The 53,182-nt window shown below is 63.8% G+C and carries 68 protein-coding genes, 1 tRNA gene and 2 pseudogenes (2 of these 71 only partly in view); 46 read left to right on the forward strand and 25 right to left on the reverse strand.

Features of this window, described 5'->3' with window-relative positions:
• A protein-coding gene (locus QZM72_RS21825; RefSeq protein ID WP_301739170.1) for a glycosyltransferase family 4 protein crosses the window boundary here: on the forward strand, positions 1 to 428 show its final stretch. The gene continues 2,032 nt to the left of window position 1, outside the view; 428 of the gene's 2,460 nt are visible here — the last part of the coding sequence; its start codon lies beyond the left edge, outside the window; the stop codon is at positions 426 to 428.
• 378 nt (positions 429 to 806) lie between these two features.
• On the opposite strand, the gene QZM72_RS21830 is transcribed toward QZM72_RS21825, so the two are convergent.
• Positions 807 to 1,982, reverse strand: a complete 1,176-nt coding sequence (locus QZM72_RS21830; RefSeq protein ID WP_089469393.1) for an acyltransferase — start codon at positions 1,980 to 1,982, stop codon at positions 807 to 809.
• A gap of 218 nt (positions 1,983 to 2,200) precedes the next feature.
• Between QZM72_RS21830 and QZM72_RS21835 the strand changes: the two genes are divergently transcribed.
• Positions 2,201 to 2,344: a hypothetical protein gene (locus QZM72_RS21835; protein WP_006479318.1), complete on the forward strand. Its 144-nt coding sequence runs from the start codon at positions 2,201 to 2,203 to the stop codon at positions 2,342 to 2,344.
• 231 nt (positions 2,345 to 2,575) lie between these two features.
• Entirely contained in the window at positions 2,576 to 3,463 is an 888-nt protein-coding gene (gene galU, locus QZM72_RS21840; protein ID WP_011548079.1) for a UTP--glucose-1-phosphate uridylyltransferase GalU, read from the forward strand.
• A gap of 369 nt (positions 3,464 to 3,832) precedes the next feature.
• Here galU and QZM72_RS21845 read toward each other — a convergent pair whose 3' ends face one another.
• Both QZM72_RS21845 and QZM72_RS35690 read right to left on the reverse strand, forming a co-directional pair.
• Positions 3,833 to 4,951, reverse strand: a complete 1,119-nt coding sequence (locus QZM72_RS21845; RefSeq protein ID WP_089469394.1) for an acyltransferase — start codon at positions 4,949 to 4,951, stop codon at positions 3,833 to 3,835.
• 116 nt (positions 4,952 to 5,067) lie between these two features.
• Positions 5,068 to 5,247 (reverse strand): annotated as a pseudogene (locus QZM72_RS35690) (acyltransferase); the annotation flags it as partial.
• Between QZM72_RS35690 and QZM72_RS21850 the strand changes: the two are divergent.
• A complete protein-coding gene (locus tag QZM72_RS21850) occupies positions 5,219 to 5,668 on the forward strand; it encodes an HU family DNA-binding protein (RefSeq protein ID WP_011548077.1) in 450 nt (149 codons plus the stop codon). The pseudogene QZM72_RS35690 and the gene QZM72_RS21850 overlap by 29 nt on opposite strands.
• Positions 5,669 to 5,750: 82 nt before the next feature.
• Here the strand turns inward: QZM72_RS21850 and QZM72_RS21855 are convergent, their stop codons facing one another.
• A complete protein-coding gene (locus QZM72_RS21855; protein ID WP_144030136.1) occupies positions 5,751 to 6,044 on the reverse strand; it encodes a hypothetical protein in 294 nt (97 codons plus the stop codon).
• 13 nt (positions 6,045 to 6,057) lie between these two features.
• Here QZM72_RS21855 and QZM72_RS21860 point away from each other — a divergent pair.
• Positions 6,058 to 6,291 (forward strand): annotated as a pseudogene (locus QZM72_RS21860) (aminoglycoside adenylyltransferase domain-containing protein); the annotation flags it as partial.
• Positions 6,292 to 6,442: 151 nt separating this feature from the next.
• Here QZM72_RS21860 and QZM72_RS21865 read toward each other — a convergent pair.
• The 3 genes from QZM72_RS21865 to QZM72_RS21875 form a co-directional block, all read right to left on the reverse strand.
• Complete coding sequence (locus QZM72_RS21865) at positions 6,443 to 6,916, reverse strand: VOC family protein (protein WP_027782646.1); 474 nt, start codon at positions 6,914 to 6,916, stop codon at positions 6,443 to 6,445.
• Between the two features lie 392 nt (positions 6,917 to 7,308).
• Positions 7,309 to 8,469 carry a porin gene (locus QZM72_RS21870; RefSeq protein ID WP_089469397.1) on the reverse strand — a complete coding sequence of 387 codons (1,161 nt, stop codon included), beginning with the start codon at positions 8,467 to 8,469 and terminating at the stop codon, positions 7,309 to 7,311.
• Between the two features lie 417 nt (positions 8,470 to 8,886).
• Positions 8,887 to 9,831 (reverse strand): YihY/virulence factor BrkB family protein, encoded by a 945-nt coding sequence (locus QZM72_RS21875; RefSeq protein WP_089469398.1) that lies wholly within the window; start codon positions 9,829 to 9,831, stop codon positions 8,887 to 8,889.
• Between the two features lie 154 nt (positions 9,832 to 9,985).
• Here QZM72_RS21875 and fdnG point away from each other — a divergent pair, with 154 nt between their 5' ends.
• The 7 genes from fdnG (at position 9,986) to QZM72_RS21910 (ending at position 19,208) form a co-directional block, all read left to right on the forward strand.
• A complete protein-coding gene (gene fdnG / locus QZM72_RS21880; protein WP_301739171.1) occupies positions 9,986 to 13,057 on the forward strand; it encodes a formate dehydrogenase-N subunit alpha in 3,072 nt (1,023 codons plus the stop codon).
• Between the two features lie 10 nt (positions 13,058 to 13,067).
• A complete protein-coding gene (gene fdxH / locus QZM72_RS21885) occupies positions 13,068 to 13,982 on the forward strand; it encodes a formate dehydrogenase subunit beta (protein WP_089469400.1) in 915 nt (304 codons plus the stop codon).
• Entirely contained in the window at positions 13,979 to 14,605 is a 627-nt protein-coding gene (locus QZM72_RS21890; RefSeq protein WP_027805740.1) for a formate dehydrogenase subunit gamma, read from the forward strand. The genes fdxH and QZM72_RS21890 overlap by 4 nt, the downstream gene beginning before the upstream one ends.
• A gap of 108 nt (positions 14,606 to 14,713) precedes the next feature.
• A complete protein-coding gene (gene fdhE, locus QZM72_RS21895) occupies positions 14,714 to 15,649 on the forward strand; it encodes a formate dehydrogenase accessory protein FdhE (RefSeq protein WP_179233486.1) in 936 nt (311 codons plus the stop codon).
• A 72-nt stretch (positions 15,650 to 15,721) separates the two neighbouring features.
• Entirely contained in the window at positions 15,722 to 17,161 is a 1,440-nt protein-coding gene (gene selA, locus QZM72_RS21900) for an L-seryl-tRNA(Sec) selenium transferase (RefSeq protein WP_089469402.1), read from the forward strand.
• Entirely contained in the window at positions 17,158 to 19,080 is a 1,923-nt protein-coding gene (gene selB, locus QZM72_RS21905) for a selenocysteine-specific translation elongation factor (RefSeq protein ID WP_089469403.1), read from the forward strand. Before selA ends, selB begins: the two co-directional genes overlap by 4 nt.
• Positions 19,081 to 19,112: 32 nt before the next feature.
• Positions 19,113 to 19,208, forward strand: a tRNA-Sec gene (locus tag QZM72_RS21910).
• Between the two features lie 88 nt (positions 19,209 to 19,296).
• Here the strand turns inward: QZM72_RS21910 and QZM72_RS21915 are convergent.
• The 18 genes from QZM72_RS21915 to QZM72_RS22000 form a co-directional block, all read right to left on the reverse strand.
• A complete protein-coding gene (locus QZM72_RS21915; RefSeq protein ID WP_301739172.1) occupies positions 19,297 to 20,286 on the reverse strand; it encodes a site-specific integrase in 990 nt (329 codons plus the stop codon).
• Between the two features lie 153 nt (positions 20,287 to 20,439).
• Positions 20,440 to 21,156 (reverse strand): hypothetical protein, encoded by a 717-nt coding sequence (locus QZM72_RS21920; RefSeq protein WP_301739173.1) that lies wholly within the window; start codon positions 21,154 to 21,156, stop codon positions 20,440 to 20,442.
• Positions 21,153 to 21,524 carry a hypothetical protein gene (locus QZM72_RS21925; protein WP_059496016.1) on the reverse strand — a complete coding sequence of 124 codons (372 nt, stop codon included), beginning with the start codon at positions 21,522 to 21,524 and terminating at the stop codon, positions 21,153 to 21,155. Before QZM72_RS21925 ends, QZM72_RS21920 begins: the two co-directional genes overlap by 4 nt.
• On the reverse strand, positions 21,521 to 21,871 hold the full coding sequence (locus tag QZM72_RS21930) for a hypothetical protein (protein ID WP_226211416.1): 351 nt from the start codon (positions 21,869 to 21,871) through the stop codon (positions 21,521 to 21,523). Before QZM72_RS21930 ends, QZM72_RS21925 begins: the two co-directional genes overlap by 4 nt.
• Positions 21,868 to 23,052: a hypothetical protein gene (locus tag QZM72_RS21935; protein ID WP_301739174.1), complete on the reverse strand. Its 1,185-nt coding sequence runs from the start codon at positions 23,050 to 23,052 to the stop codon at positions 21,868 to 21,870. Before QZM72_RS21935 ends, QZM72_RS21930 begins: the two co-directional genes overlap by 4 nt.
• 10 nt (positions 23,053 to 23,062) lie before the next feature.
• A complete protein-coding gene (locus tag QZM72_RS21940) occupies positions 23,063 to 24,391 on the reverse strand; it encodes an RNA-directed DNA polymerase (protein WP_366918787.1) in 1,329 nt (442 codons plus the stop codon).
• Entirely contained in the window at positions 24,384 to 24,761 is a 378-nt protein-coding gene (locus tag QZM72_RS21945) for a four helix bundle protein (protein WP_059704639.1), read from the reverse strand. Before QZM72_RS21945 ends, QZM72_RS21940 begins: the two co-directional genes overlap by 8 nt.
• A 14-nt stretch (positions 24,762 to 24,775) precedes the next feature.
• The gene (locus QZM72_RS21950) at positions 24,776 to 25,240 is read right to left on the reverse strand and encodes a DUF1566 domain-containing protein (RefSeq protein WP_301739175.1); all 465 of its coding nucleotides are present in this window, start codon (positions 25,238 to 25,240) and stop codon (positions 24,776 to 24,778) included.
• 30 nt (positions 25,241 to 25,270) lie between these two features.
• Complete coding sequence (locus tag QZM72_RS21955) at positions 25,271 to 25,621, reverse strand: DUF1566 domain-containing protein (protein WP_301739176.1); 351 nt, start codon at positions 25,619 to 25,621, stop codon at positions 25,271 to 25,273.
• A gap of 188 nt (positions 25,622 to 25,809) precedes the next feature.
• The gene (locus tag QZM72_RS21960) at positions 25,810 to 26,667 is read right to left on the reverse strand and encodes a DUF2303 family protein (RefSeq protein ID WP_176322496.1); all 858 of its coding nucleotides are present in this window, start codon (positions 26,665 to 26,667) and stop codon (positions 25,810 to 25,812) included.
• A gap of 33 nt (positions 26,668 to 26,700) precedes the next feature.
• Positions 26,701 to 27,045, reverse strand: coding sequence for a hypothetical protein (locus tag QZM72_RS21965; protein WP_060163214.1), 345 nt, complete (start codon positions 27,043 to 27,045; stop codon positions 26,701 to 26,703).
• 28 nt (positions 27,046 to 27,073) lie between these two features.
• Positions 27,074 to 27,283 (reverse strand): hypothetical protein, encoded by a 210-nt coding sequence (locus tag QZM72_RS21970; protein WP_301739177.1) that lies wholly within the window; start codon positions 27,281 to 27,283, stop codon positions 27,074 to 27,076.
• A gap of 1 nt (position 27,284) precedes the next feature.
• The gene (locus tag QZM72_RS21975) at positions 27,285 to 27,458 is read right to left on the reverse strand and encodes a hypothetical protein (RefSeq protein ID WP_301739178.1); all 174 of its coding nucleotides are present in this window, start codon (positions 27,456 to 27,458) and stop codon (positions 27,285 to 27,287) included.
• A gap of 1 nt (position 27,459) precedes the next feature.
• Complete coding sequence (locus tag QZM72_RS21980) at positions 27,460 to 27,594, reverse strand: hypothetical protein (RefSeq protein ID WP_257737048.1); 135 nt, start codon at positions 27,592 to 27,594, stop codon at positions 27,460 to 27,462.
• A complete protein-coding gene (locus QZM72_RS21985) occupies positions 27,591 to 27,746 on the reverse strand; it encodes a hypothetical protein (RefSeq protein WP_175681177.1) in 156 nt (51 codons plus the stop codon). Before QZM72_RS21985 ends, QZM72_RS21980 begins: the two co-directional genes overlap by 4 nt.
• A 524-nt stretch (positions 27,747 to 28,270) precedes the next feature.
• Positions 28,271 to 28,447 (reverse strand): hypothetical protein, encoded by a 177-nt coding sequence (locus tag QZM72_RS21990; protein WP_301739179.1) that lies wholly within the window; start codon positions 28,445 to 28,447, stop codon positions 28,271 to 28,273.
• A gap of 224 nt (positions 28,448 to 28,671) precedes the next feature.
• Complete coding sequence (locus QZM72_RS21995) at positions 28,672 to 29,334, reverse strand: hypothetical protein (protein WP_301739180.1); 663 nt, start codon at positions 29,332 to 29,334, stop codon at positions 28,672 to 28,674.
• 34 nt (positions 29,335 to 29,368) lie between these two features.
• Positions 29,369 to 30,136, reverse strand: coding sequence for a S24 family peptidase (locus QZM72_RS22000; protein ID WP_301739181.1), 768 nt, complete (start codon positions 30,134 to 30,136; stop codon positions 29,369 to 29,371).
• Between the two features lie 14 nt (positions 30,137 to 30,150).
• Here QZM72_RS22000 and QZM72_RS22005 point away from each other — a divergent pair, with 14 nt between their 5' ends.
• The 34 genes from QZM72_RS22005 to QZM72_RS22170 all read left to right on the forward strand — a co-directional run.
• The gene (locus QZM72_RS22005; RefSeq protein WP_301739182.1) at positions 30,151 to 30,429 is read left to right on the forward strand and encodes a hypothetical protein; all 279 of its coding nucleotides are present in this window, start codon (positions 30,151 to 30,153) and stop codon (positions 30,427 to 30,429) included.
• 86 nt (positions 30,430 to 30,515) lie between these two features.
• Positions 30,516 to 30,824, forward strand: a complete 309-nt coding sequence (locus QZM72_RS22010; protein WP_301739183.1) for a DNA-binding protein — start codon at positions 30,516 to 30,518, stop codon at positions 30,822 to 30,824.
• Positions 30,825 to 30,919: 95 nt separating this feature from the next.
• Entirely contained in the window at positions 30,920 to 31,219 is a 300-nt protein-coding gene (locus QZM72_RS22015; protein WP_301739184.1) for a hypothetical protein, read from the forward strand.
• A 1-nt stretch (position 31,220) separates the two neighbouring features.
• Positions 31,221 to 32,486, forward strand: a complete 1,266-nt coding sequence (locus QZM72_RS22020) for a replication protein (RefSeq protein WP_301739185.1) — start codon at positions 31,221 to 31,223, stop codon at positions 32,484 to 32,486.
• Positions 32,483 to 32,659 (forward strand): hypothetical protein, encoded by a 177-nt coding sequence (locus QZM72_RS22025; protein WP_301739186.1) that lies wholly within the window; start codon positions 32,483 to 32,485, stop codon positions 32,657 to 32,659. Before QZM72_RS22020 ends, QZM72_RS22025 begins: the two co-directional genes overlap by 4 nt.
• Complete coding sequence (locus QZM72_RS22030) at positions 32,656 to 33,279, forward strand: DUF1064 domain-containing protein (protein WP_301739187.1); 624 nt, start codon at positions 32,656 to 32,658, stop codon at positions 33,277 to 33,279. The genes QZM72_RS22025 and QZM72_RS22030 overlap by 4 nt, the downstream gene beginning before the upstream one ends.
• Entirely contained in the window at positions 33,279 to 33,863 is a 585-nt protein-coding gene (locus tag QZM72_RS22035; protein WP_301739188.1) for an ArsR family transcriptional regulator, read from the forward strand. The genes QZM72_RS22030 and QZM72_RS22035 overlap by 1 nt, the downstream gene beginning before the upstream one ends.
• Positions 33,860 to 34,303 (forward strand): nuclease domain-containing protein, encoded by a 444-nt coding sequence (locus tag QZM72_RS22040; protein ID WP_301739189.1) that lies wholly within the window; start codon positions 33,860 to 33,862, stop codon positions 34,301 to 34,303. The genes QZM72_RS22035 and QZM72_RS22040 overlap by 4 nt, the downstream gene beginning before the upstream one ends.
• A gap of 2 nt (positions 34,304 to 34,305) precedes the next feature.
• Complete coding sequence (locus QZM72_RS22045) at positions 34,306 to 34,638, forward strand: hypothetical protein (RefSeq protein WP_301739225.1); 333 nt, start codon at positions 34,306 to 34,308, stop codon at positions 34,636 to 34,638.
• Positions 34,635 to 35,123, forward strand: a complete 489-nt coding sequence (locus QZM72_RS22050) for a hypothetical protein (RefSeq protein WP_301739190.1) — start codon at positions 34,635 to 34,637, stop codon at positions 35,121 to 35,123. Before QZM72_RS22045 ends, QZM72_RS22050 begins: the two co-directional genes overlap by 4 nt.
• Entirely contained in the window at positions 35,120 to 35,359 is a 240-nt protein-coding gene (locus tag QZM72_RS22055; protein ID WP_301739191.1) for a hypothetical protein, read from the forward strand. Before QZM72_RS22050 ends, QZM72_RS22055 begins: the two co-directional genes overlap by 4 nt.
• On the forward strand, positions 35,359 to 35,619 hold the full coding sequence (locus QZM72_RS22060) for a hypothetical protein (RefSeq protein ID WP_060163188.1): 261 nt from the start codon (positions 35,359 to 35,361) through the stop codon (positions 35,617 to 35,619). The genes QZM72_RS22055 and QZM72_RS22060 overlap by 1 nt, the downstream gene beginning before the upstream one ends.
• Positions 35,616 to 36,044 (forward strand): hypothetical protein, encoded by a 429-nt coding sequence (locus QZM72_RS22065; RefSeq protein ID WP_301739192.1) that lies wholly within the window; start codon positions 35,616 to 35,618, stop codon positions 36,042 to 36,044. The genes QZM72_RS22060 and QZM72_RS22065 overlap by 4 nt, the downstream gene beginning before the upstream one ends.
• Positions 36,041 to 36,424 (forward strand): phage protein NinX family protein, encoded by a 384-nt coding sequence (locus QZM72_RS22070; RefSeq protein WP_301739193.1) that lies wholly within the window; start codon positions 36,041 to 36,043, stop codon positions 36,422 to 36,424. The genes QZM72_RS22065 and QZM72_RS22070 overlap by 4 nt, the downstream gene beginning before the upstream one ends.
• A gap of 137 nt (positions 36,425 to 36,561) precedes the next feature.
• A complete protein-coding gene (locus tag QZM72_RS22075) occupies positions 36,562 to 37,182 on the forward strand; it encodes a hypothetical protein (RefSeq protein WP_301739194.1) in 621 nt (206 codons plus the stop codon).
• A gap of 81 nt (positions 37,183 to 37,263) precedes the next feature.
• Positions 37,264 to 37,869: a hypothetical protein gene (locus QZM72_RS22080; protein ID WP_301739195.1), complete on the forward strand. Its 606-nt coding sequence runs from the start codon at positions 37,264 to 37,266 to the stop codon at positions 37,867 to 37,869.
• Entirely contained in the window at positions 37,805 to 39,988 is a 2,184-nt protein-coding gene (locus tag QZM72_RS22085; RefSeq protein WP_301739196.1) for a phage terminase large subunit family protein, read from the forward strand. Before QZM72_RS22080 ends, QZM72_RS22085 begins: the two co-directional genes overlap by 65 nt.
• A 10-nt stretch (positions 39,989 to 39,998) precedes the next feature.
• Positions 39,999 to 40,247, forward strand: a complete 249-nt coding sequence (gpW, locus tag QZM72_RS22090; protein WP_027813335.1) for a gpW family head-tail joining protein — start codon at positions 39,999 to 40,001, stop codon at positions 40,245 to 40,247.
• A gap of 11 nt (positions 40,248 to 40,258) precedes the next feature.
• Positions 40,259 to 41,881: a phage portal protein gene (locus tag QZM72_RS22095; protein WP_301739197.1), complete on the forward strand. Its 1,623-nt coding sequence runs from the start codon at positions 40,259 to 40,261 to the stop codon at positions 41,879 to 41,881.
• A complete protein-coding gene (locus QZM72_RS22100) occupies positions 41,881 to 42,771 on the forward strand; it encodes a S49 family peptidase (protein WP_301739198.1) in 891 nt (296 codons plus the stop codon). Before QZM72_RS22095 ends, QZM72_RS22100 begins: the two co-directional genes overlap by 1 nt.
• A gap of 20 nt (positions 42,772 to 42,791) precedes the next feature.
• Positions 42,792 to 43,412 carry a hypothetical protein gene (locus QZM72_RS22105; protein ID WP_059486286.1) on the forward strand — a complete coding sequence of 207 codons (621 nt, stop codon included), beginning with the start codon at positions 42,792 to 42,794 and terminating at the stop codon, positions 43,410 to 43,412.
• A gap of 35 nt (positions 43,413 to 43,447) precedes the next feature.
• A complete protein-coding gene (locus QZM72_RS22110) occupies positions 43,448 to 44,125 on the forward strand; it encodes a head decoration protein (RefSeq protein WP_301739199.1) in 678 nt (225 codons plus the stop codon).
• A gap of 81 nt (positions 44,126 to 44,206) precedes the next feature.
• Positions 44,207 to 45,277, forward strand: coding sequence for a major capsid protein (locus tag QZM72_RS22115; protein WP_060163168.1), 1,071 nt, complete (start codon positions 44,207 to 44,209; stop codon positions 45,275 to 45,277).
• Positions 45,277 to 45,543 carry a hypothetical protein gene (locus QZM72_RS22120; protein WP_146125451.1) on the forward strand — a complete coding sequence of 89 codons (267 nt, stop codon included), beginning with the start codon at positions 45,277 to 45,279 and terminating at the stop codon, positions 45,541 to 45,543. Before QZM72_RS22115 ends, QZM72_RS22120 begins: the two co-directional genes overlap by 1 nt.
• A gap of 1 nt (position 45,544) precedes the next feature.
• Positions 45,545 to 45,868: a hypothetical protein gene (locus QZM72_RS22125; RefSeq protein ID WP_105825446.1), complete on the forward strand. Its 324-nt coding sequence runs from the start codon at positions 45,545 to 45,547 to the stop codon at positions 45,866 to 45,868.
• On the forward strand, positions 45,865 to 46,428 hold the full coding sequence (locus tag QZM72_RS22130) for a hypothetical protein (protein ID WP_301739200.1): 564 nt from the start codon (positions 45,865 to 45,867) through the stop codon (positions 46,426 to 46,428). Before QZM72_RS22125 ends, QZM72_RS22130 begins: the two co-directional genes overlap by 4 nt.
• Before the next feature lie 9 nt (positions 46,429 to 46,437).
• Positions 46,438 to 46,638, forward strand: coding sequence for a DUF2635 domain-containing protein (locus QZM72_RS22135; protein WP_301739201.1), 201 nt, complete (start codon positions 46,438 to 46,440; stop codon positions 46,636 to 46,638).
• Entirely contained in the window at positions 46,635 to 48,119 is a 1,485-nt protein-coding gene (locus tag QZM72_RS22140; RefSeq protein WP_301739202.1) for a phage tail sheath subtilisin-like domain-containing protein, read from the forward strand. The genes QZM72_RS22135 and QZM72_RS22140 overlap by 4 nt, the downstream gene beginning before the upstream one ends.
• 61 nt (positions 48,120 to 48,180) lie before the next feature.
• On the forward strand, positions 48,181 to 48,552 hold the full coding sequence (locus tag QZM72_RS22145; protein WP_301739203.1) for a phage tail tube protein: 372 nt from the start codon (positions 48,181 to 48,183) through the stop codon (positions 48,550 to 48,552).
• Positions 48,553 to 48,560: 8 nt separating this feature from the next.
• Positions 48,561 to 48,905: a phage tail assembly protein gene (locus QZM72_RS22150; RefSeq protein WP_301739204.1), complete on the forward strand. Its 345-nt coding sequence runs from the start codon at positions 48,561 to 48,563 to the stop codon at positions 48,903 to 48,905.
• 207 nt (positions 48,906 to 49,112) lie between these two features.
• Entirely contained in the window at positions 49,113 to 49,619 is a 507-nt protein-coding gene (locus QZM72_RS22155; protein WP_301739205.1) for a hypothetical protein, read from the forward strand.
• Between the two features lie 57 nt (positions 49,620 to 49,676).
• On the forward strand, positions 49,677 to 51,059 hold the full coding sequence (locus tag QZM72_RS22160; protein ID WP_301739206.1) for an ISL3 family transposase: 1,383 nt from the start codon (positions 49,677 to 49,679) through the stop codon (positions 51,057 to 51,059).
• 19 nt (positions 51,060 to 51,078) lie between these two features.
• Positions 51,079 to 52,974 carry a phage tail tip lysozyme gene (locus tag QZM72_RS22165; protein ID WP_301739207.1) on the forward strand — a complete coding sequence of 632 codons (1,896 nt, stop codon included), beginning with the start codon at positions 51,079 to 51,081 and terminating at the stop codon, positions 52,972 to 52,974.
• An 11-nt stretch (positions 52,975 to 52,985) separates the two neighbouring features.
• Positions 52,986 to 53,182: the beginning of a DNA circularization protein gene (locus tag QZM72_RS22170; RefSeq protein WP_301739208.1), read on the forward strand. The gene runs 1,234 nt beyond the window's last position; 197 of the gene's 1,431 nt are visible here — the first part of the coding sequence; its start codon is at positions 52,986 to 52,988; its stop codon lies beyond the right edge, outside the window.

Genomic DNA, 53,182 nt, shown 5'->3' on the forward strand with positions numbered 1-53,182 from the left:
TGCACGAATACGTCGCGCAGCATGCGATGGACGAGCGCGTGCATTTCCTCGGGTTCCAGCGCGACGTGGCCGCCTGCATGGCGGCGGTCGACGTCGTCGCGCACACGTCGATCACGCCGGAGCCGTTCGGGCGCGTGATCGTCGAGGGGATGCTCGCGCGCCGGCCGGTCGTCGCGGCGCGTGCGGGCGGTGTCGTCGAGATCATCGAGGACGGCGACAACGGGCTGCTCTGCGAGCCGGGCAACGCGACCGCGCTGGCCGATGCGCTGGCGACGCTCAAGCGCGACCGCGCGCTGCGCGAGCGGCTCGTCGCGAGCGGCCGCGCGACCGCGGTGCGCCGGTTCGGGACCGAAACCTACGTGGAGCGGGTCGAGAAGATCCTCGCGGATACGGCGAAGGCCGCCAAGGCCGCGAACGCGAAGAAGTAGCAGTCGGCGGAAAGCGGCGGAAAACGGGCCCCCATGCGGCGTTGCGCTGCGTGGGGGCTTTGTTTTTCAGCGGGCGAGGCGTCTGATTTTGACGGAGGCTGGTTTGCGCCCCGAACCCGCGTCGCGCGTGAGCGTGGCCGATCGTCATCTGGAACAGGATCGGGCCGTCGCGAACGTGAAGCGTGCCGTCGCACGCGTGCTTCTGCAATCGCGCAGAAGGCGCCCGTGCGGGCCGTAGCGCGGTCGGAGGGCGACAGGCTGCCCATTCCTTGTCGACCCGGCCAGCAACCGCGTGCCGGCCACGAAAAAGCCCCCGCGCAGCGGCGCGCTGCGCGGGGGCTCCGGAACCGGACGGCCGGTCGAGCCGTCCGGCCCGCGTCAGGCAGCCTGTTCGGGCGTCGACGCGACGACGCGGGTGGTGCGGGTCGGCTTGAAGCTGGCCGACCACATCATCGCCGGCCGTTCGAACATCCGGTAGAACAGGTACGCGACCGGAACCGCGACGGCCATGAACGCGAACGACGGCCAGATCGACAGTTGCAGTTCGGAGTGGAACAGCACCGAGCCGAGGCAGACGAACAGCGGCAGGTGGATCAGGTACAGCGAGTAGCTGAAGTCGCCGAACCAGCTCAGCACGCGCAGCGGCGGCGTCGCGCGCGGCGGCCGGGCGAGCGCGCGGTACAGCAAGCATGCGAAGCCGGCCGACCACAGCTGGAACGCGCCGTACTGGCCGAAATGGAATGCGCCGCAGCCGGCGGCGAGCAGTGCGGCGGCCGCGACGTACCACGCGCGCGACGGCACGACGGCCGTGCCGCGCGACTGCTGCGCGCGCACGTCGGCGATCCATGCGCCGATCGTCCAGGACAGCCAGTACGACGTGAAGAATTGCAGGTCGTGCCGTTCGAGCAGCCACGCCGACGCGACGTTGACGAGCGCGACCGCGGCCACGACGGCCGGCATGCCGATGCGCCGGCGCAGCGCGAACAGCAGCGGGTAGATCGCGTAGAACTGCACTTCGAGCGACAGCGTCCACAACGCGCCGTTCGACCCGTACGTGTAGCCGGCGACGCCCTGCAACGAGAACAGGTTCACGAGGAACGCGACGAGGCCGACGTCGCGGATCTTGTGGCTGACGGGCTCGATCTGCAGGCTGACTGCGTCGAGCGCGAGCGTGAACAGCAGTGCCGCGAGCAGCACCGGGTAGATGCGCGCGAAGCGGCGCAGCCAGAAGTTCGGCGCGTCGAGCCGGTACGCGGGATTGGCCGCGAGCTTGAGCGCCGCGTTGCGGTGGATGCAGTAGCCGCTGATCACGAAGAAGATCGGGACGCCGGCCGAGCCCCACGCGAACGGGAAGGTCAGGTAGCCGGCGATCGCGCCCGGGCTGAGGGCATGACCGTAAGCGTGATGGAAGCTCTGCATGCCGACCCAGACGACCTGGCGGCAGTGGAAATAGGCGACGAGCAGCGCCGCGAAGCCGCGCATCGCGTCGATCACGTGTTCCTTGTGGTCGGCGACGGGCGGCGCGGCCAGAGACGATCCGCTGAAAGCTTGCATGCGATTCGATTCCTTGCGACGGATGGACGGGAAGTTTCATCCAATCGTAATGCGCAAGAATTCGGTCAATGAATAAAAAAATCTTGCCCGGAAATATCGCTATTCCACATCATGGGTTTATCGCGGCCTGAAAGCGGTCCCTCGAAGAGCGCGAATTATTTGCCGATTTTTTTTCTGATAGTTTGAAGCTCCAGTTGATTGATGCAAGGAGCGGCAAGATGGACATGCATTGGATCGCGAGCGCTGCAGTACTGCTGGTCATGGCCGTGCTGTCGGCGTACCGCGAGGCGCTGAAGAACGAACCGATCCGCCCGGGCCTCGAGCGGGGCGGCGTGCCCTATATCGAGGAATTCGAATCGTAAGAATTTGTATCCGGAAAATCGGTAATTTGTTTCTGTCCCGGGAATCGGTTCGGCAATATCGACCGGATTGAAACGATTATATTTTTTCCGGGAATAATTGGGCAATCAGTTCATATCGAAAATGAGCGGAGCGGAATTGGCAGTGCCGCCGATTCTCGATATGCCGATCGGAACACAATCGCGCCGGGTCGCGGGTCGACGCGGCGCAGTCAACGCTATCAGGATGCGAACATGTTGAAAGTCACCAAGGCCGTGTTCCCCGTTGCCGGTCTCGGCACGCGGTTCCTCCCGGCAACGAAGGCGAGCCCGAAGGAAATGTTGCCCGTCGTCGACAAGCCGCTGATCCAGTACGCGGTCGAGGAAGCGATCAACGCCGGTATCACCGAGATGATCTTCGTCACCGGGCGCAGCAAGCGCGCGATCGAGGATCATTTCGACAAGTCGTACGAGATCGAGGCCGAGCTCGAGGCGCGCGGCAAGGAAAAGCTGCTCGAGCTCGTGCGCGGCATCAAGCCCAGCCACGTCAACTGCTTCTACGTGCGCCAGCCGGAAGCGCTCGGTCTAGGCCACGCGGTGCTGTGCGCGGAGAAGCTCGTGCACGGCGAGCCGTTCGCGGTGATCCTCGCCGACGACCTGCTGCACGGCGAACAGCCGGTGCTCAAGCAGCTCGTCGACGTGTTCGACCACTATCACAGCTCGGTGATCGGGGTCGAGACGATCCCGCGCGAGGACAGCCGCTCGTACGGCGTCGTCGAAGGCCGGGAGTGGGAAGAGGACATCATCAAGCTGTCGGGCATCATCGAGAAGCCGGCGCCCGAGGATGCGCCGTCGAATCTCGGCGTGGTCGGCCGCTACGTGTTCATGCCGACGATCTTCGATCATCTGCGCAAGCTCAAGCCGGGCGCGGGCGGCGAACTGCAGCTCACCGACGCCGTCCAGTCGCTGCTCGCGAACGAACAGGTGCTCGCGTATCGCTACTACGGCACGCGCTTCGACTGCGGCAGCAAGATCGGCTATCTGAAGGCCACCGTCGAGCTCGCGCTCCAGCACCCGGAGGTGAGCCGCGAATTCGAGGCGTACCTGCGTACCTGCTTGCCCGCGCTGGCTGCCGTCGCTTAAGCGGCCGCGCGCTTCGTCGTTTCAGGTGGTGGTTGTTCCGTTGGCCCCGGCCGCTCGCGCGCCGGGGCTTTTTTGTTTTTTGGCGGGCGCACGGGCATGCTGCGCGACGTGTGGATGCCGCACCTCCGGCGGGCGGACGGCGGTGGCTCGCGACGGGCGAACCAGGCCGATGAGGCGGAGCGTCGCGCGCGAAACCGGTGCCGACGCATTCGTCGCGTGACCGGATCGGTGGAGGGGTTGCGCGGGTAGCACGGGTGCCGCGGCATGCAGGCGAGTGTCGCGCGACGACGCGGCATCGGCTGCCATACCGCTGGCCGCCGGGCGTCACCGGTATCGGTGCGTTCCGGCCTGGTTGCCGCCGCGCCCCGCTCAGCGCGGCGACGTGCTCGGCTGTGCGGCGAAGTGCCGGGCCAGCATCGCGGCGATCGGCTTCTTGAAGTCGAGCAGCCGTTTTTCGAGATAACGCCAGGACAGGTGCGCGAGCAGCACGGCGAGCGCGAATTGCAGCATTTCCGGCAGCGCGTCGCGGACGATTTCCGGCATCGGCACGTGCGCGAAGGACGCGGGCAGCGCGCCGAAGCGGGCCGGAATCAGGTTGTGGAACAGGTAGAAGCCGTAGCTGATCGTGCCGAGATACGCGAGCGGCGCCCAGTCGAGCAGCGCGACGGCGGGATGCTCGGGTGCGCTGACGATCCACAGCATCAGCGCGCCGAGCGACACCGACAGGCCGAGATCCGCGAGCCCGGCGACCGCATCGGGCAACGCGGTGCAGGCCGGCAGCACGAGGAAGAAGGCGACGCCGGCCGCGCCGAGCCAGCCGGGCGGCACGCGGCGCGCGGCGGCCGCGCCGCGATCGGCGAGCACCATCGCACCGACGCCGCCGAGCGCGATCAACGCGAAATTCCACGGGGAAAACGCGTAGATCAGCACCGGCGACGCGTCGGACAGGTAGAGCGCGAGATGCGCGAGCGCGCACAGCGCGACGGCCGCGATGCCGAGCGCGACGTGTCGCGCGGCGGGCACCGCGAGCAGCGCGAGCGGGGCGATCAGATAGAACTGCTGTTCAACGGCGAGGCTCCAGAAGTGCGACGTTGAGCCCGGCCAGCCGTCCTTGACGACGCCGATCCAGTAATTCGACAGGAACACCGCGTGCCATGCGAGCCCGAGGTTGACGCCGCGCTGGTAGAACAGCGCGTGCGCGATCGCGAGCGCGGCGAGCAGCAGGTAGTAGACGGGGAAGATCCGCAGCGCGCGCTTCGCGAGGAACAGCGCGAGCGCGTGGCGACGCGTCATGGCGCCGCGCTCGACCGCCTGGCGGTTGCGATGCAGCTCGCCGACGATCAGGAATCCGCTGATGAGGAAAAACGTCCACACGCCAAGCTTGCCGACGTCGACGGCAAGGACGTGGCCCTTGTGGGACAGGAAAACGAGGATGACGGCGAGGGCTCGCAGGCCGTCGAGTCCTTTGACGTATCTGACTTCGCGCATGGAGGCATCCGGGCATTGAGCAAGCCCAGTATAGGTGCGCAAATATCGAACGTAATTCGCGTTCGGGCTCGTTTGGGCCCATACGTGAAGGTGTTTTTAGACCCTCGAGCGTCGACGAAGTCTGTCGCGCGCAACAAAACCTGCGGGAAACCCCGCGAAAACGCATAAAAGTACTGCACGAAGCGTCGAGGCGCTTGTAGAATCCGGCGTTGAAGCGCGCGCGTTGCACGCTTCGTGTATCCAACGACCACACCTGGTAGGAGAAACATGGCGACTTCCGCAAAAAAGGTGGCCAAGAAGGCTGCCGCACCGGCGACCAAGAAAGTGGCTGCCAAAAAGGCTGCGCCCGCGAAGAAAGTAGTGGCCAAGAAGGCTGTCGCAAAGGCAGCACCGGCTGCTCCGACGCCGCTGAAGGACAAGTTCACGAAGGCATCGCTCGCAACGCACATCGCTGAGCGCGCAGCTGTCGAAGTGAAGGCGGTCAAGGCAGTGCTCGTCGCACTCGAGAACGTCGTGCTGGGCTCGGTTCACAAGAAGGGCGCAGGCGAGTTCACGCTGCCGGGTCTGCTGAAGATCACGGCGCAAGTCGTGCCGGCGAAGAAGAAGCGCTTCGGCAAGGATCCGTTCACGGGCGAAGAGCGCTGGTTCCCGGCGAAGCCGGCCAGCGTGCGCGTGAAGGCACGTGCGCTGAAGAAGCTGAAGGACGCGGCAGCGTAATGCCGCGCAGCGACTGCCGAATGCATGTCGGCAGCCGCTGCGATGTCCCGAGATCCCCGTACGCGAAAGCGTGCGGGGATTTTTATTGCGCCGCGCATGACGCGCGGAGGATCGTATGTCGCGCATCGGCGTCCCTGTCGCCGAGCGGCGAGCTTCGTTCGCGCGACGCGTGTCGGTATCGGTGCGCTAGGGCGAAACGCTCGGCGTCGTCGGCGAATCGGGATCGGGGAAGTCGCCGCGCGCGATAGTGCTTCCCGGGTGTCGTTTCTTCGCGTTCCGTTGCGAGCGTCTCGCCAGGTTTGCCGCCTTGACCAACTTCATCCCGCATGAGATCGCCGCACAGCTCGCCGCCGCACGCGCCGTAATCGAACGGCATTTCGGCGCGCGACGTGCTCGCGCTCGCACGCATCTGGTACAGCGCCGCGACCGGCAGGATCGCGCCGAAGGACGTCGCCGCGACGTGTGTGCTGGCGCGCTTGCCGGACGCGCACCGGCCGGTCGTAGCGGCTGCGCGTGCTGCCTATCTCGATGACGAAGCGGGCACGACGACCGTGTCGGACGAGCCGCTGGCCGAATTCATCGGCTACGCGCGGCGCGCGATCGAGTCGATGCTGTCGGCGTAGCAGCGGCCGCCGACGAAGCACGTGAGCGGCGCACGGCCCGCCTGCCACGGATAGCGAACGCGGTGGTGCCGGCTGCATGCGCGAACCGTCGAGCCGAATATAGGCAGACGATCCGGCGCGGCATCGCGCATGCGCAGCCGGACGCCTGTCGTCAGCCTGCGGTGCCCGCAAAGGCGGCCTTCAGCGCGGCGTCGTCGAACTTCGTCATCTGCATCATCGCGGCGGCCACGCGTCCCGCCTTGACCGCGTCGCGGTCGGCCATCATCGGGATGAGCGCTTCCGGAACGATCTGCCATGACACGCCGTAGCGATCCCTCAGCCAGCCACAGCCGTCGGCCGTGCCGCCGTTGTCGAGCAGGGCGCTCCAGTAGCGGTCGAGTTCCGCCTGGTCCGCGCAGCTGACGAGCAGCGAGATCGAGTGATTGAACGCCTCCGTGCGCGGGTGGCTCATCGCAAGGAATGGCTGCCCGAACAACTCGAATTCGACCATTCGCGTGCCGTCGGTGCCGGGCACCGCCGTGACGCGCACGATGCGCGAATCCGGAAAGATGCCGGCATAGAAGGCCGCGGCTTCTTCGGCTTCCGTCGAATACCAGAGGAAAGGCGTGATCTTCTGAATCGTCATGACGAGTCTCCTGTCTGTATGGGTGCGGGGCAAACCTGTGCCGCCATCGATACGACGGACGACGCCCGCCGGAATCGACACGCGGCGTAAACAAATCCCGCGTCGGTCGGACCTGGGCAGGGCCGGCTGTGCGGATGGTAGTCGCTCAACGGAGAAGCGGCGACCTCTCCGGACCCCGGAAACGGTGTTGCGGATGCATTGCAGCCGCCAGGCGCCGCTGCCGGCCCGCGGACCTGTGTCGGGTCCCGGCTGCGGCGCGGAGGCCCTGCCGGCGATGTCGGCCTCGCCTGCCGGAGACGGACGAAAAAAAGCCAGCCGCGGCCGAAACCGGGCTGGCTTTCCAGGTCGGCGGCAAGGCGTCGAAGACGCCGTGCACACCGGATACTTCGTTTTTAGAACTTGTGACGCAGGCCGAGTGCGACGATTTCCTGCGAGCTCTTGCCGGCGATGCCGTACGAGCCGATCGCCGCTTGCGCATCGCTGCCGTCGGCGTTGTGGCCGCTTGCGTGCTGGTATGCGCCAACCAGGTACACGTCGGTGCGCTTCGACAGCGAGTAGTCCGCGCCGAGCGAAACCTGATGGTACTTGGCGTTGTTGTCGCCGCTACCCTTCGTGTAGATGTAGCCGAGGCCCAGCAGCAGCGGTGCCGATGCTTGGTACGTGACGAAGCCGCGACCCGTGTTGTACTTCTGGTTCGTGCCGAACGTCGACGCGCCGTCAGCCTTGTACTGGGCGTTGCTGTAGCCGGCACCGACCGTCACCGGGCCGAATGCGTACTGGGCTGCCACTTGCGCGATGCCGATCGACGTCGACGACGTGAACGCGTTGTTGATGAAGGTCGTGCCCGAGTCGCCGTCGAAGATTGCGTCGGACGTACCGGTCCAGCCGCCGCGCTTGCCGTCCGTGAGCGCCGAAGCGTTGTTCGCGTGGAAGTAACCGGCAGCCACACCGAGCGGGCCGTTGTTGTAGGCTGCAGCTGCCGCCCACGTCTGACCCTTGCCGGTCGAGCCGGCGACGCCGCCGAGCGCGTACATGCCTTCGAACTGGAGGCCGGCGAACACCGGCGACGTGTACTTGATCGCGTTGCTGACGCGCAGGCTGTTGTCGTTGTTGTCGACGTCGCCCGGCGTGGCGAACACGCTGCCGAAGTAGTTGTCAGCCGTGACTGCCTGAACCAGGTCGACCAGCGGGTCGTACTGGCGACCCAGCGTCAGCGTACCGTACTGGTCGCTTTGCAGGCCGACGAATGCCTGGCGGCCGAACATGCGCTGGCCTTGGCCCAGTGCGCCCGTTGCCGAGTTGAAGCCGTTTTCCAACTGGAAGATCGCCTTCAGGCCGCCACCGAGGTCTTCCGAACCCTTCAGGCCGAAGCGGCTGCCTTGCAGGTTGCCGCTACCCATCGACCACGAATTGTTACCTTGACCGGCGTTACCGTGAACGTACGTGATCGACGTATCGATCACGCCGTACAGCGTCACGCTCGACTGAGCCTGGGCAGCACCAGCGGCGCCCAGCAGGGCGAGCGAGAGGGTCGAGAGAGCAAGTTTCTTCATCGTTGAGTTTCTCCACGCAAGTGATTCATCGTTATTTGTTGCGGATTGGAGAATAGCTCAGTGCCATACACGCAAGAAAGCTCAAAAAATAAAGTGTCTCGAAAAGGTAACAACGGGAAAAAGTCCATATAGATCAAGCACATCAGCAACTGTTCCTGTTTATGAAACAGTTGACAATTGCTGCGCCGCGATTGTTTCAATAGTTGATGCGCATGGCGGTAGATTCCTTGTTTCAGCCCGTTGCGACACGGAAACGAGGGCGTGCAAACGTTTGCGGTTGCAGGTGGGAGCACGACGCCATGGCAAGCGCGCGCCGACACGGCGCGAACGCGAGGCAGACACGACAGTTGCAAATGAGCGGGCGGTTATGCCGGCCGCGCGAGATCGATGCGCGGCCGTTTTCAGGCGGTGGGTCGATCAGTCGTCGCGCGGGCGGTGATCGGCCTGACCGGGTTGAGCGGCTTGAGCGGACGCCTCCGGCGCCGAACCCGCGGCCGGCCGATGGGCGTCGCCGCGGGCCGCGGCGAATTCCGCGCCGAGCAGCAGCACGATCGCGGAGAAGTACAGCCACATCAGCAGGACCGCGAACGATCCGGCCGCGCCGAACGCGCTCGCGGTGCCCGCATGCGCGAGATACAGCGCGAACAGCTTCTTGCCGCCGGAGAACAGGATCGCGGACACGATGCCGCCGACTGCGGCGTCGCGCCACGCGACGCGCGCATCGGGCAGGAATTTCATCAGCGCCGCGAACGCGGCCGCGAGCACCGCGATGCCGACGAAGAACTGCACGATGTTCGTGACGACCACATATGGCGAATCGCCCAGCAGCCAGGTCCCGACGAACGTGATCGCGGTGTCGAGCACGAGCGACACGATCAGCAGGAACGCCACGCCGAGCACGAGCCCGAACGAGATCAGCCGCACGCGTACGAGGCCGAGCATGCTCGACCAGCGGCTTTCGGTGGCCGGCCAGATCACGCTGAGCGCCGCGCTGAGCGACGCGAAGGTGGCCGACGCGCCGATCGCGAGCGCGGCGAACGAGATCAGCGTGGCGAGGCCGCCGCGCTCTCCCGCGCGGTGCGCGTTCTGCACGATCGTCTGGATGGAGGCCGCCGCGTCGTCGCCGATCAGTTGGTGCGCCTGTTCGAACACCTGGCCGCGCGCGGCGTCGTCGCCGTAGAACCAGCCGGCCACCGCGATCACCATCACGAGGGTCGGCGCGAGCGAGAACGCGGAGAAAAACGCGATGCCCGCGGCCATCGCGGAGCAGCGGTCGGACGAGAAGCGCTTGAACGCGGTGAGGGCCCAGTTGGCCTGCTGCTGGGCGAGACGGGTGGCTTCGGAAGTGATCTGTCGTTTCATGACGGGTCGGTTGCGCGCGGAACGCGGATCATCGCAGTTGGATCGCAAGTTAATCGGACAAATCGGTATTGATCCGAGGATTCGATCATAGTTGCCTGAACTGTCTATAATTCCTTTCAGTTGCACCCCACCCCACAATAACGCCGAGACCGCCATGCTACAAATGTCCCGGCGCCAGTTCCTGAAGGTGACGGCCACGTCGCTTGCCGGATCGAGTCTTGCCCTGATGGGCTTTTCTCCGTCCGAAGCGCTGGCCGAAGTCCGACAGTACAAACTGGCGCGCACCGTCGAAACGCGCAACACCTGTCCTTATTGTTCAGTAGGTTGCGGCATCCTGATGTATAGCCTCGGAGACGGCGCGAAGAACGCACAGCCGAGCATCATCCACATCGAAGGCGATCCCGACCATCCGGTCAATCGCGGCACGCTGTGCCCGAAGGGCGCGAGCCTGATCGACTTCATCCACAGCCCGAACCGCCTGACGCACCCCGAGTATCGTGCACCCGGCTCGGACAAGTGGGAACCCATCTCGTGGAACGACGCGCTCGACCGCATCGCGAAGCTGATGAAGGCCGACCGCGACGCGAACTTCGTCGAGATGGCCGAAGACGGCGCGAAGGTCAACCGCTGGCTCACGACCGGCATGCTGGCCGCGTCGGCGGGCAGCAACGAGGTCGGCTACCTGACGCACAAGACCATCCGCAGTCTCGGGATGCTCGCATTCGACAATCAGGCGCGTGTCTGACATGGCCCGACGGTGGCAGGTCTTGCCCCGACGTTTGGCCGTGGAGCGATGACGAACCATTGGGTCGACATCAAGAACGCGGACGTGATTCTCGTGATGGGCGGCAATGCAGCCGAGGCCCATCCGTGCGGTTTCAAGTGGGTAACGGAGGCGAAGGCGCACCGCAAGGCGCGGCTGATCGTCGTCGACCCGCGCTTCACGCGTACGGCCTCGGTGGCCGATTACTACGCGCCGATCCGCACCGGCACCGACATCGTCTTCCTGGGCGGTGTCATCAATTATCTGCTGACGAACGACAAGATCCAGCATGAGTACGTGAAGAACTACACGGACTTCTCGTTCATCGTGCGCGAGGACTTCGCGTTCAACGACGGCATCTATTCCGGCTACGACGCCGAGAAGCACGCGTACCCGGACAAGTCGAGCTGGGACTACGAGCGCGGCGACGACGGTTTCGTGAAGGTCGACCCGACGCTGCAGCATCCGCGCTGCGTCTACAACCTGCTGAAGCAGCACTACGCGCGCTATACGGCGGACAAGGTCCAGCAGGTCTGCGGCACGCCGAAGGACAAGTTCCTGAAGGTGTGCGAGATGCTCGCGACCACGGCCGTTCCCGGCCGCGCCGGCACGGTGCTGTACGCGCTCGGCTGGACGCACCACTCGATCGGCGCGCAGATCATCCGCACCGGCGCGATGGTGCAGCTGCTGCTCGGCAACATCGGCATCGCCGGCGGCGGGATGAACGCGCTGCGCGGCCACTCGAACATCCAGGGGCTGACCGACCTCGGGCTGATGTCGAACCTGCTGCCGGGCTACATGACGCTGCCGATGCAGGCCGAGCAGGATTTCGACGCGTACATCAAGAAGCGCGCGCAGGAACCGCTGCGGCCGAACCAGCTCAGCTACTGGAAGAACTACAAGGCGTTCCACGTCAGCTTCATGAAGTCGTGGTGGGGCGACGCGGCCACCGCCGAGAACAACTGGGCGTACGACTACCTGCCGAAGCTGGACAAGCAGTACGACCTGCTGCAGGCGATCGAGCTGATGAATGCCGGCAAGATGAACGGCTACATCTGCCAGGGCTTCAATCCGCTCGCGGCCGCGCCGTCGAAGGTGAAGACGGCGGCGGGCCTCGCGAAGCTGAAGTGGCTCGTGATCATGGATCCGCTCGCGACCGAGACCTCCGAGTTCTGGAAGCATCACGGCGACTACAACGACGTCGATGCGTCGAAGATCCAGACCGAGGTGTTCCGTCTGCCGACCACCTGCTTCGCGGAGGAAAACGGTTCGCTCGTGAGTTCGAGCCGCGTGCTGCAGTGGCACTGGAAGGGCGCGGAGCCGCCGGGCGAAGCGCGGAGCGACCTGGAGATCATGTCGGGGCTGTTCCTGCGCATGCGCAAGCTGTACCAGAAGGACGGCGGCAAGTACCCTGACCCGATCGTGAACCTGACCTGGCCGTACGCGAACCCGGAAAGCCCGACGCCCGAAGAACTGGCGATGGAGTTCAACGGGAAAGCGCTCGCCGATTTGCCCGATCCGAAGGACCCGGCGAAGACGCTCGTGAAGAAGGGCGAGCAGCTTGCCGCGTTCGCGCAACTGAAGGACGACGGCACGACCGCGAGCGGCTGCTGGATCTTCTGCGGCGCGTGGACGCAGGCCGGCAACCAGATGGGGCGGCGCGACAACTCGGATCCGACCGGCATCGGCCAGACGCTGAACTGGGCGTGGGCGTGGCCCGCGAACCGGCGGATCCTGTACAACCGCGCGTCGTGCGACGTTGCCGGCAAGCCGTTCGACCCGACCCGCAAGCTGATCGGCTGGAACGGCAGCGCGTGGAAGGGCGCCGACGTGCCGGACTTCAAGGCCGACGAACCGCCCGAGAACGGGATGAATCCGTTCATCATGAACCCGGAAGGCGTCGCGCGCTTCTTCGCGCGTGCGGCGATGAACGAAGGTCCGTTCCCCGAGCACTACGAGCCGTTCGAGACGCCGCTCGCCGCGAACCCGCTGCACCCGGACAACCCGCTGGCGCTGAACAACCCGGCCGCCCGCGTGTTCGCGGACGACCGCGCGTCGTTCGGCAAGGTGGCGGATTTCCCGCACGTGGCGACCACGTACCGGCTGACCGAGCACTTCCACTACTGGACCAAGCATGCGCGGCTGAACTCGATCATCCAGCCCGAGCAATTCGTCGAAATCGGTGAAGACCTCGCGAAGGAAGTCGGCGTCGCGCATGGCGAGCGCGTGAAGGTGTCGTCCAAGCGCGGCTACATCGTCGCGGTCGCTCTCGTCACGAAGCGGATCAAGCCGCTGACGATCGACGGCAAGAAGGTCCAGACGGTCGGCGTCCCGTTGCACTGGGGCTTCAAGGGTCTGACGAAGCCCGGCTATCTCGCCAATACCCTGACTCCGTCCGTGGGCGACGGCAACTCCTATACACCGGAATTCAAGTCGTTCCTGGTGAAGGTCGAAAAGGCGTAAGGGGAAAGAGATGGCATTGCAATCGCTGGATATCAAGCGGGTCTCGGCCACCACGACGCCACCGCCCACGGTGCGCGAACCGGTGACCGGGAGCGTCGCGAAGCTGATCGACGTATCGAAGTGCATCGGCTGCAAGGCATGCCAGACGGCGTGCATGGAGTGGAACGACCTGCGCGACGAAGTCGGCACCAACGTCGGCGTGTACGACAACCCGGCCGACCTGACCGAGCATTCGTGGACGGTCATGCGGTTCTCCGAATACGAGAACCCGGCGGGCGACCTCGAGTGGCTGATCCGCAAGGACGGCTGCATGCACTGCGAGGATCCGGGCTGCCTGAAGGCGTGTCCGTCGCCGGGCGCGATCGTGCAGTACAACAACGGGATCGTCGACTTCCACGAGGAGAACTGCATCGGTTGCGGCTACTGCGTGACCGGTTGCCCGTTCAACGTGCCGCGGATCTCGAAGAAGGATCATCGCGCGTACAAGTGCACGCTCTGTTCCGACCGCGTCGCGGTCGGCCAGGAACCGGCCTGCGTGAAGACCTGCCCGACGGGCGCGATCGTGTTCGGCACCAAGGAGGACATGAAGCAGCACGCGGCCGAGCGGATCGAGGACCTGAAGGAGCGCGGCTTCGAGCATGCGGGGCTGTACGACCCGCAGGGCATCGGCGGCACGCACGTGATGTACGTGCTGCACCACGCGGACAAACCGTCGCTGTATCACGGCCTGCCCGACAACCCGTCGATCAGCCCGATGGTGAAGCTGTGGAAGGGCATCGCCAAACCGCTGGCGGTCGCCGGCCTCGCGCTGACCGCGCTGGCCGGGTTCTTCCACTACACGCGGGTCGGTCCGAACGAGGTCACCGAAGACGAGGAAGCCGCCGCCCGCGACGAGGCGCGACGCATCAAGGAGGACGCGAAATGAACCACGACGACCCCAACCTGATCGTCCGCTACACGCCGAACGAGCGCACGAACCACTGGATCACCGCGATCACGTTCGTGCTGCTCGCGTTGTCCGGGCTCGCGCTGTTCCATCCGTCGATGTTCTGGCTCACCGCGCTGTTCGGCGGCGGCCAGTGGACGCGGATTCTGCACCCGTTCGTCGGCCTCGTGATGTTCGTGTCGTTCGCGATTCTCGTGGTGCGCTTCTGGCACCACAATGCGCTCGACGCGGACGACCGGCAGTGGCTCAAGCAGATCGGCGACGTGCTGACCAACCAGGAAGACAAGCTGCCACCGGTCGGGCGCTATAACGCCGGGCAGAAGCTGCTATTCTTCACGCTGGTGGCGTGCCTGCTGCTGCTCCTGCTGTCGGGAATCGTGATCTGGCGGCGCTACTTCTCGTTCTACTTCCCGATCGGGGTGATCCGCGCGGCCGCTGTCGTGCATGCCGTGGCGGCCTTCGTGCTGATCGCGAGCATCATCGTGCACATTTACGCGGCGTTGTGGGTGAAGGGTTCGATCGGCGCGATGGTGCGCGGCACCGTCACGCTGGGCTGGGCCCGCAAGCATCACCCGAAGTGGTTCCGTGAAAGCGTGAAGTAACGCAGCGGCGCGGGGCGGTACGCCGATTGCGGCGTATCGTTCTGCCAACCGCAGGAATCGCCCGAAAGCGCCGATTCGTCGGCGCTTGTTTTTTTGGAAGATATTTTCGTGACACAACGCATTCTGGAGCCGACCGAGATCTCGGCACTCGATCATTCGGCCATTCCGCGCTTTCGCCTGCCGGAGCGCGCGACCGCGTTCGCGGCGCGCGCCGCGCGGCTGCGCAAGCTGGCCGACCTGAACCCGATCAGCGGCTACCTGCGGCTGATGGCCACCGTCGCCGAGGCGCAGCACGCGACGCTGCAGACGCTGGAGTTGCCGCTGCCGTCGAAGGAAGCAATCGCACGCGCCCAGGAACATTCGATGCCGCTCGTGCCGGCGCTCGACGGCGAGCGCGATTCGCGCTGGCGCGCCGTGCTGTATGAACTGCTCGACCGCGTCGAAAGCGCCGGGCTCGTCAATCCGCAGTTGGCGAAGCTGCTCGACCGGTTGCGCCTGATGGCGCCGGCCGAACTCGACGCGCAAGCCGACGCGATCCTCGCGCTGCGCTTCGCCGAGGTCGACCCGGCCACCGCGCCGTTCCTGATGGCCGCGCTGCAGGTCGTGTGGACGGACCTCGCGAGCCGCGTGACGCCGACCGACGTTCCGTATCTCGACCAGCCGGGGCTGTGCCCGGTGTGCGGCACGCATCCGGTCGCGAGCGTCGTGCGGGTCGGCGGCCAGTATCAGGGCTACCGTTTCCTGCAATGCGGGCTGTGCACGACCGAGTGGCACATGGTGCGCACCAAGTGCTCGCACTGCGATTCGACGAAGGGCATCGCGTATCACGGGATCGAAGGCGGCAGCGAAGCCGTCAAGGCCGAATCGTGCGACGAATGCAAGACCTATCGCAAGATCGGCTATCAGGAGAAGGACTACGAGTTCGAGCCGCTGGCGGACGATCTCGCGAGCCTCACGCTCGACCTGCTGATGAACGAGGCTGGCTACCAGCGCAGTTCGCCGAACCCGTTGCTGTGGCCGGACGTGTCGCGGGAAGCGGACTGACGCTACGGGCCTGGGCGGTGCGCGAGCGTCGGCCCGGCCGACTGCGAAGCATGAGACTGGAGCGATAACGACGTGACCGAACCGGGTGTGAATGAACTGAATGCCGTGCTGGCGCGTGTGCCGTCGGTCGAGCGCGTGCTGTCGTCGGCGCCGCTGCAGCCGCTCGTCGCCGACTATGGCCGCACGCGCGTGCTGAATGCCGTGCGGGCCGAACTGGAACGCTGGCGCACGGCCGCGCAGCATGATCCCGCCGCGGCCGAGCCGCTCGACGAGCCGCGCATCGCCGCTGCCGTCTCGCATACGTTGGCCGCGCAGAGCGCGGGCGCGGTGCGCGCCGTGTTCAACCTGACCGGCACCGTGCTGCACACGAACCTCGGGCGCGCGCTGCTGCCCGACGAGGCGGTGCGCGCGGTCGTCGACGTGCTCACGCGGCCCGTCAATCTCGAGTTCGATCTCGCCACCGGTCGCCGCGGCGATCGCGACGACCTGATCGACGCTCTGCTGTGCGAACTGACGGGCGCGGAAGCGGCGACCGTCGTCAACAACAATGCGGCGGCCGTGCTGCTGACGCTGTCGGCGCTCGCGACGAAACGGGAAGTCGTCGTATCGCGCGGCGAACTGGTCGAGATCGGCGGGGCATTCCGCATTCCCGACATCATGAGCCGCGCCGGCGCGAAGCTGCGCGAGGTCGGCACGACCAACCGCACGCATCTGCGCGACTACGCGAATGCGATCGGCCCGCGCACGGCGCTGCTGATGAAGGTGCACTGCAGCAACTACGCGATCAGCGGCTTCACGAAGGAGGCGACGCTCGCCGAACTCGCGCCGCTCGCGCGCGAGCACGGCGTGCCGGTCGCCGTCGATCTCGGTAGCGGCACGCTGGCCGACCTGTCTCAATGGGGCCTGCCGCACGAGACCACCGTGCAGGAAACCGTCGCCGCCGGCGCAAACGTTGTCACGTTCAGCGGCGACAAGCTGCTCGGTGGCCCGCAGGCCGGCCTGATCGTCGGCGATCGTGCGCTCATCGCGAAGATCAAGAAGCATCCGCTCAAGCGCGCGCTGCGCGTCGGCAAGCTGACGCTCGCGGCGCTCGAACCGGTGCTGCGCCTGTATCAGTCGCCCGAATTCCTGCGCGACCGGCTCACGACCCTGCGCCTGCTGACGCGTCCGCAGCGCGAGATCGCCGAGGCGGCCGAACGCGTGCGCCCGGCGTTGCAGGCTGCGTTCGGCAGCGGTTTCGACGTGAGCGTCGAGCCGATGTTCAGCCAGATCGGCAGCGGCGCGCTGCCGGTCGACCAGTTGCCGAGCGCGGGGCTCGTGGTGCGCTCGGCGGACGGCAAGCGCAACGGTCGCGCGCTCGCGCAGCTCGAGAAGCGGCTGCGCGAATGGCCGCGCCCGGTGATCGGCCGCATCGCCGACAACGCGTTGCGGCTCGACCTGCGCTGCCTCGAAGCGGCCGACGAAGCGGCGTTCGTCGCGCAATGCGTGCCGCTCGCGGGGCCCGCCGCATGATCGTCGGGACCGCGGGGCACATCGACCACGGCAAGACCACGCTCGTGCGCGCGCTGACGGGCGTCGACACCGATCGCCTGAAGGAAGAGAAGGCGCGCGGCATCTCGATCGAGCTCGGCTATGCGTATACGCCGCTCGACAACGGCGACGTGCTCGGCCTGATCGACGTGCCGGGCCACGAAAAACTGATTCACACGATGGCGGCCGGCGCGTGCGGGATCGACTTCGCGCTGCTCGTGATTGCCGCCGACGACGGCGTGATGCCGCAGACGCGCGAGCATCTCGCGATCCTGCAACTGCTCGGCGTCACGCATGGCGCCGTCGCGCTGACGAAATGCGATCGCGTCGATGCCGCGCGCGTCGCCGAGGTGCGCGACGAGATCGCCGCGTGGCTGCACGACTCGACGCTGGCCGGCGTGCCGATTGTCGAAACGCGTGCGACCGTTGCAGACGATCCGGGCGTCGCCGCGTTGAAGCAGCACCTCGCCGACGCGGCGATCGCATGGCGCGCGCGTCGCGACGACGGGCTGTTCCGGCTCGCGGTCGATCGCGTGTTTACGCTTGCCGGGCAGGGCACCGTCGTGACGGGTACCGCGTTCGCGGGCCGCGTCGCGACGGGCGACACGCTCGCGATCGTGCGCACGGGCGGCGCGGCCCGCGTGCGCAGCATTCATGCGCAGAACCGGCCGGTCGAGGCCGGCCGCGCGGGCGAGCGTTGCGCGCTGAACCTGGCCGGCGTCGACAAGGCCGACGTCGAGCGTGGCGACACCGTCGCCGACGCGCGGCTCGTCGCGACGTCGCCGCGCCTGGACGTCGAGCTGACGTTGCTCGCGGACGCGGGGCTGACGCTGACCCACTGGGCGCCGTTGCATGTGCATCTCGGCACGCTGCATCGTGTGGCCCACGTCGCGCTGCTCGACGGCGACACGCTCGCGGCCGGCCAGCGGATGCGCGTGCAACTGGTGTTCGACGAGCCGGTGTTCGCGCTGCCGGGCGACCGCTTCATCGTCCGCAATCCGCAGGCGACGCGCACCGTCGGCGGCGGCCGGGTGCTCGATCCGTTCGGGCCGGCCCGCAAGCGCCGCACGCCCGCGCGTCGCGCGTGGCTCGATGCGCTCGCGGCGTGGCTCGACGAAGGGCGCGTCGATGCGTTGCTCGCGCAGGCCCCGCTCGGCATTGCGCGCGCGACGCTCACGCATCTGACGGGGTTCGCGCCGAATGTGCTGGCGTTGCCCGGCGATGCGCTGGCGATCGGGCAACGCGATGCCGCGTCGAACGAAGGCGCGGTGATTTCGCATGCGCACTGGCGTGCGTTGCAGACGCGGGCGGTCGATACGCTGCATGCGTATCACGAGCGCATGCCCGACGAGCAGGGGCTCGACGCCGCACGCTTGCGGCGGATGGCCGCGCCGCTCGCTGGCGATGCGCTGTGGCGCGCGCTCGTCGACGCGCTGGTGTCCGGCGGCGAAGTCGTGCGCAGCGGGCCGTGGTTGCATCTGCCGTCGCATTCGGTGAGTCTCGATCCGCGCGAGGAAGCGCTGGCGCGGCAACTGCTGCCGCTGATTCACGCGGGGCGCTTCGATCCGCCGTGGGTGCGCGACCTGGCACGCGATACGGGCACGGCCGAGGACGCGGTGCGCGCGCTGCTGCGCAAGCTCGCACGGCGCGGCGACGTGCAGCAGGTCGTGCGCGACCTGTTCTATCATGCGGACGTCGCGCGCGAGCTGGCGGAACTGGTTGCGCATCTCGCGCCGTCGCGCGGCGGGCTCGATGCGGCGACGTTCCGCGACGCGACGGGGCTCGGTCGCAAGCGCGCGATCCAGATTCTCGAGTTCTTCGATCGGGTTGGGTATACTCGCTTCCACCGCGATCTTCACTACCTGCGGCCTGACAGCGGTTGGGCGGGTATTCAGGCGTAGGCGCTCGTCGTTCTTCGGTTTCTTTTTCCCACGGAAGGCATTCGTATCCGGTGGTACGGCTGGACTTCAAATCCAGTTGGGGGTGTCGGACACTCCCGGGTAGGTTCGACTCCTGCTGCCTTCCGCCACAAGGGTTTCTGGCGTTTCGCGATGTTCCAAACGGAGCCTCGAAACGCCCGAGGGTGTGGGTTTTTCTGCCCGATCCCTGTAACCGGGCTAGGATCGCCCGATCTTCTTGACGGCTTCCGCGAGCCGATCGGTCACCAGGTGAGCGTACCGCTTGGTCGACGTCGTCGTTTTGTGACCCAGCACCCCAGCGACCGTGTAGAGGTCGATTCCGGCGTTGATCATTTCCGATGCGGCGCTATGGCGGAGGTCGTGAAACCGCACCCCCAGGTGGCCCGACTTCCGTCGAGCCTTGATCCACTCGTCTTTGATCTTCCATGCCGGCTCGCTAAATTTCACGCTCCGGGCAATAACGGCGATCCGTGGATGAATCGGAATTAGCCGCGGCCGACCATTTTTCGTCGTGCCGAGAGAGAACCCGTCCTTGGTCGGGACCGCGCGCAGAATTTCGCTCATCCGCATCCCGGAGTAAAACGCGGTTCGGATGGCGGCTCGCGTTTGTCGATGTGAGCAAGCTTTCGCGATTTCCAACATTTCGCGACGACCCTTATAGACATGGCGTTCATCGCTCTGCTTCGGGATGACCATCTTTGCCGTCTGGTCGTACTCGAGCTTGCCAATCTTGTGCGCATATTTGATCGCCGCGCGAAGATAGCCGAGTGTGTTGTGAATAGTTCCGTCGGAGCTCGGTTTCTTGGGGTGCCCTTGTCGGTCGACCTTCGCCCGCATGAAACCGGCGAACCGAATCGACCAGTCGTACAGCTCGAGCGCGTCCTGATCCTGGTACTCGGCCGCGTACTTTGTCAGAACCTGCAGGCGCCCCTTGCGGTCCTTCCATTCGGAACCCTTGTCCGTGACGTGGATCCGGACGCACTCGCCAATCGTGACGATCGGCTTTCGCGCGCCCGTGGCGATGGCGTACACCTCCGCGTCCCATTGACGGCCTAACTCGTCAGCCTCGCGCGCAGAAAGTCCTGCAGGGATGAGCTTTGTTTTTCGGATACGCGTGCCTTCAATGACGCGCTCGAACGTCCAGCGGAAACGCCTACGTCCATTTTTTGTGATGGTTTCGATTGGCATGATGCGAGGAATCGATATAGCGAATCGAGGTCGTACACGTACGTTTTGTGGCCTAGACGGAACCGCTGAATGACGGTGCAGGCTCGATCGATTCGACTGATGTTTTGATATGGCACGCCGAGAATCGCTGCCGCTTCTTTTGCGCTGACGCGCTTACCGCTTTTCAGGTCCATCAATCCTCCGGAACTGAATGACCCACACCCAGGGGTTTGCATCCCAGCCGTGGCCGCGCGCGGCGTTGAGGCTGTCCCACAGGTCATGGAAGGCGCGGATGCTTGGCGGCCGGCAGGCGCCGGCGCAGTAGCCGCGCATGTGGTGTTCTTCGATCGTCACGCCTTCGGCGCGCGCGTCGGACTCGCTGATGGCCTGCAGGCGCTCGGCGTGCACGCGCGTGATTTCCAGTGTGATGCGCGACGCCCAGCGAGGCATATGCATTGAAGCGCGAGCGCGGCCGGCTGTTACCTCGTGTCCCGGCGGAGTGCCAACCCATCGCCAGTCCCGTTCCGCGCCGTCGACTTCATAGCGCACCGGCGCCCATGGCGTCCGGTATCCGGCGTCCAGGCAACGCTCGCCAACGCGTGTCGGACTATCTCCGTCGAAATCACTGGTGAGGCGGAATGCCTCGCGCACCCACAGGCGATCGCCGGGTTTGCCGTAAGGGCAGCGGATATGTTCGCTGATCACGCGTTCGGCGCGGCACCACGCCCATTCGCCGGTCGGTTCGTCAGTGCCGCGCGCTTCCTCTCTGCCGCGAAACTGGAAGATGTGATGCGCGCCGGTAGGCTTCACGATGCGCCGCGTCTGCGTCTTGCGGCCTTCGAGGATGGCGCGCACCATCGGGCCGCTGAATAGGATCGGGCGCTCTTTCATGCTGATACCTCGAACAAGGCGAGCTGAGCCGGCGCAGCAGCGCGACGCGGCAAGACCGCGCGGAGCCGCTGGCGGTACGCGACGTGCGGCGGAACGTGGCCGGGCAGCAGGCTCAGATGGCCGAAATTCATGCCAGGGCGAAAGGACTGGACGTGCACGAACGCGAACGCCGGGGCGATACGGCACAGTTCGGGCTGCCAGTCGGGCATGCAAGCGCGCCAGTACTTTGTCAGGCGTTCGCGCTCGGCGAGCTTGTCGACGGGTGCGTGGTAGTTGCGCCGCCGGGCCCGAACGCGCTCGATGCGCTCGGCGGCCTCGAACGTAGTTTCTCCGGCCAGCAGCATTGCAGCGGTGACGATCTGCTTCATCGCCGCACCATCATGCAAAGGTCGGCGCGTCGCCGGATCTCGTCGTCGTAGCCGTTGAGGGTGCCGGACATGACGTCGTACATGCGGCGGCCGGCGGGGATGCCGACGTACTTTTCCGGCTGCGAGCCTGCCGGTGCTTCGCCGGCGATGCGATAGTTGCAATCGCGCACTCGTAGCGAGCGCACGCGCACCACCGTGCCGTCGTCGGCCATCTGCTCGAGCACGGGCCGCAGTGTGGCAGCCACCGTGCCGAAGCGCTTGGCGAGATCAGACGGCGAGTAGACCTCGCCATGGGTCATAGCGGCGAGGACCTGGTGAGCTTCGGGGCTGCGGGCGGCGCGCGTCATGATGCTTCTCCTGCGCGGGCGGCGTCAAAAGGCGCGGCCGGCAGCGGCATCCAGTGCGTGGGTGGATTGTCGCGAAGATAAGGAATCGTCCAGTCGACAAGCCACGCTGCGGCGCGCACGCGAGGACGTGTCTTTCCAAGCAGCGTGACCTCATCGGCGAACAGCAACACAACCTCGGTTCCGTCCTTCGGCACAGTCTCGATCGGCTGCCAGTCCGTCACCTCGGCGCGCGGCTCCGGCAGCGGTGTTGTAAGAAGGGCGCGGAGCGCTTCTGCATCTGAATCTCGATCAGACATGTCCGCGTAGTCGATTGCCCGTTGGATCGCCTCGCGCTGCTCGTCCGTCAGCCCGACCCGAGCGTCCGCCGGCGAGGGTGCGGGTGCGGCCGGAACAGCCGTCGATCCGTCGATGAAGATCGCGCCTTCTTCCGGATATTCGGTGCACCAGCAATACATCCCCTTGCCGGTGTAGCCTTCGCCGTACTGAATCGTCACTTCGCTTTCGAGCTGATCGGCATCGCGATCCGGCGCAATGAAGTCGAGTGCTTCGAGCAACTGCGCGCCCGACAGCGTGAGCGAGTCACCGCTGAACGTGATGGTGTCGTTGACGCTCGGCTTGTCGAGCGGCGCTGCTGCGGGTTGCGAAGGCGCAAGAGCAATCCGATGCTCGCAATCGCTCTCGGACATTGAAGTCGGGAATTCCCTATTGTTCGATGGAGATGGGGATTTAATAATGTCGCCGGTGGGGCAATTCGCTTGTATCCACCGGCCTCTTGCCTCGCTCCCTCCCTCGGGAGCGGGGCTTTTTTCTGGCTGCTCGACACGGGATGTGGCGGCCGGATGCGGCGGCAGATTCAGGACCGTGCCGACTGGGAAATACTCGTGCGGTAGCATTCGAGCGAATTCCGGATTGCATGCGAGGATGTGCCGCCACTCCATTTCGTTGCCGCACTGGCGCAACGCGATGCCCATGACGGACTCGGCGGGTTGCGTGGTGTACGTGCGCGGCTGCTGCGCTGTTGTTTCGCTCGCCTGTTCGGTAGCGGGGCTCCCACGTCGGCAAAGGTTCTCGCTCGGCGTGCCGTTAACTATTTCGGACAGCGCTCGTGCCTCGGATGCTGATCTTTTTTCTTGCCCGCTCTCCATTTGGTTGAGCGGGCCTTTTTCGTTGTCGGTGGTCATGGTGTGGTCCTCAGAAGGTCTTCGTGAGATTGCGATCGACGGCCTTCCCAAGAGATCTCAGGAGGTTCGCGACCCGGGCACGATCGTGATGGCTCGCAGTTGCCTGGCGCAGCAGGCCGAAATACGAATTGGCGACTGGCATCAGGTCGTGCGTTGGCGTTTCTGCGACACGGCGCAATGCTTCATTGCGCGTTCGCTTCCGCGTCTCGCGGCGCCAGGGCTTGATGACCTGGCCGACGAAGTCGACTCCGCGGTCGATGGGCTGCAAGATCGTCTTGCGCGGATTGATTCGGGCGCCGAGCCGGGCGGGCAGGAATGCCGTCACGTCGGCGAGGATCTCGTTCAGTCTCGCCGGCGATTCGTGTAGGAACACGAAGTCGTCGACGTAGCGGATGTAGTGCCTTGCGCCGAGCAGATGCTTCGCGCGCTGGTCGAGCACGTCGAGGTAGACGTTCGCGAAGAACTGGCTCGACAGGTTGCCGATCGGCAGGCCGAGGCGCGACGGCTGCTCGACCAGGCGCTTGTGCAGCGGCACGCGCTCGAGAAGCGCGGGATCGCCGCGGTAGATGTAGTCGGTGCGCGGGTCGTGCATGAGCACGAGCTCGGTCAGCGTGCGCCAGAATGGCTCGCGGATCTTCGGGAGCAGCAGATCGAGCAGAACCGGCTTGTCGATGCTGACGAAGAAGTTCGCGAGATCGCACTTCAGGTAGTACGCCGGCCGCGACCAGTTCTGCGTGATCGAGCGGATCTTCGATTCGAGGCGCTCGGCAGCGCGCAGCGTGCCGCGCCCCTTGATGCATGCGAACGTGTCAGCGATGAAGGCGCGCTCGAAACGCGGGCCGATGCGGTTGTACAGCAGGTGGTGCACGACACGGTCGCGGAACTCCGCCGCCCAAACCTCGCGCGGCTTCGGGCGCGTGATGACGAAGCAGATCGAGCGTCCGGGATGATAGGTGCCATCGGCCAGCTCGTCGTACAGGCGGCGCAGGTTGTGCTCGAGGTCGACCTCGAACGCGAGCGCCGCCGGGGTGTTGCGCTTCGTGCGCCGGCAGTCGAGGTAGGCCTCGACCAGCTCGGCGAACGCGAATCCATCATTCCAATCTGCGGACGGCCCGGGCGCGCAGCTTGTTGTTCTGTTGGTTGTTGTTCTGGTTGCCGTTGTTGAAGTTCTGATACCAGGCCCAGCCGGAGAAATCGTGCTATCTACGTCGCCCGGCCGATTGCTCAGCCGGGAAACTGCGCTGGACGCCGCCGCACGCTGGCGGCGCGTTTCCTCATTGCGCATGGCGGTGCCCTTGTGGGGCAGCGGCACGACCAGATTGAAAGATCGCTCAGCCATGGAAGCCGTGACCTCCCTGGAGCGGGCGATTACCTGCGGACTTCTTCCATGCGTTGGCCTGCTTCCCGATGCTCGTCGTCAGCTCGACAGCGCGCGCGTACGCGCCCTTGTCGACCTTTCGCTTGTTGAAGCCGAGCCGCAGCAGCAGGTTGATCACCTGCAGCCGCTCGATGAGTTCGCCGAGGTGCGGCGACTTGTCGGCCGCCACGTTCGCGCGATACACCAGCACGATGATCTCGATGCACTCGGCGCTGATCTTCTCGCCGACCGACCGCTTGAAGTCCCGCTGCATGTTCGTGACGACGTCCGTCACAACATCCAGCAGGCCTTCGGCGGCACGGTAAATCGGAAGTTGGGTATGCAGGGCCACGATGGTCTAAATGGTCAAATTACTGAAGGAATGAATCTGCGGACGGCCCGGGCGCGCAGCTTGAAGTCCTGATGGCCGCCGTTCTGGTCGCCGCCGTAGAAGTCCTGACACCAGGCCCAGCCGGATTCCTCTTCGTGCTGCTCGCCTGACCAGTACCAGGCCGATTCGAACTCGCCCTGCAGGTTCGTAAAGAGCAGCGACTGCTCGCGGCGCGAGGGGAGTTCGCCACCTTGCTGCTCGGCCCATTCGCGCGCCTGGTCCCACGTCATGCTCTCGGCTTCGCCGGGCAGCAGGATCAGGTAGTGGCTCAGCGCGCCGTCCTCGTCGAGGATCGGGCCGGCGCAGCGCTCGCCGGCGGCGAGCGGGATCGTGACCGCGTCGACGCGATACTCGGTCGCGCGCGGCTGCTTCTTGAACTCCTCGATCAGGGCTCCGATGCGCGTATGCTCGGCCTGAATCGATTCAAGCGTGATCGTCATTGCGACGCTCCGTTGTGAATGGATGAAGGGTTAAATCGGCAATCTGCGGACGGCCCGGGCGCGCAGCTCGTCGTCCTGAAGGTCGCTGCCCTGGCCGCCGGAGTCGAAGTCCTGACACCAGGCCCAGCGATCACCATCGGCTTCATTGCTCCAGTACCAGTCGCGCTCGAATGCATCGCGGCAATTCGCGAACAGAAGCGCCTGCTCGACGCGCGTCGGCAGGTCACCGCCGCGCGACTTGGCCCATTCCATCTGCGCTTGCCACGGCGCGCGATTGTTCTCGCCGGGCAGCAGGACGGTGTGCACGACGTCGCCATGCGCATTGACGATGCCGCACAGGTAGATCTCGCCTTCGGCGAGGGGAGGAATCTGGATCTGCATGGTTTCTCCTGGTTGTACTCAAATCGACCAACTACATCGGTGGGCGCTCGGCTAGCATGTGGCAGCTGGTTGCATGAAATCGCCGCGCTGCAGTACGTGTTGGCGTTGTGACGGCGCCCACCCGTCACTCCGAGCACCCACCGTTGAAGCCGGTGGCGCGGCGGCGCGCGGCCGCCGCGTAGGGAGGTTTATTCGCCGGCGAACGGCGTGCCGAAGAAGAACGGATTCCCGGTCTTTTCCTTGATCGTGTTGACGATGGTCGTGGCGGCCGCCTCGAGCACCTTGTCGGCGCGGATTAGCTCGAACCAGAACGCGAGCTTGCCGTCGCGCACGCGGTAGCGCAGGCGCGCGTCGATCTGGTAGGCGTCGCCGTTCCAGAACACCGGCACGCCGATCGCGAAGCGCTCGAATACGGACATCTTCTGCAGCGTCTGCGCGTCGTCGTCCTGGACGAACGACAGGTTGACGCCGCCGTTCGACAGACGGACCGCGCTCTTGAACCGCATGTCCTGCGTCGCTTCGAACGACAGGGCCATTTCGAGCATCGCCGAGCCGCTCGGCAGCCCGGCACCGTCCGGGCTCGCGATGTCCTTCAGGTTGTCCTCGATGAACGCAGCGAATTCCGTCTGGCTCATCTGCTTCCGATTGACGCCCGTCCAGCGGCGCCACTCCTCGCTGAACTCCGGCGAGAACAGCGCGCGGTGATCGCGCCAGGCCGGCGCATTCTCGTCCGCGCCGTGGTCGTTGATGATCCCCGTGAACGAGATCTTGCCCTCCACGTAGTTGGCGAGGCACCAGATCGTGCAGTCGGTCAGCGAGCCGTGACGCTTCACGTATTCGATGAAGCTGTCGACGTCGCGCACGCGCACCTGGGCGATCTTGCGCAGCGGCTTCGGCAGCATCTTCGATTCATCCTTCTCGACGAGCTGCCAGTCCGGCGGCAGTGCGAGGCGGCGCACCGCGGCCGAGGTGTTCGAGCCGATTTCGATCGGCTGCTTCATTTCGCGCGCGAGCGTCTCGGCGAGGTTCTGATTGAGGTCGTCCATGGTTTCTGCAGAGTCCTTGGTGGAGGGAGGGGGTTATGCCGTCTTGAGTTCCGACGGCGGCGCGTCTGAAGCGCCGTCGACGCGCTTCAGGTCGAGCTTCTGTTGACGGGGATCGTCCGCGATCAGGTTGCCGTCCGGCGTCGCGAACAACATGGCTTCCATCGGTTCCTCGGCCGGCTTCTTCATCGTGATCTTTCCGCCGATGTGCATTGCGCCGCCGCGGGTCGCCTTCTTGACGGCGATCGTGATCGTCAAGACGCCACCTTTGCCGCTGGTGTCGACCGCGTTGACGAGTTCGGCAAGCTTGTCGCTCGCCTGGTCGATGAAGACACCGCCGCCGATGTGACGCAGCGTGTCGGTAATGGGTCTGACGCTCATGAAATCTCCTTCGAAGGTTGGTGGCGGGTCAGTCGTTGTCGTTGGCGGCGCGGGACTTCGCGTCGCGGAAGGGGGAAGGTTCGATGGATGCCTCACGGGCGGCGCGCGCTTCTGCGCCGAGCGTGAGGCAACGGCGGATCAGCGGGTTCGTGATCGCGTCGACCGCCGAGCCCGGCACGCGCTGCAGGCGGAATTCGCGCGCGATCATGGCGTCGGTGATGGGAAGCGGGCTGGGCATATCAGTGCACCTCGCCCGAACGCTTGAAATCCATTGCGGCCAGGAACGGCCCCGCGTTCCACAGCCAGAACACCGGGGCGGTCGGGCCGATGTCCCACAGATTCCTGAAGTCGTCCACGACCTCAGCCGCGAAAGCAAGTGCCGGCAGCCCGTGGCCATAATGGGTCGTCACCATGTCATGCACCTCGCACCATGCCGGCCCGCACGCGTGCCGTGTCGGCTTCGTCCCACTGCTGCGCGAGAGCGAGCACCAGGACGACGACGAGCAGTGCCGCGAACGACTTCGCCCAGAAGATCAGGAGCGCCTTCATGCCCACGCTCCCATCAGACGCTCAAGCGGGGGCGCGACGGCGCCGGCGAGCAGGTAGAACGCCGCCAGCGCGACGAGCGGCGCCCAATCGCGCTTTTTGCTGAATACAGGCGATTGTTTGTATTTCCGAAATACAAGCTGGAGGCTGTTCATATCATTCTCCGCGGTTGGTCAGTGCCGGTGGAGCTCGTCGTCATTCATGCGCTTGATCCCGCGAACAAGCGCGATACCAAGCACCACGGCGACGGCTACCACGCCGATCAGAAGCTCTTCCATTTGAGGATTCCTAAATAAGTGTCGAAACATCGAAAATTCGACATCTGAGACCGTGCTCAAAGAAGGGCACTCAACAATGCCCTTCGATCAGCACAGTCGAAACCCTCAAGGGCGCGCACTCGGTGTGGTGCATGCGCTGCGTCGGTAGGTGGATGCGGGAGGATCCGCGACCGAATGCGCGCTCTTGAAAGCTGTGTCTCCCGCGCTTTGAGAATCTGTCATGCGGCGGGTGGGCGGGGCATGTATGCGATAGGGCAGAACCCAGGCAACTTTTATCCCAGCAGTCAGGTTAAAGAACGTCCGCCGGAGCGGCTGCGCCCAATGGCGCGGTCATCATCAGTGCACGCATCACGTGCAGACAGCGGGCCGTTACTCCCCCTTCCTCCCGCCGTTTCGACCTTTCACGCGGTGAGGGCGCTTTCGCTCCACCACGATTCCGTCGCGCGGCCGTCGCCGGCCTTGTAGCGGATGAAATACTGATTCGAGGTGTCGGCGTATTCGGCGCGGCCGATGACTTCACCGGTTTCGCCGCTGGCGGCGATCGTAACCTCGTCGCCCAAACTGAACTTGAATCCCATCTCGTCTCCTTAGGATTGATGGCTGGCCCTTCGCGGGGCGGTGGCGCAGCGGGCGTCGCTGCGTTGGATTGAATTAAACACCATGTTTATGTTTGTGTCAAACGTGATGTTTAATTTTCTTGCCGACCATCGGGTGATGTCAGAGAGGCGAGGAGGGGTAGGGAATAAAAAAGGCCCGCCTGATGCGGGCCTCGGGAGGGAGGGGAAGTGGACAACCGAAACGACTATGCGTCGCCGGGGGCGCACAGCACCCAATGCCTCTGGTAGCCGAAATCGTCTTTATGCCCCCAACACCAACCGGCCGATGTTATTTGCGAATACACCTTCTCGCGCTTGGCGCATGCGCCTCCAGGCTGATCAGGATCGGCGTTGCTATCCCTGCAGCTCTCATTGAGAGTTTCCCACTTTGAGGTCAACTCTTTGACGTCTTGCGGCATAGGGGGAGCGCCGGAGTCGGCGTTAATTTTCGCCTGAGCCTCTCGTGCAGTGGCATCAGCCTCGGATGCGGCTCGTGTCATGTCGGCCTGAAGCTGGCGAATAGCTTGCTGCGCCTTCTCTTGGGCGGCAAACAGAAACGCGCCTTGCTCTGTTTCCCAAGCCAGCTGATTCCCATCTGCGACTATCGATATAGCAATTTGATGGGGTTTCCCCTCCAAATCAATCGTTGCCATCGCTCTGTACTTGTTGCCCGTCTCATGTAGAACGGTAACGTCCTTGACCGACATATGAAATTCCGATAGGTCGCCAGAGCTCAACTTTTGCTGGAGGCCTGATTTCACCGTCGATGCGATTTCATCCTTGCTCAGATGGGTCGATTGGTACCAAAACAGCCCTCCGGCGACCGCAAGCGCAAGAATGCCAACAACCTTCCAACCAGGTCTTTTCATTTTCTATGAGGCCCCGAACAGTGGACGCGCTTGGTCACATGCGCGTTTTAATTTTCCGCGCAGGTACAGGGTGCGCGACGTAGTACATCCACGAAATCTCGTCAGCTTGATAGGTGTAGGTAGCGGCCTCGGCATAGCTTCCGAGCCGGATTCCGCTGCGGCGAGACAGCAATCTTTTGAGCATTGTTTCACCAGTCGCGAGGCGTACTAGAACGTCATCCTCTATTTCAGGCTCAGTTCCGGGCTCAACGAGAGCAAATTCGCCCGGGTTGAATCGAGGTGCCATGGATCCGCCAACAACGGGAGCCAAAAAGGCATGTGGATCGCTGGATGCGATCTCGGCGTATTCATCTGTGGCGCCCACTGGATAATCCCCATCAGTCCAAATTCGCTCCGGCAACCCTCCCTGAGCGCGTCCGATCACGTATACAACGCGAAAGTTTTTTGTATTGACAGGATACTGCAGGAGGGATGGTGGCCGGGTGTCGGCGGTGTCACTGGCCGCGGTTGCCATTTCAGGTCCTGTGCCATCTTCAATCCATGTGGCGCTTATCCCAAATAGCTTCTGGGCCAGGAGGCGCCCTTGCTTTGATACGCCATTTCCCCTGTAAGCCCAATTGTTTATAACCTGCTCGCTCTGATTGAGAGCCTTGGCTAGGTCAGCAAGCCTCTCTATTCGCCTGTCAATCTTGTTGGCAGCGGCGAGCAGGCGCCTAACGGAGTCGTGAACGGGCTTTTCCATAGGCGCAATGGTCGCGCAAGTAAACGTCTTGTTGATAAACGCCGTGTTTGCTTTTTTCATAAACGTGGTGTTTAATGCTCGCCATGAGCAACCCAACTTCATCTTCGATCGAGGCAGACCGCGGGCGCATCGAGCGCCTCGGCGGGTCTGCGGCCGTTGCCCGCTTGATGGGGCTCACGACTCGCGGAGCCGTACAGCGAGTCAACAACTGGAAAACGCGTGGCATCCCCGCCGATGTGAAGCTGGTGTGGCCTGAACTGTTTCTGCATGCGCTTCCCGAGGTTGACAGCACGGATGCTTCCGACGATGTCCAGCCTCCGGCCGGAATGCCGGATCGAAAGGAGGGCGGCTGATCCACTTGTCATGTAAGCAGTCTAGAGAAAGCAGCATTCCGGGGCATTCTCGGATTTTTGAATATCGGGGAACAACGATGAACGCAGTGGCACAACCTATTTCTTTCGCCGGCCCGCGCAGCACGCCAATCGTCGAGCGCCTGTTGCGGGAGGCGATAGCGGACCAGAAAGCGAAGGCCGCGATTCTCGAAGCGACGGGCTGGGATGAGTCGATGCCGTCGAAGATCCTGAAGAATTCCGCCGGCATCACGCTCGAGCACCTGAACACCGTATTCATGGCGCTCGGTCTGGTCGTCACGACCAAGGGCTATATGGACTATCTCGCGCAGGGGAACGTGATCGGCAGCAACTGCCGGTGCGCGCGCGAAGGGTTCGGGGAGTGCGGCGGCCGGTGATCTAGCGGCAGGAACCCCGTCACAAGCGTTTTCGCCTGAAAGCGCTTGTGTCTGGGTTTCGTAGTCCTAAGCGGCTTCTGCCGCAGGAGAGCCGCATGACTGACTTTTTCAGCGCCCGCACCGGGCATCACGTCTCCGAGACGCAGCAAGACAGCTTTCACTCCATTTCAGTGGCGAAACTCTCGGCCACGCAGCAGATGGTGATGGACTGCTTCGATTCGACCGAGGTCCTCCTTACGCGCGAGGACATCTCGGCACGGACGAATCTCAAACTTTCCAGCGTGTGCGGTCGCGTTCGGGCATTGCTCGACGCCGGCCTGCTGGTGAAGCGCGGTACGCGCAAATGCGCCGCGACGGGCAAGTCGCAAGAGCTGCTCGGCCTGCCGGTGGCGTGATATGGCGCTGGCCGAAGTAATCCAGCTGTCTGAACGCCCCCGGCCGTCCCAATCCGAAGAAAGGTACACCCGCGTGTCTCACGGCATCCTCGAAGCGCTCGCGCTGGCCGATCTGGGCAAGCGGCACTACAAAGTGCTGCTCGTCCTGATGCGTCAGACGTACGGCTACGACAAGGCCAGCGACGAAATCAGCTTGACGCAGTTCCACACCAAGACGGGAGTGCTGCCGCCGAACGTCTCCGGTGCGATCGACGAGCTGGTCGACATGCGGGTTGTCCTGAAGATGGCGGGCCGATATGCGGCCAGCTTGGCGATCAACAAGGACGTCTCCCAGTGGCAGGGGAAGGCGAAGGTCGATCTGACGAAGGTTGGGGGTTATCGAAACGATAACAGTGGGGTTATCGAAACGAACACCGGGGGTTATCAAAACGATAAGGAAGGGGTTATCGATTCAATAACCACAAGAGACAACTCCAAGAGAAAAGACCAAGAGACAACTCCAAGAGAAACCCTTTCGCGCTCGCTGCGCGATCGCTTCGATATTTTTTGGGTGGCCTACCCGAAGAAGCGATCGAAGGACAAGGCGGAAAAGGCGTTTGCCAAGCGCAACCCGGACGAGCAGCTCTTCAACGACCTGATGGCAGGTCTGGAGCGGGCCAAGACTTCGGAGCAATGGCAAAACCCGCAATTCATCCCGCATGCCGCCACATGGCTGAACGCGGGCGGTTGGATGGACGAATTCCAGACCGCGTACAGCGATGTCGAACTTGCCGTGATCCGCGCCTTCAATGAGGCGCTCGGGGAGCGAGTCGGCACCGTGGACGCTGCGGTATTCGTCGAGGCCCGCGCCGGTGCTATCCGGGCATTCCTGACGCACCTGAAAGGCGACTTGGAGGCGGCGGCGCGCTACTTCCCGGCTGTTCGGGACAAGGTCGATCTCCCGCCGCACGCGGGATTCGACTACCTGGTCAGCCCGAAGGGGTTCGGTGACACGACGGGGCGCATGCGGATCGCCAAGGCGGCGGGCGCTGCGCCGGGCGCCCGCGGTGCCTGGTATGAAACGCCGCAGGGCATCGAGGCACGTGGTGCGGAGCTCGGCGTCGTTCGTGGCAACGAGGAAAACGCAGTTTCGTATCGCCGTCGCGTTTTCAAGGCGGCGGGGCCCGGCGTATGGCGCGATCAGGATCTCGCTGCCGAATCGAAGTACGGCGGCGAGGTGTACGAGCGCCTCTGGCGTTTCTACAACGACGAGCCGAGCCAGAAATGATGCCGAAGGAATGTCTCGATCGGTTCATGGCTGCCGTGCGCGACGCGCGCGCGGGCCGAAATGGTAAAGCTCGCGCACTGATTGCCTCGGTGCGCGAGCGTCACGGGGTAGCGGCTGCTGAGATTGCGCGCCGTGAGCTGCGGAACTACGTGGACAGCGGGAAGAAGGCATGACGAAGCGAACAACTTGGCCGATGCGGATCGACGCTGACGCGCAAACCGTCGGGACGGCGCGGGTGCGGGACAGCTGGGCCGTGGGCCGCGGCTCGGCGTCGCGGCAGCTGATGCAGCAGACCGGCGTACAGCCGCCGTCGGAATTCGACGACATCGCGGACGGCATCGGCGCGCCTGCGATCGCCACGAGCATCGCCCGCTCGGCGGACGTCGCGTCCCAGATCGGCGCGCCGGCGCCGCTGTCGAAGGCGATCGCCTGCCTGACGAAGCCGGCCGCGGCGCCGAAGTATCGCAACCGGAAGTGCGAGCACGAGGGCATCCGGTTCGACAGCGAGAAAGAGCGTGCGCGGTATTTCGAGCTCGTACGAATGCAGGCCGTCGGCCTGATCCGGGAATTGCGGCTGCAGGTGCCGTACCTGCTGACCGAGCGCCTGCAGCGGGACAACGGCACGTGGGAGCGCGCATCGAAATACGTGGCGGATTTCGTCTACGTCGACGGCGCGACGGGGAAGCAGGTGGTCGAGGACGTGAAGTCGCCGATCACCCGGAAGAACGCAACGTACATCCAGAAGCGGAAAACCATGCTTTCGGTGCATGGCATCACGATCAAGGAGGTTTGATGGAAGGCAAGCGTGCGTGGCGGAAATGGAGCGAGCAAGAAGAAGCAGATCTTCGGCGCGTTTGGGTGGCCGACGGCCCGATGAAACTGTATCTGGACCTGTTCAATGGGCGCCGCGTCGAAACTGTTCTGACTCACGGCTTGCAGATCGGCTTGGGCGCTCGGCCGAACAAGAACGCTCGGGTCGCTGATCCGAATGCGTCCGCGATTCTGCGCGTACTGACGCAGTGCCCGATGGAATCGCTCGAGCTGTCGGCGAAAACCGGTATCTCGCGGCGTACCGTCATGAAGCATTTGAAGGCGCTCCATGCGGCCGGCAAGGTCTACATCGTGCGATGGGAGCGATTCGGCGCCAGCGGATACCCGGCGCGTGTCTATGCGGTCGGCAAGCGCAAGGATGCGCCGCGGCCGGCGGCGCGCACGCCGGGGCAGAAGTTCCGCGATCGCATGACGCGCCTGAAGGATAACGAGCCGGCCGAATACGCGCGCGTGATGGCGCGGCGGCGCGCGAATAAGGCGAAGCGTAACAGCGCCGCACGACGCGACGTTGCGGCGCAGGCGCTGTTTGGGACGGCATCGGCATGAAGCGTTCCGGTTTCGGCCCGCGCAAGACGCCGATGGCACGCGGTTCGTGGTCCCGTAAAAGCTCACCGCTGCCCGAACAGGCGCCGCGAAAGAAGGCGATGACGCGTCGCGCGAAGCGGCCGACCGTCGCCGAAGGCTCGAAGTACTTGGCGGCGTGCCGCGGTGAGCCGTGTTACCTGCGCGTTCCCGGAGTATGTCGGCGCAATCCAATGGACGACACAGTCGTGCCGTGCCATTCGAACCAAGGGCGGCATGGGAAGGCAGCAAATCTGAAAGCTAAAAACGAATTCACTGTTCCCGGCTGCGGCGCCTGTCATGCCTGGATCGACCAGAACCGCGTAGGGACGCCAAGGCAAGTCAAGTTCGATGTGTGGGATCGGGCGTTTGAAATGTGGGAGCCGGTGCGCGCCCGAAAAATGGGAGAGGCAAATTGCCAGTGAGATTGTGGGTTGAGATTCCGGACGGCGTATATGCCGCTCCGAGACGCCGCGGTGCCGGCGGAACGGTCTTCGTTGAGCAAACACGTGAGATCGACGCGACTGTATTTCGAATCGCCCGCATCGCGACCGTCAAGCGCCAGCTGATCACCGCCGTCGAGGTTGATGCATTCATTCCGGAAATGCACCGCGGACGCATTCCGAAGGGCGATCCACGATGGGTGTCGCCTGGCGTATTCCGTACGAGGGCATACGTCTATCGGAACCAGAAGTCGCGCGAGCTCGAGCAATTTCTTGCGAGCGGAGATCTCGTGCGGAATGTGGAGGATCAGGGATGACGCCTGCGAAATATCAAGCCGCACTGAGCGGGCTGTCTGCGATCGCGAAGAAGGTCCTCGAGATGGTCCCGATTCAGGAGGCTTGGTCGCGCTCCGAAATTGCCGGCCATCTCTTGCGGGTAACGAAGAGCTCACCGGACGCCGCAGTAATCGACGGGTGTCTCGGCCGGCTGAAGGATTCAGGACTGGTTCGCGAGCCGAGCCGCGGTCGCTATCAACGTGTCGAGGTCAGAGAGAGGGAGGTATTGAAAGTGCCGGTCCAGAAACCCGAAGAGGCGGTCAACGCGCCCGTCGAGCAATCGATTCTTCCGATCGAGATCCTGTCGAAGCTGGCCGAGCGCGCACGGTCGGTCGCAACCGAACTCGTAGTGCTCGCATCCGACATCGAGACGGCCGCGCTCACGATCGAGCAGGGCAACGCCGAAAACGCGGCCAGCCTCGAAAAGCTGCGGCAATTCCAATCCATCCTCAAGAGCCTGGCATGAGCGAAATCGCATGCATCGAATTGTCGTCGGTGCCGGCGCCGCTGGTGGCTGGCGCACTTCGCCGCGTCGACAGCAAATCGGGCGATCACGTCATCGCGTTCAACGGCTGCCCGGTGATAGGTCGTGAGGTTGACGGCGACGAAATCGAATTTTCGTTTCCGCGCGCGATTGAGATCCGTGAATCGCTCATCGACTGGATGCTGTACTGGGGCATCCCTTTCCGGGTGATGCCGTGATGGCGGCGGCACAACATCCCAAGGGCGGTCCGGTGGCGCGACTCGCCGGCCTCTGGGCCAACGAGCCGGCTTTCCTCGAATGGATGCAGTCGATCGGGCAGCCGGCCAACACGCCGGCCGACGCGGCCGAATTCATCCGGGCGCGCTGCTGTGTCGAGAGTCGTGCGTTTCTGGATCACGACCGCGCCGCGAAATCCCGATTCGATCAGTACATCCGTGGGCCGTATTCCAAGCACCGAGCCGCAGCGGGTCTGCGGTGAAAATCAAATTCGACGACAGGATGACCATGACGCCCGATCAGAGCCAACAAATCGAAGAACTCTTGCTGACCTGGTATCGGTGGCAGATACGGCAATCGGACGCTGAGCGCCGTGCGCACTGGTACCGCGCAGACGATCGGACATGCCGCGAGTACGAAACGCCAATGAACGAGGTCGAGATCGACGAACGTGCCGAAGGCTGGGTCGATGACCAGATCGCCGAGCAGGTTCAGCTTTGCGTTGACCTGTTACCGGTTGTGCAGCGCGCGGCGATTTCCGTCAGCATGCGTAATAAGGAATGCGGCTACAGCGTCTGGAGCAACGGGCGAGCCGGTGATCAGCACGCGAGCTACCAGGCGGGGAAGGCAGCATTGCTTCCAATGTTCATCGCGAAGGATCTGATCAAGGTCGGGGAGGTGGCGTGAAAGTCGCCGAACTTTCCGACATGGCGCTCGACTACTGGGTTTGTCGCGCGCTGCTTGCTCAGTTTGAGGGGCAGCAACTGACGCTCGAAGTGATGGAGCAAATAAAACACCTGATCGGTGCGCTGCCGTTTCGCCCGTCGACAGATTGGGCGCAGGGCGGCGCTATCATCGGGCGCGAGAACATTGGATTTGCGCAGATGGCTTTCCGCGGGTCGCCCGGCGGCTGGACCGCCTACGTCAATGCGCGAGGTACCGTGATAGGTCTTGATGGCGACTTCAATGCGGACGGACCGACACAACTGATCGCCGCCATGCGTGCCTATGTCACTTCGAAGTTCGGTGACGAGGTGGGCGACGTGTCGCTGCCTGAAACCGACTGATCCCGACTGGATCCGACGAAATTATTCTTGCAGCGCGTAAATTTTCTGCGTATATTTCAGTCCCGGGAAGATGCGTCTTCCAAAAGCCCGCAAGCCGAAAGGTTCGCGGGCTTTTTCATTTCCGAATCCGGTCCGCGATGCTCACACTCTCCGTGAAGGCTGATGTCCGCGCGCTCGCGAAGAGGCTCGACGCACTCGCGCGCAAGCAACTGCCGTTCGCGACAGCTCAGGCGATCAACGCGACGGCCGAGCAGGTGCGTGCCGCAGAGATCGAGACATGGAAGAAGGTGCTCGACAAGCCGACGCCCTTCACGCTGAATGCCATCGCGATCAAGCGGGCCACGAAGTCGAACCCGGTCGCGCTCGTATATGTGAAGCCGATCGCGGTGAAATACCTGCTGCCCTACGAGGTAGGCGGTAAGAACAAGCTGAACAGCCGGGCGCTGATCAAGCCGGTCGCGCAGAAGGTCAACCAGTATGGGAACCTGCCGCGCTCGTCGTTGGCTCGACTCAAGGGAAAGCCGAACGTCTTCATCGGCAAGGTGCAGACGAAAGGCGGCGTTGTCGATGGCGTGTGGCATCGCACGAAGAAGACGCGCGGCAAAGCTGCCGGCCTGAAGCTGCTGATGAAGTTCGAGGACGCGCACGACGTGCGCCAGCACCTCGATTACCGCGGCGTCGGCAAGCGAGTCGTCGCCGCGGTGTTCCGGCGGGAACTGGACGCAGCGATGACGAAGGCGCTCGCGTCGGCGCGGTGAGGCCAACGGGTCCCCTCCGGAGGGGGGAGGGTCACGGGCAATTGCGCGCCGCGATATTTCACCAGCCACAGGTTCTGAAAAGTGTCCGCACCCCACGTTACGCAGCGCGAGTTCGCGAAGCTCGCCGGCTGCGATGAGAAGCAGGTTCGTCGCGCTATCGCGTCCGGCAAACTCAAGCCAGACGCGGACGGCAGGCTAGATCCTGCTCTCGTTTCGTCTGGCTGGCGCAGGCCGATCAGATCGAGCAAGACGGTTGCGGACAGTGCGGACACTTCGAAAGTGTCCGCAAAAACTGTCCGCACGGAAAGTGTCCGCGCCCCGGTTGTCGACGAGAACGACTCTCCGACCGAGGCCGCCGCCAAACTCGTGATGGCGATGGGCGCCACGAACAATCTGGCCGAAGCTATTCGGATCAAGGAAAACTTCAACGCCCTGCTCAAGCAGCTCGAATACGAACAGAAGTCAGGATCGCTCGTCGACCTGTCCGTTGCGCGGACGGTGCTCTTCGATTGTGCGCGCGCCGCGCGGGATTCCTGGATGAACTGGCCGATGCGTGTCGGCCCGAAAATTGCCGCCGATCTTGGGCTGGAGGCTGACCGAGTGACCGAGGTTTTGATTGAGCATGTCCACAGACAAATCGCTGACCTCGGCGAACCGGATGCTCACTTCGACGGATCGCAAAGCTGAAGGACTTGCGCGCGACTATCGCCGCGGTTGGACGCCGCCGCCGCGCATCAGCATTCCCGAATGGGCGGACCGCTACCGCAAGCTTGCGAAGGAGGCCGGTAGTACGTCGGGGAACTGGCGTACCTCAACGGTGGAAGCTGCGCGCGGCCCGATGTTGGCCGTTACGGAGCCGGGCATCCATGTGATCACTGTAATGGTGAGCACGCAGATGCTGAAGACGGCGTTGCTGGAAAACATTTTCGGATACTTCGCCCATCTGGATGCGTGCCCGATCCTGCTGATCCAGCCCAAGGACGAGGCAGCCGAGCAGTTCTCGAAGGAACGAATTGCCCCGCTGATTCGCAGCACACCGGTGTTGCGCGAGATCATGGGCGCGAGCAAATCGCGGAACAGCGATGACACGCTTGGCTACAAGGCATTCCCGGGTGGGTTTCTCGCGCTGGTGAGCGCGGGCAGTCCGGATAACCTTGCGCGCCGGCCGATCCGCGTCATTCTGGCGGATGAGATCGACAAATACCCGCCGTTGAAAGAGGGCGATTCGATCTTCATTGCTGAAGAGCGAACTGCGTCCTTCGGGGTGAACTGGCTGTCTGTGCGCGCCTGCTCGCCGACGTATTCCGGCGAGAGCCGGATTGAGAAGAGTTACAACGACTCCGATCAGCGTCGTGCCTCGGTGGCCTGCCCGCACTGCGGGCACCGACAGTTTCTCGATTTCTTCAAGCATGTCCATTGGGACAAGGAGAAGGATGCGCAGGGCAATACGCTGTCGCACAGAACGAAGACGGCACGAATCGTCTGCGAAGGTTGCGGAGCGGCATGGTCAGAGGGCGAGCGTCTTCGTGCGCTCGATACGGTGCGCTGGCACCAGACGCGCCCGTTCGAGTGTTGCGGCCGTCGCCATGCTCCGCTGACAGATTACGACATCGCCTGGCAGGACCGAGATGAGGGGGCGATCGAAAGGGTTTGGCGTTGGTCTGAAAGCGATCGGCATGCGGTCTATTACGCTCACTGCCCTATGTGTGGGGCGCGCGGCGTCGAGGGCGAACACGCTGGATTTCAGGCCTCGAAGCTGTATAGCCCATGGAGCAAGGACAAGCCCTCTGACATCGCAGGAAAGTGGGTTGCCGCGCAGGGTGACGAAGAGCAGTTGCAGGCCTGGTGGAACACGCAAATGGGCCTCCCGTATCGTCGACACGTCGGTAAAGGAACGACGCCGGACGCATTGCTGGCACGTTGTGAGATGTGGCCATCTGAAGTTCCGAACGGCGTTGCGGCAATCACGGTCGGCGTCGACATTCAGCCAGACCGCGGCGAGTTAGAGACGGTCGGCTGGGGGCGCAACGAAGAGTCATGGTCTATCGACCATCACGTCATCGAAGGCGATCCGGAAACCCCGGTGTTCTGGGAACAGGTGGATGCATACCTGAAGCGTACCTGGTACCGGTCCGACGGTATGCCTTTCGAGGTGATGGCAGCTTGTATCGACTCCGGCGGCCACAACACACAAAAGGTGTACGAGTTCGCGAAGGCGCGCCTCGGTCGCAGAATCTGGGCGATCAAGGGTGCGTCGGAGCGATCTGGCGCGCGCTCGCCGGTATGGCCCACGAAGCGCCCGAGTAGCCGGAACAAGCAGAGCTTCAGGCCCGTGATCATCGGGACGAACGCTGCGAAGGACGTAATTTACGCGCGGCTTCGCTACGAAGAGCCTGGGCCCGGATATATGCATTTTCCGGCCGACAGAGACATTGGCTACTTCGCGCAGCTCACTGCCGAGGTGTCTACGCTGAAAACTTCCGGCGGCCATCGCTATCGGGTGTGGGAACTGCCGAACGGGAAGCGTAACGAGGCGCTCGATTGTCGTGTCTACGCGTACGCCGCTTTGTGCGGTCTTTCGCATTTCGGGTTGCAGTTGAACCGGCGTGCAGACGAAGTCGGCGCAGCATTCACGGCGAAGCCCTATGTCGAACCGAAGTCTGTGCCTGGAGCGGAAGGTGTTGCGCAGGGCCAGGCGGTCGAGCAGTCGGCGCCGCCAGCCGTAGTGGTGGCGCGCGGGCCGATGGTGAAGAAGGTAGGCGCATCGAGCGGCAGTGGCAAATCGCGCGCGAGCCGCCTCGCATAACGGAGTGGTGATGGGTGCATACGATGGACGCAGCAGGGCCGACCTGCAGGCGCAGCTTACCGCGCTGCTGAAGGCCTACGACCAGCTGGCCGCAGGTCAAATGGTTGCGAGCGCCAACTACTCGCAGAGCGACGGCTCGCGTTCGGTCACGTTCCGTCAAACGGATCTCGGTACGCTCGACGGGCTGATCTCGAAACTTCAAGAGCAACTCGGCATCGTGCGCCGAGCACGCAGGCAAATTCGATTCGTGTATCGCTAATGGACAATCCCGTGCAAATTCTCGGCGTGGACGGCAAGCCGTTGCCCCCGCGTCAGGGGCGTGCGTCGATGCTGTCCGGAGCGAGCCAGACCCCCTACGACGCTGCGAACCTGTACGGTGCGCACGTCGAGGACTGGAATCCGTACCTGTGGTCTCCCGATGGGGAGATCAACATGTACCACGACCGGATCACTGCCCGCGCGCGTGATCTGGTCCGAAACGATGGATGGGCGACGGCCGCAGTGATGCGGACGCTCGACAACGTCATCGGCCCGGATTTCCGGCCGATTTCGAAGCCGGACCACGTTGCGCTGCGTGCGCTGACCGGAAACAAGGCATTCGATCACGTTTGGGCCGATGAATTCGGTCAGCAGGTTGAGGCGAACTATCGTGCGTGGGCGCACGATCCCGGCTTCTATTGCGACGTCGAACGGATGCTGCCGCTGCCCGGGCTGTTTCAAGTCGCATTCCGGCACAAGATTGTCGACGGTGACGGACTGGGCCAGCTTCACTACCTGCCGCAGCGAGTTGATGTCGGCCGTGCGCGCTATGCGACCGCATTACAGGTGCTCGATCCCGATCGCCTGTCGAATCCGCAGCTGCAGTTCGACCAACAGGCGTTGCGCGGCGGCGTCGAGGTCGACGAGTTCGGCGCACCGACCTGGTATCACATTCGTGAGGCGCACCAGGGCGACTGGTTCAGCGCAGCGAAGTCGGTGCGCTGGAAGCGCATTCCCCGCGAGACGGACTGGGGCCGCCAGATCATCATCCATTCGTACGAGCATGATCGAGCATCGCAGCACCGTGGCATTGGCTTTCTGACGCCCGTGCTGCAGCGCTTCAAGATGCTCATCAAGTACGACGAGACAGAGCTCGACGCGGCGATCATCAACGCGTTTTTCGCGGCATACATTCAGAGCCCGTTCGATGGAGATCTGGTCGAGGAAGCGCTCCAGAGCCCTGACCGCCTCAACAAGTATCAGGAGGAACGCGCTGCGTTTCACGCGGAGCGCAAAACCCGGCTCGGCAACGTCGGGATGACGCATCTATTCCCGGGCGAGACGATCGGCTCGGTGATGGCGAATCGGCCGAGCGCGAACTACGCGGCGTTCAACAGCGCGTTCCTGCGCAGTTTCTCGGCATCGACCGGGCTGGCCGCGCAGCAGATCAGCCAGAACTGGGCCGAGGTCAATTACAGCGCATACCGATCAGCGATGCTGGAGGCATGGAAGACGTTTCACCGGCGCCGTCTCGGCTTCGCCGCGACGTATACGCAGCCGATCTACACGGGCTGGCTCGAGGAATCGATGGAGGTCGACGATTACCCGATGCCGCTCGGCGACGTGCCCGACTTCATCGAAGCGCGCGCCGCATATTCGCGGGCGAAATGGCTCGGTCCGGGGCGTGGTCTGGTCGACATCGTCAAGGAGCGGCAAGGCGCGTCGATGGGCGTCGCGGGCGGCTTTTCGTCGCTCGAGGACGAGTGCGCCGAGACGGGCGGCACCGATTGGCGCGAAGTCGCGCAGCGGCGAGCCGTCGAAGAGTCCTATTACCGCAATCTCGGCCTGCGGCCGCCGGCCACCCTCGTCGGCGACAGCGTCAAGGAAGCGAGCGCAATTCCGGAGGAAGTCTGATGAAATTCGCGCACATGGCGCAGCGGCTGTTCAACGTGCCGCTCGCGATCCGCCGCGAAAAGGCCGAGGTGATCATGGCCGCGCTGATGGATCGGCTTGGCGTATCGCAGATCGCGCGCCTCGAAGGCGGCCGGCTGAAGCCGATGGCCTACGGCGACTGGGACGACGATTACGACAGCTTCTCCCGAGAGGGGCGCGTGCCGGATCCCGGCTACGACATGATCGCCGATACCGGCGTGGCGCTGATCGCGGTACAGGGCACGCTTGTGCAGAAGCTCGGCACATTGCGGCCGTGGTCCGGGATGACGGGTTACGACGGTCTGCGCGAGGCGATCTTGCGCGCGCACTCCGACCCGAAGGTCAAGGCGATCGTGCTTGACGTGGATTCGCCCGGCGGCGAGGTGGCCGGATGTTTTGACCTTGTCGACATGATCTATGCGCAGCGCGGCAACAAGCCGATGTGGTCGATCCTAACCGAGTCGGCGTATTCGGCCGGTTATGCGATTGCCAGTGCGGCTGACCGCGTGATCGTGCCGCGGACCGGCGGCGTCGGGTCGGTTGGCGTGATCGTGATGCACGTCGACTGGTCGAAGGCGCTGACGAATGCCGGGATGGCTGTGACGTTCATCACCTACGGCGAGCGCAAGGCGGATTTCCACCCGGAGATCCCGCTCTCGAAAGAGGCCTACCAGGCAGCGCAGACCGACATCAATACGATGGGCGAGCTGTTCGTCGCGACGGTCGCGCGTAATCGCGGCCTGTCGGCGGACGTCGTCCGCGAGACGGAGGCCGCCTGCTACATGGGCGATGCCGGCGTGAGCATCGGATTGGCCGATGCCGTGATGGCGCCCGATGAGGCGCTTCTCGCCCTGCTCGCAGAGCTTGGCTGACAACCATTGAAAGGAAAGACATGAAATCGAAAATCTTGGCTCCGTTCGCCAGCTTTCTGAGCAATGCTCCGCGTGCGGCCGGCGCTCGAATCGAAGACGGCGGCGGTGAAGACGACGAGCGCAAGCAGCGCGAGGGCGAGTCCGACGAGGACTACGCGAAGCGCATGGAAGAGCTCGACGAGAAGGAACGCGCCGAGGAAGAGGAGCGCAACAAGCAGGAAGACGCTCGCCGCGCCGAGGAAGAACGCAAGAAGGAAGAGGACGCGAAGCGCGCCGCGGCAGAAGGCGACGACGACTCCGAGGACGACGACGGTGACGGCGACGACGCAACGGCAAGTGCAGCGCGTCAGCGCGAGCGCGTGCGCTGTGCCCGCATCATGGCGCACGGCATCAAGCTCGGTCGGGCGCGCCAAGCTGGCGTCTTCGCATTCGACACGAAGATGTCCTCGCGCGCAGCGATCGCGGCGCTCAACGCCGGCGTCGAAGATGCGCCTGCGCAGCCGCGGCGCGCATCCAGCCTGTCGAGCCGCATGGCGTCGACCGTCATTCCGGCGGCGGGTGCGGGCGGCGCGACGCCGAAAGCCCCGAACCTGGCCGAGCAGATCGTCCAGGCGGGAAAGATCCGTCGCGGCGAAGCTTGATCGGCCGTTCAATCTGACACGAGTAAGGAGAAGTCATGACGCTTCCCGTCAACACGATCGGCGATAACCCGCAGCAGCCGGGTATCCAGGCCGAAACCTACATTCCCGATCAGCTGATCGCGGGCGCGCTGCAAATCGTCTCGCAGCCGATCATCCTGGCTTCCGGCACGCTGCCGCGCGGCTCGGTGCTTGGCATGGTGAGTTCGCTGAACGCGATCGCCGAGCCGGGCGCCTCGAACACCGGCAATGGCACGATCGGCAGCGTCAGCGCAAACGGCGCGCTGGCCGGTGCCTACGTGCTCACGGCCACCGCAGCAACGACGTTCTCGGTGACCGACCCGGAGGGCAATGCGCTGCCGCCGGCTACCGTCGGGACCGCGTATTCGCAATCCGGTATCGGCTTCACGCTGACGGCTGGTGCGACGGCCTTCGTGGCTGGCGACACGTTCACGGTCGAAATCGAGGATGCGGTCGGTACCTACAAGCTGTCGGTGAAGACGGCGTCGGACGGCAGCCAGGTCCCGTCGGCCATTCTGGCAGACTACGCCGACGCGAGCGCCGGGCCCGTGACGGCCGGCGCGTACGTCGCCGCCGAAGTCAATGCGCGTGCGCTGAATTTCGATCCGTCGTGGGACATCGCCTCGCTGCGTGCAGCGCTGCGGCAATACACGATTTTCGTCAAGTCCTCGATCTCCGCTGCCGACCCGACTTAAACCCGACTCCGCTTCGAGAAACCCCGCTTCGGCGGGGTTTTTTGTTTTCAGCGGGCCAATTCGTATCAAGGAGATTGAGGGATGACCACGCCCCAAGGATCGTTGGTGTACGACACCAACACGCTGATTCAGGTGGTTCCGAACCTGAAGCTGGCGCAGCAGTTCCTGCTCGACAAATTCTTCCCGAACGTCGTCATGGCGGACTCGGAGAAGGTTTCGATCGACGTCGACGTCGGTCTGCGCCGGATGGCGCCGTTCGTTTCGCCGCTGGTCGAAGGCAAGCTCGTCGAGCAACGCCGTTACCAGACGAACGAGTTCAAGCCGGCTTACATCAAGGACAAGCGCGCGCCGGATCTGCGCAAGCCCGTGCGTCGGATGATCGGCGAGCGCATCGGCGGCGACCTGAAAGGCATCCAGCGCGAGATGGCGAACCTCGAAGCCGAAATGACGGATCAAGTCGACGTGCTCAATCGTCGTCTCGAATGGATGGCCGCGAATGCCTTGCGCAAAGCGATCGTCCGTATCGAAGGCGAAGGCTTCGAGACCGTCGACATCGATTTTGGCCGGGATCCGTCGTTGACGGTCGCGCTCACCGGCGCCCAGAAATGGACCGAGGCGAACGTGGCGGCCGGGACGGCGACGCCGTGCGACAACATCGAGGCCTGGCAGCATCAGATCCTGAAGAAGTCCGGCGCCAAGGTGACGGACATCGTCTTCACCACGTCGGCGTGGACCGGCTTCAGCGCAGATCCGAAGCTCAAGGGCGCGATCCTCTATCCGGCTCTGGCGCAAAGCGGGAACGTGATCAATCCCGGCGCACAGATCGAGCAGGGCGCGGTTTACAAGGGCAAGTGGGGCCAGTATGACCTGTGGGTCTATAACGACTGGTTCATCGACGAGAACGGCGTCGAGCGTCCGATGATCCCCGACGGCGAGATCGCGATGAGCGGCCCGAATCTGATGGGCACGCGCGCGTTCGGTCAGATCATGGATCCGGCCTTCAACTACGAAGCGCTGCCGTATGCGCCGAAGACCTGGGTCAAGGAAGACCCGGCGCAACGCTTCCTGATGATGCAATCGTCGCCGATCGTGATCCCGAGCCGGGTGAACGCAAGCTTCGGCGCGAGCGTCTGCGATCCGGTGCTCGAGTAATGTCGACGCCGAATGGGCCCGAGGCCGGCGGGAAACCGCCCCGCACCGTAACCGCTGTCGTGGCTCGCGGCCATACGGTGATGAATGGCGACGGCAAGCCCGTCGCAGCTGGCGGCGAGGTCGTGCTGCCTGCGTCTGAGGCCGCTCGACTGCGAAAAACCGGATTCCTAGTTGATCCGAAAGAGCCGGAAGTGCCGCGCAACGATGGCGACACGGTCGGCCCGCGCGTCGTGACGAAATCGACCGTCCAGATCAAGCGAGGCTGACGTGTACGACTTCGACCAGCTGAATGCCTCGATCAACGGCGTGTTCGGCGAGTCGGTCTCGTACCAGCCGGCCGCCGGCGGCGCGCCCTTTTCCGTCACCGGAGTCGTCGTCGATTCGTTCCGAACGCCTTACTACAAGGACGACGGCTCGGTCGGGTACACGACCACGGCGCCGGCGATCGGCGTGCGGCTCGCTGATTTCCCCGCGAAACCTGTGAAGAACGATGTGCTGACGCGCCTGAAGACGGGTGACCGTTTCATGGTGCTCGACGTCCACAGCGACGGCATCGGCTGGCTGAACCTGATCCTCAAGGTTGCGAAATGACCACGAAAACCGATTTGCTCGCGGCCGCGATGCAGGGGTTGATCGGGCAGACGGACGCCGGCGCGCGAGTGTACGGCGCGCGCGACGCGTCGACGTGGGACGACGAGTATCCGGTGCTGTTCGTATCGATGCCGCTCGACGAGGACGGCGAGTCGTTTGGGCGCAACGGCGCACCGGCCTTCACGGTGTCCTGCAGCCTGATCGTCGAGGCACGCGCGAGCGCGCTAGCGGTACCGGACGACGGCGGCGCGCTTGACCTGCTCGGCCAGCTCGAGGCGCTGCGTGACCAGGTGAAGCGCGCGGTCATCAACTACGGCCCGCTGATGAGCCAGATCCAGCAATACGCGTTCTTCAAGGTCCGAGGCAAGCCGGGCCCCGGTGACGCGGGTGAGCACGTCGGTGGTGTCGAGATCGAGATCGGCCTCGAGTTCGTGCAGGACGCGAGCGACTTCCGGCAATCCAACCCACCGTCTCTCGAGGCTATCGGCGGTTCGATCGTGATGCCCGAGGGCACCGTGCAGCCGACGTTTTCGATTCCGTTTCCACCATCCATTTCGTAGGAGCGCCGAATGCGCGTGAAACCTGCCCCGGGTCTGAAAGTGCGTGACCCGCATACGAAAAAGCTTCTGCCGGACGACGGCATCGACGTGCCGGACGACAGCCCTGTCTGGAACAGGATCCTCAACGACGGCGATGTCGTGCGCGACGAGCAGCCGGCGACGGCCAAGCTGACCAGCGCCCGCGCTGCAACCGAAGGTGAAAATGCATGAGCACGATTCCGTTCCGGGTCATCCCGCAAAACTACCGTCTGCCGGGCGCGCTGTTCGAGCTGGACAATTCGCAGGCGAACACCGGCGCAACGACGCAGCGCGCACTGATCATCGGCCAGATTACGGCGGCCGGCACCGCGACGCCGAACGTGCCCGTCATCTGCGGCGGTAAAGGCGACGCACAAGCAAAGGGCGGTGTGAATTCGATGCTGGCGAACATGGTCGCCAAGTATCGACTCAACGATACGTTCGGCGAATTGTGGGTCTTGCCGATCGCTGACGCTGCGGGTGCAACGGCTGCCGCTGGCGCCATGACTTTCACCGCGGCGCCCTCGGCAAACGGCACGCTGTCGCTGTACATCGCGGGTGAATTGGTCACGGTGCCGGTGACGGCCGGGCAGGTTGTCGCTGACGTGGCGACGGCAGTGGCTGCCGCTATCAATGCCGTCTCCACGCTCCCGGTCACTGCATCGAGTGCGGCCGGCGTCGTAACCCTCACTGCCGTCCACAAGGGCCTGAGCGGAAACGAGATCGATATTCGCTTCAACTACCGCGGTACCGCGAGCGGCGAAGTGCTGCCAGCCGGACTCGCGTACTCGATTACGGCGATGACGGGCGGCGCGACGAATCCGTCGCTCGCGACCGCGCTCGGCAATCTCGGGACGGAATCGTTCGATTTCATCGTCAATCCGTACAACGATGCCGCCTCGCTCGACGCTGTCAAGGCGCTGCTCAACGACCAGAACGGCCGTTGGAGCTATCTTGAGCAGCTCTACGGCCATTCGTTCGGCGGTCTCGCGGCCACGTACTCGCAAGCGACGACGCTCGGCAATACGCGGAACAATCAGCACGAAACCATCCTGCCGGCCGACAGCAGCCCGACTCCGTCGTGGGTGTGGGCTTCGGCGCTTGCCGGGCAGGCGGCGGTGAGCATTCGCGCCGATCCGGGTGTGCCGCTGCAATCGCTGCCGCTCAACGGCGTGTTGCCGCCGGCGGTCGAGAAACGCTGGCAACCGTCGATGCGCAACACGCTGCTGTTCGACGGCATGTCGACGTTCACCGTGGCGAACGACGGCACCGTGATGACCGAGAACATCATCACGACCTACCAGACGAACGCGCAGGGCGTCGACGACGACAGCTATCTCGAAGTCGAAACGATGTACCAGCTGGTGCTGGAAATCCGCACGCTCCTGGCGATGCTTTCGTCGAAATACGCGCGCTGCAAGCTCGCCGACGACGGCTCGCGGCCGGCGGCGGGGTCGAACCTGGTTACGCCGAGCACGATCGCGTCAGACATCATTGCGCTCTATAACGAGCGCGTCGACGCGGGCTACGTGCAGGGTAAAGCGGCGTTCGCGGCAGCACTCGTGGTGCAAAAGAACACGGTCAACCCGAATCGCGTGGACATCCTCTGGCCAGGCGTGCCGGTCAACCAGATGCGTACGTTCGCGACGCTCATTCAGTTCCGCCTGCAGTAACGCTGCTCGACGGTCGGAGATCGCCACCTTCGGGTGGCTTTTTCATTTTTAGGAGAAGCACATGTCGGGTAGTCAACTGCTCGCCGGGATCACCAACGCCAAGATCGACGGCGTTACCTACCAGCTCGAGGGCAAGGCGCGCTACAGCGTTGCCAAGGTGAAGCGAGACTCGCTCCTCGGCCAGGATGGCTGGCACGGCTTCAAGGAAATGCCGCGCGCGGGATCCATCAAGATGTCGCTCCGAGATGCGGGCGGCTTGTCGATCGCCGACTTCAACGCGATGCGCAATTCCACCGTGGTGCTGGAGCTGGCGAACGGCAAGATCGTCACCGGTCGCAACATGGGCACGGTCGAGGCCGAGGAAGTCGACACTGAAGAAGCGACCTTCGAAGTGTCGTTCGAAGGCCCGGAAGTTACCGAACAAACCGCCTGAGGCCAGTGATGGAAGAGAACGAAAAGAAGCCCCGGAAAATCCAGCCGGCGACGATCACGATCGAGCTTTCCGAGCCGATCACGCTGTCCGGGAAGGACAGCGACACGGTCCATACGGAACTGGATCTGCGTGAGCCGAATCTCCGCCAGATCAAAGCGTTCGTGAAGATGGTCCCCACGAAAGGTGCGCTCGAAGCGTTTCAGGTGCTGATCAGCGAGCAATCCGGTATTCCCGTCCTGGGAATCGACAAGATCTCGGCGCGCGATTACTACAAGGCGCAGGAATATCTGTCGTTCTTCCTGTCCCCGCCCGACGAGGACGACCCCGAGGGAAACGAGGGTGGCTCCCAGTAGATTGGGAGCACCGGGTCAAGGTAGTTGAGCGCTCGTGGGGCTGGCAGCCTAGCGAAACGAAAGAGCTGACGTGGAGCGAGGTGTGTGAATACGCCTACCACGATGCGCTGATACAGAAGAAAAAGGGGGTAATCGGAATAACGTGTTGAAACCATGATGTTGAAGTATACTTATGGAACGGAATTTCGTGTGGAAAAGGAGAGCGAGATGAGCAACGAACTCAAGATGGTGACTGCTTGCTGCGGGCGTTCTGAGTGCGGGGGTGAGTGCGGCAACGAATGGTTGGGCATGCACCGGGTGGCAACGCGCGGCGTACACGCGCTGCGCGACGTGATTAGCAACCTTCGTGAAACGGGCTGGTACCGAGACGAAGAAGGCGAGGAGACGGAAGCGCTCGACGAACTTTGCCTCTCGCTGGAGTGCAATGAGGAGCCGGTATCCGATGGAGAAGAGGCAGCGGCACTTCGCGCCTTTGACAAGACCAAGCATGACGGCCACTCGTACGACCTTGAGAGCTATTGCGCTGGCTACATTGACCGGCGCTACGATGCAGTAACGGTCTCCTTGGCCAATGAAATTGCGGATGAACTTGATGCGATAGCCGACCGAATCACCCGGTTCAGTAACAGCACGGGAGACGGTACTTGTACGCGCGCAGCCCAATTGCTGCGCATGCTCGTCGCAGGCCGGCGAGCTGCCGAATCTGCGTCGTAGCCGGTGATTACATGGCCCACCTGACCGCCCCGGCGTTTTCCACACTAAAATCCGGGGATGAAAGACATTCTCGATATGGAAGGTTGGTCGCTGACCGACAAAAGGACCGAGGGGCTGGTAGAGACCTTCTCGGCGGAATACGTTCACGAGCCCATCGCCTGCTCCAAGTGCGGTGGCATCAAGCTGTACCGGCACGGCACCAAGAAGACGACGTACGCGGACGCGCCGCTGCGTGGCTTTGCAGCCAAGCTGGAGGCGACGGTGCGCCGCTACCGGTGCCGGGACTGCGGCGAGACGTTCCTGCAACCTCTGGGTGGCGTTCTGGACGAACGCCGCATGACGGTGCGCTGCGCGGAGTTCATTGCCAAGCAGGCACTGAAGCACACCTTCGTCCATGTCGCCCGCGAGGTCGGCATCGACGAGAAGACAGTGCGGGCGGTCGCTGCCGAGCGGATGGCGGAGCTTCAGTCCAGCCGCACAATCCGGCTTCCCAGGGTGCTGGGCGTGGACGAGACCATGATTCACAAGGTGCAACGACTTGTGCTCACGGACATCGAGGCGCGCCGGCTGCTGGACATGTATCCGAGGCGGGACGATGGTGCCTTGGAGGTATGGCTGGGGCAGTTTCGCGACCTGAGCGCCGTAAAGGTCGTGACGATGGACATGTGGCGTCCGTACCAGCGGACCGTCAGCAAGCTTATGCCGCAAGCCGCCATCGTGGTCGACAAGTTCCATGTCGTCCGCTACGCCAACTTCGCGCTGGAGACCGTACGCATCCGGCTCGGCAAGGCAAAGCAGACCGAAGTGCGTCGATTCTGGGTGCGCTCCAAGGTCCAGTTGAACAAACGGGCGCGCAATCTGACCGAGAAGCAGCGGTTCAATCTGAGCATGTGGCTCGACAACGAGCCCGAGCTGGCCGAAGCCTACCGCCTCAAAGAGGCCCTGTACGACCTGTACGACTTGCCCAAGGAGCAGGCGGAAGCAGCCTTCGACGCCTTCATAGCGAACGTTCCGCCGACATTGAAGAAGGATTTTGGGGAGCTGACGCGCCTCATGAAGAACTGGCGCGCCGAAATACTGGCCTACTTCGACCACCCGTACACGAACGCCTACACCGAAGCGGTCAACGGTCTGATGAAGCATATCGCACGAGCCGGGCGCGGCTACAGCTACGAGGTGCTGCGCGCTCGAATTCTGGCGACGGCCGGCGCTCCAGAGCGGAAGCCGCTCTTCTTCGAGTTCCTGCTGAAGGACGACGGGAACCCATGCGCGAACTGCGGGCTTCCGTGCCGCGCCGAGGACATGCACCTCGTCACATTGCCGCCAGTGACTCGCGGACAGCGTGCGAAGCGCGCCTTGGTCTGCGACGTTTGCGAGTCGCGTTTCAACACGGAGAAGCTTATTGCTCATCGCAAGGCTTCCACACGGAAAACCGGATAGCCGAAAAAGGAATGAGGCAATGTCCGAAGAATTCGTCATCCGGATCCGGGCAGACGATGCTGCTACGGCCACGGTAAAGAAGATTCAGGCTGCGCTCGGAAAGGTGACGGCGCCGGTCGACAAGGCGCAAAAGCGCTTCGCGAATATCGGTGCTGTCGGCACGCGCAGTTTCGAGAAGTTGACGAAAGGTCTTGAGTCGGCTTCCCGAGCCGCCCATACGCTTGTCGACAAGGTTGTCGAACTGGTGCCGGGGCTTGCCGCGCTCGGCGCGGCCGGGACAGTGGCCGGGATCGTTGGCCTGACGAACCGCTTCGGCAATTTCGGTTTCGCGCTCAACAAATCGTCGAAGTTGCTCGGCATGAATGCTCAGGACCTCGCCGCTTGGCATGTAGCGGCGAAGCGTGCCGGCGTATCCGCCAGTGAATTCGATTCCGCGATTTCGTCGTCACAGATGGCGATTCGCGACGCGGCGAATGGTGCAAATCCGGCCGCTCTCGTGCTGATGCAGAAGATGGGTGTCCAGATCCAGCGCAACAAGGACGGCACCGTCGACTACTACACCACCCAGCAGAAGCTGATGAAGGCGATCGCCGGCCAGCGTAGCGCCGTCACGCAGCGCGCAGCGGCCGACGCCGTCGGCATGGGCGGTTTGCTGCCGATGCTGCAGCAGGGAACGTACAACGAGGACAAAGCCCGAGCAATTCGCAAGGGCCTGGTCCCGACTCCGGATGAAATAGCTCGGGCCACGCAATTTAAGGAGGAAGTCAACGATCTAGAGGACTCGGTGTCGGGCCTGGGGAATTCCATCGGAGCCAGCCTGATTCCGGTTCTCGAACCGGTCGTGAAGCACTTTTCTGCGTGGCTCGACGCCCATCGCGCGGAAATTGCCGACAAGCTTGCCGCTGCGGTTCAGCGCTTCGTCGACTGGATTTCGAAAGTCGATTGGGACGGCGTTTCGAAAAGCGTCAAGAAAATGTGGGACGGCATGGGTGGCATCAAGGGAGCAATGATCGCGATCACGGCACTGTCCTTTGCCGGCCCCATTGCAAGTGTCGCGAGCCTCATTTCGAGCCTTGTGACTCTCACAACGGTGACTGTTCCCGCCGCTGCGGGCGCGCTTGCTGGACTCGCGAGCGCGCCGGTAATGGCCGCGATTCTCGCGTTGCTGCATTCGAAGAACCTCAATGAGGGGGAGGATGCGGAGGTCGCGAAGCATCAGGCAAAAGCCGGCGAGGGATGGGATGGAGATCCGGTCGGTAAACAGCATCGGGCTGTCGCTGAAGCCGCCACGAAAGATCCAAAGACGGCCGCCGCAATGGCGTCACTTCAGGCGATGGGGTGGTCAAAAGCGCAGGCGGCCGGAATGGTCGCCAATCTCTGGATTGAGAGCAATCTCAACCCCGGCGTTGTTGGCGATAACGGTGCTGCTTATGGGATTGGGCAATGGCATTCGGATCGCCAAGCAGATTTCAAGGCGTGGGCGGGACATGACATACGCGGCTCGACCATGGAAGAACAGCTTCGCTTTATGAATCACGAATTGCGAAACGGCAAGTACTGGTCGGCGGGGCAGCGGCTTCATGGAGCGATGAACGCTCAGGATGCGGGGCGTCTGGTTTCCAGGTTCTACGAGCGTCCGAAGAACGTAGAACTGGAAATGGACAAGCGGGGATCGCTCGCGAATGCGCTCGCTGGAGTCATGCCTCCAGAAGTGGCAGCCCCCGATGCAAATGGGACGAATGGTGAGGGGGCGACCGCGGATGCGCATGACGCCCGCGTCAGGGGCATGCAGCAGCAGTCGATGAATATCACCCTGGATATGAAGAATGTTCCCCAAGGTATGCGGGCCGAGGCGAAGACGGCCGACGGGAACTATTTACCAACGCGCGTCGAGTACCGTCTCGACGGAATCTGAGGGGAATCACAGTGGCATCGACAACAACCGACGTCCTGAGCGTTGTCGGAAGTATCGGTGGGCTGGCGTCGGCTGCTGACAACCTCGGTTCACTGCTGACCGGTGACTGGTCTTCGAACCTGAAGCCGGCCAGCTTCGGGGGGGTGCCGTTCGGGGTTTTCGAGATTCGCACTTCAGCCGGCCAGAACAGGTCTGTCCATACTTACCC

Source organism: Burkholderia sp. AU45388, assembly GCF_030481585.1.
GTDB lineage: Bacteria > Pseudomonadota > Gammaproteobacteria > Burkholderiales > Burkholderiaceae > Burkholderia > Burkholderia sola.

What these genes read in the sequence shown, in the direction of transcription:
- QZM72_RS22110 (WP_301739199.1), top strand. Translation starts at nt 43,448, where the DNA reads ATGACGCTTCCCGTCAACACGATCGGCGATAACCCGCAGCAGCCGGGT.
- QZM72_RS21890 (WP_027805740.1), top strand. Translation starts at nt 13,979, where the DNA reads ATGAACCACGACGACCCCAACCTGATCGTCCGCTACACGCCGAACGAG.
- QZM72_RS21925 (WP_059496016.1), bottom strand. Translation starts at nt 21,524, where the DNA reads ATGAAGCAGATCGTCACCGCTGCAATGCTGCTGGCCGGAGAAACTACG.
- QZM72_RS22120 (WP_146125451.1), top strand. Translation starts at nt 45,277, where the DNA reads ATGTCGACGCCGAATGGGCCCGAGGCCGGCGGGAAACCGCCCCGCACC.
- QZM72_RS21940 (WP_366918787.1), bottom strand. Translation starts at nt 24,391, where the DNA reads ATGGCTGAGCGATCTTTCAATCTGGTCGTGCCGCTGCCCCACAAGGGC.
- QZM72_RS21995 (WP_301739180.1), bottom strand. Translation starts at nt 29,334, where the DNA reads ATGAAAAGACCTGGTTGGAAGGTTGTTGGCATTCTTGCGCTTGCGGTC.
- QZM72_RS21865 (WP_027782646.1), bottom strand. Translation starts at nt 6,916, where the DNA reads ATGACGATTCAGAAGATCACGCCTTTCCTCTGGTATTCGACGGAAGCC.
- galU (WP_011548079.1), top strand. Translation starts at nt 2,576, where the DNA reads ATGTTGAAAGTCACCAAGGCCGTGTTCCCCGTTGCCGGTCTCGGCACG.
- QZM72_RS22030 (WP_301739187.1), top strand. Translation starts at nt 32,656, where the DNA reads ATGACGAAGCGAACAACTTGGCCGATGCGGATCGACGCTGACGCGCAA.
- QZM72_RS22060 (WP_060163188.1), top strand. Translation starts at nt 35,359, where the DNA reads ATGGCGGCGGCACAACATCCCAAGGGCGGTCCGGTGGCGCGACTCGCC.
- QZM72_RS21870 (WP_089469397.1), bottom strand. Translation starts at nt 8,469, where the DNA reads ATGAAGAAACTTGCTCTCTCGACCCTCTCGCTCGCCCTGCTGGGCGCC.
- QZM72_RS21845 (WP_089469394.1), bottom strand. Translation starts at nt 4,951, where the DNA reads ATGCGCGAAGTCAGATACGTCAAAGGACTCGACGGCCTGCGAGCCCTC.
- QZM72_RS22155 (WP_301739205.1), top strand. Translation starts at nt 49,113, where the DNA reads ATGAGCAACGAACTCAAGATGGTGACTGCTTGCTGCGGGCGTTCTGAG.
- QZM72_RS21830 (WP_089469393.1), bottom strand. Translation starts at nt 1,982, where the DNA reads ATGCAAGCTTTCAGCGGATCGTCTCTGGCCGCGCCGCCCGTCGCCGAC.
- QZM72_RS21975 (WP_301739178.1), bottom strand. Translation starts at nt 27,458, where the DNA reads ATGGTGACGACCCATTATGGCCACGGGCTGCCGGCACTTGCTTTCGCG.
- QZM72_RS22055 (WP_301739191.1), top strand. Translation starts at nt 35,120, where the DNA reads ATGAGCGAAATCGCATGCATCGAATTGTCGTCGGTGCCGGCGCCGCTG.
- QZM72_RS21855 (WP_144030136.1), bottom strand. Translation starts at nt 6,044, where the DNA reads ATGCCGTTCGATTACGGCGCGTGCGGCGGCGAGCTGTGCGGCGATCTC.
- QZM72_RS21875 (WP_089469398.1), bottom strand. Translation starts at nt 9,831, where the DNA reads ATGAAACGACAGATCACTTCCGAAGCCACCCGTCTCGCCCAGCAGCAG.
- QZM72_RS22020 (WP_301739185.1), top strand. Translation starts at nt 31,221, where the DNA reads ATGGCGCTGGCCGAAGTAATCCAGCTGTCTGAACGCCCCCGGCCGTCC.
- QZM72_RS22140 (WP_301739202.1), top strand. Translation starts at nt 46,635, where the DNA reads ATGAGCACGATTCCGTTCCGGGTCATCCCGCAAAACTACCGTCTGCCG.
- QZM72_RS21835 (WP_006479318.1), top strand. Translation starts at nt 2,201, where the DNA reads ATGGACATGCATTGGATCGCGAGCGCTGCAGTACTGCTGGTCATGGCC.
- QZM72_RS22100 (WP_301739198.1), top strand. Translation starts at nt 41,881, where the DNA reads ATGAAATTCGCGCACATGGCGCAGCGGCTGTTCAACGTGCCGCTCGCG.
- QZM72_RS21920 (WP_301739173.1), bottom strand. Translation starts at nt 21,156, where the DNA reads ATGAAAGAGCGCCCGATCCTATTCAGCGGCCCGATGGTGCGCGCCATC.
- QZM72_RS22050 (WP_301739190.1), top strand. Translation starts at nt 34,635, where the DNA reads ATGACGCCTGCGAAATATCAAGCCGCACTGAGCGGGCTGTCTGCGATC.
- QZM72_RS22075 (WP_301739194.1), top strand. Translation starts at nt 36,562, where the DNA reads ATGCTCACACTCTCCGTGAAGGCTGATGTCCGCGCGCTCGCGAAGAGG.
- QZM72_RS22165 (WP_301739207.1), top strand. Translation starts at nt 51,079, where the DNA reads ATGTCCGAAGAATTCGTCATCCGGATCCGGGCAGACGATGCTGCTACG.
- QZM72_RS21960 (WP_176322496.1), bottom strand. Translation starts at nt 26,667, where the DNA reads ATGGACGACCTCAATCAGAACCTCGCCGAGACGCTCGCGCGCGAAATG.
- QZM72_RS21980 (WP_257737048.1), bottom strand. Translation starts at nt 27,594, where the DNA reads ATGAAGGCGCTCCTGATCTTCTGGGCGAAGTCGTTCGCGGCACTGCTC.
- QZM72_RS21935 (WP_301739174.1), bottom strand. Translation starts at nt 23,052, where the DNA reads ATGACCACCGACAACGAAAAAGGCCCGCTCAACCAAATGGAGAGCGGG.
- QZM72_RS21950 (WP_301739175.1), bottom strand. Translation starts at nt 25,240, where the DNA reads ATGACGATCACGCTTGAATCGATTCAGGCCGAGCATACGCGCATCGGA.
- QZM72_RS22135 (WP_301739201.1), top strand. Translation starts at nt 46,438, where the DNA reads ATGCGCGTGAAACCTGCCCCGGGTCTGAAAGTGCGTGACCCGCATACG.
- fdxH (WP_089469400.1), top strand. Translation starts at nt 13,068, where the DNA reads ATGGCATTGCAATCGCTGGATATCAAGCGGGTCTCGGCCACCACGACG.
- QZM72_RS22145 (WP_301739203.1), top strand. Translation starts at nt 48,181, where the DNA reads ATGTCGGGTAGTCAACTGCTCGCCGGGATCACCAACGCCAAGATCGAC.
- QZM72_RS22160 (WP_301739206.1), top strand. Translation starts at nt 49,677, where the DNA reads ATGAAAGACATTCTCGATATGGAAGGTTGGTCGCTGACCGACAAAAGG.
- QZM72_RS21985 (WP_175681177.1), bottom strand. Translation starts at nt 27,746, where the DNA reads ATGAACAGCCTCCAGCTTGTATTTCGGAAATACAAACAATCGCCTGTA.
- QZM72_RS21850 (WP_011548077.1), top strand. Translation starts at nt 5,219, where the DNA reads ATGGCGACTTCCGCAAAAAAGGTGGCCAAGAAGGCTGCCGCACCGGCG.
- selB (WP_089469403.1), top strand. Translation starts at nt 17,158, where the DNA reads ATGATCGTCGGGACCGCGGGGCACATCGACCACGGCAAGACCACGCTC.
- gpW (WP_027813335.1), top strand. Translation starts at nt 39,999, where the DNA reads ATGGGTGCATACGATGGACGCAGCAGGGCCGACCTGCAGGCGCAGCTT.
- QZM72_RS21990 (WP_301739179.1), bottom strand. Translation starts at nt 28,447, where the DNA reads ATGGGATTCAAGTTCAGTTTGGGCGACGAGGTTACGATCGCCGCCAGC.
- QZM72_RS21955 (WP_301739176.1), bottom strand. Translation starts at nt 25,621, where the DNA reads ATGCAGATCCAGATTCCTCCCCTCGCCGAAGGCGAGATCTACCTGTGC.
- QZM72_RS22130 (WP_301739200.1), top strand. Translation starts at nt 45,865, where the DNA reads ATGACCACGAAAACCGATTTGCTCGCGGCCGCGATGCAGGGGTTGATC.
- QZM72_RS22025 (WP_301739186.1), top strand. Translation starts at nt 32,483, where the DNA reads ATGATGCCGAAGGAATGTCTCGATCGGTTCATGGCTGCCGTGCGCGAC.
- QZM72_RS21970 (WP_301739177.1), bottom strand. Translation starts at nt 27,283, where the DNA reads ATGCCCAGCCCGCTTCCCATCACCGACGCCATGATCGCGCGCGAATTC.
- QZM72_RS21965 (WP_060163214.1), bottom strand. Translation starts at nt 27,045, where the DNA reads ATGAGCGTCAGACCCATTACCGACACGCTGCGTCACATCGGCGGCGGT.
- QZM72_RS22040 (WP_301739189.1), top strand. Translation starts at nt 33,860, where the DNA reads ATGAAGCGTTCCGGTTTCGGCCCGCGCAAGACGCCGATGGCACGCGGT.
- QZM72_RS22115 (WP_060163168.1), top strand. Translation starts at nt 44,207, where the DNA reads ATGACCACGCCCCAAGGATCGTTGGTGTACGACACCAACACGCTGATT.
- QZM72_RS22005 (WP_301739182.1), top strand. Translation starts at nt 30,151, where the DNA reads ATGCTCGCCATGAGCAACCCAACTTCATCTTCGATCGAGGCAGACCGC.
- QZM72_RS22150 (WP_301739204.1), top strand. Translation starts at nt 48,561, where the DNA reads ATGGAAGAGAACGAAAAGAAGCCCCGGAAAATCCAGCCGGCGACGATC.
- QZM72_RS22085 (WP_301739196.1), top strand. Translation starts at nt 37,805, where the DNA reads ATGTCCACAGACAAATCGCTGACCTCGGCGAACCGGATGCTCACTTCG.
- QZM72_RS22105 (WP_059486286.1), top strand. Translation starts at nt 42,792, where the DNA reads ATGAAATCGAAAATCTTGGCTCCGTTCGCCAGCTTTCTGAGCAATGCT.
- QZM72_RS22015 (WP_301739184.1), top strand. Translation starts at nt 30,920, where the DNA reads ATGACTGACTTTTTCAGCGCCCGCACCGGGCATCACGTCTCCGAGACG.
- QZM72_RS21915 (WP_301739172.1), bottom strand. Translation starts at nt 20,286, where the DNA reads ATGCCAATCGAAACCATCACAAAAAATGGACGTAGGCGTTTCCGCTGG.
- QZM72_RS21930 (WP_226211416.1), bottom strand. Translation starts at nt 21,871, where the DNA reads ATGACGCGCGCCGCCCGCAGCCCCGAAGCTCACCAGGTCCTCGCCGCT.
- QZM72_RS22000 (WP_301739181.1), bottom strand. Translation starts at nt 30,136, where the DNA reads ATGAAAAAAGCAAACACGGCGTTTATCAACAAGACGTTTACTTGCGCG.
- QZM72_RS22035 (WP_301739188.1), top strand. Translation starts at nt 33,279, where the DNA reads ATGGAAGGCAAGCGTGCGTGGCGGAAATGGAGCGAGCAAGAAGAAGCA.